The sequence below is a fragment of the Flavobacteriales bacterium genome, assembly GCA_021296215.1.
Classification (GTDB): Bacteria; Bacteroidota; Bacteroidia; order Flavobacteriales; family ECT2AJA-044; genus ECT2AJA-044.
In genome coordinates, this window is sequence record JAGWBA010000008.1 from 1422 (window position 1) to 59092 (window position 57671).

A 57671-nucleotide genomic window follows, 5' to 3' on the forward strand; every position below is an offset into this window, starting at 1 on the left:
GCTTGAGCAGCCTCTGAGAAAATAAAAAGCATCGGAGATGACGCGTTGATGATTCTTTGAATGCCACCCCGTCGGATCAAGCCGCGCATGCGGCGCAGTCTCAAGCACTATCTCTTAGCTTTAGCTAGTTTAAAGTCTAGAGCGTAAACCTTAAAGCTTCTTCTCGCCGCAGGCGAATATCCTCAAGCTTGGCTTGAATGTCCATGCGTTTAGCATATATCCTTCGAAGAAATAGTATGTCCTTGGGCGCAGCCCGAACACCCTTTCCTGAGCAAAATACCCTTGCGCGCAGCGCAAACACACTTCGAAGAAAGAACACGCCCTTCGGGCTGCGCCCGAAGGATCTCAAGCTCTGCTTGAATTTACTCGCGTTTCGAAAATGTCCTTCGAAGAAAGAACACGTCCTCGGGCGCAGCCTGAATACCCTCAAGCTTTGCTTGAATAACTATGCGTTAAGCATATGTCCTTCGAAGAAATAGTACGTCTTTCGAAGAAACCCTTTATTCTTCTCCCGATTTCTCGGGCAATTCAGGAGTCGTGTCGTTGTCGGCCTTCGTCTTTTTCTTGACATCTTCGGCCATGGCCTCGATTTCTTCAGGAGTCTTTCCTTTCAAGAACTCGGGGAGGTCCATGCCGGCCATATTGAACATTTCCTGAAGGGGCGGAACCGATTTATAGAGTCCGGAAATAAAGTTCGCTGTGGACGTTTTATCGCCATCGCCGGAACCGGAGTCCCAAACGGTGATCTTGTCGATCTCGATGTTCTTGATCGCTTCGGCCTGCAAACGCACCAGTTCGGGCAGCTTGTCGGCAACCATCAACAATACGGCACCGCGGGTATCGTCACCAGCGGCCTGAACGATCTGTCTCAATCCTCGGGCCTGCTTGGTGAGGATCTCGTAAATACCTTTTGCTTCGGCTTCTTTGCGATACCAGATGGCATCGGCTTCACGTCGTGCGATCCTGCGGAGTTGCTCGGCATCGGCTTCCGCATTGATCTCAACGCGCTCCTTGTCGATGCTCGCCGGGACGAGAATATCGGCCTGTTAAGCTGCTTTGTCGCGCAGTGCACGAGCTTCTTCCGCCGCTTTCTCGGCGGCGTAAGACTCTTCAAGTGCCTTAGCTTGTTTTACCTTTTCAGCGGCAATGGCTTTACGCAAAGCTTCTGCTTCTTGCGCACGGCGCGTTGCCTCTGAATTCGCGATATCGATCTTGGCCAAGTTCTCACCTTCTACGGCACGGGCATTGGCTTCAGATACTTTGATACGCTGTTCTCGTTGGGCTTCGGCTTCTCCGGTCTTGGCCTTGGCATCGGCATCGGCCTCACCGATCTGCGCCTGAGCATTGGCCTCGGAGATCTGAATACGTTCGATACGAGCGGCGTTAGCTTCCCCGATCTTTGCTTTGGCAATGGCATCGGCCACCTGAACGCGCTGATCTTGAACGGCGTTGGCCTCACCGATATATCCGTCGCGGTCTTTTTCCGCTACCGATTTCTTGGCGTCGTTGATCGCCGTAGCAACAGCTTCCTTACCCAAAGCTTCGATATAGCCCGACTCATCCTTGATGTCGGTCACGTTTACGTTGATCAGCTTCAGGCCGATCTTTTTCAATTCGGCTTCTACGTTTGATGCAACGTTCGCCAAAAACTTATCGCGATTGCTGTTGATCTCTTCGATATCCATGGTCGCTACCACCAAGCGCAACTGTCCAAAGATGATGTCCTTAGCCAAGTCCTGGATGTTTTGCTGCGACTGTCCGAGCAAACGCTCAGCAGCGTTGTTCATGATGCCCGGTTCGGTGGATGCCCCAACGGTGAATCGCGATGGCACATCAACGCGAATGTTCTGACGCGAAAGTGCGTTGGTCAATCCTGCTTCGATCGAGATCGGCGTAAGGTCCAAGAACCCATAGTCTTGAAACACCGGCCAAACAAAGGCCGCCCCACCGTGGATACAGTTTGCCGATCCGCCTCCTACTCGTCCATATACCACGAGGATTCGATCCGACGGACAACGTTTGTACCTTCTGAAGAAGGTGACTAGGATCAGGAATACGAATAATGCAGCTACACCTAAAATAGGAAGCGTAAATACACTCATTATTTCTTGCTTTTAGTAACGATTAATATGTTGTTGTTGCTAGTAGTTCCGGTAACTTCGACCACGTTTCCCGGATGAAGATGCTCGTCGTCATCGGTGAGCGCTTCCAGAGTGCGCATGGATCCCTGAATGGTCACCTGCACCTTTCCGATGTTTCCGCGCTGCGGCAAGATCTCCATATACACTTCTCCGACGGCACCCGGGGCATTCTTCATGTTCAAGGTGCCACTCTCCACGGCCCTGCTCAGGAAATAGAAAATGGAGGCCATGATCAGGATCATCGCTAACCCAGCCGCAGTGGAAATCCCCAACGAAAGTCCTCTCGACAAGCCCGAGTCCAAACACGCAATACCCGTCCAGGAGAAAATAGTGAAGAAAGCGATCAGGTTCTTTAATGTTAAGAACTGAAAATCGATTCCGCCATCCGACTCAATATCGGTATCCACATCTGCATCCGAAGGCATATCGCCAAAAACGAAGGTCATGAGGATCTGGATCAAGAAGAAGACCTACGCCGGGATCGCAATGATCCAGTACATACGCTCTAATGTCTCCAGCGCCTCCCACCAGGCCGTAAAATCAAAGGCTAAAAAGTCATGGTAAATCAGCTATTGGTCGAAAGGGAAGATAGGAAGAAAATAGTTTCGCATTTTTTGCAAAAAAAGATTTTCCGAACTTTTTTCTCCGTCGATATCAAGTAGAATTTAATGGGAGTTCTTCGCAGGTTCAAAGTCTAGAGTCCAAAGCTCAAAGCATAAAGCAAGTCATACTCGGGCGCAGTCCGAATATCCTCAAGCTTTGCTTGAATGTACTTGCGATTCGCAAATACCCTTCGAAGAAATACAGCGTCATTTACGCGGCCGCTACCGAACTACGCTAGACACCTGATTTTAATCTACTTCCGGATGCGGATCTCCAACGTAGCTCCTAAGCCTTCGTTAATAATGCGTTGAAGTGTGGAAAATCGAATGTCTTTCAGATTTCTCTCCAATCGCGAAATATAAGCCTTGTTAGTCCCCGCTAAATCCGCGAGTTGTTGCTGCGTTAGCCCTTTTTGTTCTCGTATGTTCTGAATCAACACCCGAGTTTATAGGTGTCGAATTCCTTCTCAAAGGATTCTCTATCAACGGATCCCTTTGGTCCGATGTGTTCGTCGACGAACTCGTCCAGGGAAGTCAGATTATTTTTTTCTTCATAGTATTCTCTTTGATTCGAAGCGCCCTTTGAAGCTCTGTTTTAGCCGTACGGCGCGATTTCTTCTGAAATCCCGATCCAATGACCACGAGGTGACCTTCATCAAACCAGCAAAACATCCGATAGATCTTACGGCCCTGCTGAAACCTCAGTTCGTAAAGACCGAATGTTCCCGTAATATGTTTGAGGTACTGTTCTGGGATTTGATCCAGCTCCTCCAACAACCTCAAGGTCCATAAGGCCTTCTTTTGACTTTTTCTATCTAATGCTCGATAGAAGGATTCAAAGTACTTCTTGAAGAAAACGACTCTTCGCTCCTTCATATCTCAAAAATACGACTTGTTGTCCGATAAGACAACATATTTGAACGAAACCCCTGCTTATTCATGACGGTAAGCTAAGAGGAACGGGGGACAGCTTGAGGTGCTATGGCCAATGCCGAATACATTATTCGTTTCATTACTATTGGTGTCGAAAAGAGCAGTGGGCAGTGAGCTTTGGGCAGTGAGCAAGGGGTTGGATCTTAGCAGGTTCAAAGTCCGGAGTCCATAGTTCAGAGCGCAAAGCATAAAGTAACTCATGCTCGGGCGTAGCCCGAACTTCCTCTGCGCGGCAGAACACTCTTGCGTTCAACGCAAACAGCCTTCGAAGATAGTACACGTACTCGGGCGCGGCCCGAATATCTTCAAGCCTTGCTTGAATATACCTTCGCTTCGTAAATGTCCTTCGAAGAAAGAACACGTCCTCTGTGAAGCAGAACACCCTTGGGAGAACCCGAATCACCCTTTACGAAATAAAACAACCTCGCCGAAGGCGAATTATTTATCTTTGCCGCTATGCAGCGCACAATCCTATTTTTCGCCAAAACGGTCATCGTACTCTTTTTGCTTTCAGCCTTCGGCTGGATGGTCAAGCACGCCGTCCAAGGCAATCTGGGTTGGGGGCCAAAGATCAATAAAGGCCTGTTGACCTTCGTGAGTTTCTTCGACCTGTTCGAGCAATCGGTCGAAGAGGTGCGCGAACTGCCCAAGACCTTTGTGCCGACTCCGTCCGATTTTACCCCCGTGAACGAACTTAAAAACGACGTTTGGGGGCTCGTAACCTACAGCACCCGAGACTTCGAGCGAAAGGTCGACCTACTCAATTTCCGGAACGATTCCATCGGACATTCCTGGACCATCGACAACATCGAGCGTGCACAAAATCGGATCATTCACCCGATCATGACCGCCGATCGCGACCTTGTTTACTCGCTCAATGGGGTTACCGGTCTCTTCGCTATCGATGCCCATGGCAAGCAGCTCTGGAAACAAGATACCATTGCCCACCACCACGGGCTCAACTTCGATGCGGACAGCAACATCTGGGCCTGCACGTACGACCGAGAACCCAAGGGATTCATCATCTACCGAGGGCTCATCGAGGTCGATGGACGCCCACTCAACTACATCGACAACACCGTCACCCAACTCGATCCGGCTACCGGACATATTCTCTACCACAAATCGCTCACCGACATCCTAGTCGAAAACGACCTCACCCACCTGTTCCTGAAAACCGGCCAGGCCCGGGATCCACTCCACCTCAACGATGTGGAGCCGGTGCTGGCGGACGGACCCTACTGGAAAAAGGGAGATATCTTCTTGAGTATGTGCAGTATCAGCACCGTATTGCAGTTCAGACCCGGCACGGGTGAAGTGATCCGCGTGATCGACGGCCCCTTCTACGCGCAGCACGATGTCGACATTCTGAACGACTCCACCCTCAGCATCTTCAACAACAACGCCCACGTGGTGTGGCAGAAGGCCAAAACCGATCTGCCCATCGGTAACGAGCGCAAGGAAGCCGGCGATCATTACTCCAACATCGTATTCTACCACATGGAGAACGATTCGGTCGAATTCGTCGCAAAGCAAACCTTTGTCGATAACCGCATTTACTCGACCTCCGAAAGCTTGGCCGATTGGCTGCCCGACGGATCCGTTTTCGTTGAAGAACAAAATACCGGCGTCCTCTGGGTGTTGAAAGACGGCGAGGTATTGTATAAAAACGTACTTTCTTCGCAGCACGAAGGCTATCACCATTTGTCGAACTGGACGCGAATCATTCAGCAACCATGAGCACACCATATCTGTACATCGGGCCGGGACTCGGCGTAGGCACTGTAGTGCTGATACTCATCATCGGTGGAATCGTACTGTTCTCCTTCGGATACATCATCTGGATCCGCATCAAGCGCCGCTTCCGCAAGAAAGACGACTAAGGTGGATTACCTCGTCATCGCATTTGTCGGAGCCGTTTTCATGACGATCTTGATCGTTTGCTCGAAATGGTTCTTTTCCCTCGCACAGTCCAGCGTTAACCTGCTCGATACCTTCCTGGCCCCCGGCTCCGAAGACGACAAACTACCCCTCATCGAAAAACGCACCAAAAGGCTCACGCGCGACCTATTGCTCGTAGTGGCCCTACTGATCGTAGCCTTTGCGATCGCGGCCTTTATCCCCAAACTCTACACCCGCTTCGTTGTGACGGGCCGCCCCTTCGCCCTGAACGAGGTGTGGAACATCGTAGCCTTATCGGTCGGAGCCACCTTGCCGCTGTTCGTGCCGCGAGGCACCAAGAATAAATCGGCTTACACGCCCCTCGCGCAGCTGCTTCACCACCTCGCGCTCGATAATCCGAATGTGGGTTTGCGCCTCCAACGGCGCGATGTGAAAGCCGCGGAAAAATTGGGCATCGAGCAAAAGAACGAATTCGTGATCATTACCGGCCTGGCCCGCTCGGGCACTACGAGTCTGCTCAATACCCTAGCACCGCTGGGTCCGTTCGCCTCACTCAATTACGCCAACATGCCTTTTGTGCTGGCGCCGCGCACTTGGGCGCGGGTGTATCGCCCAAAAGATGCTGCCGTAAAGGAACGCAGTCATGGCGATGGGGTCATGGTGGGGCTCAACACCAACGAGGCTCTCGAAGAGGTTTTCTTTAAGGCGATCACCGAGGATTCCTATATCGGTGCAGACTGTGTGCAAGAACATGAACTCACCGTCGAGCAGTACGAACGGTATCTCGATTACCAGCGGGTGGTGCGCCGGAGCAACGACGACATTTACATTGCCAAGAACAACAATTTCTTACTTAGGTATCGATCGGTCCGCGAGCACAACCCCGATTTCACGGCGATCATTTTGTTCCGCGAGCCCCTGCACCACGCCTTTTCGCTGCTCGAAAAACACCTTCAGTACGTCGAGATGCAGGAGCACGATCCCTTCGTATTGGAGTATATGAACTGGCTGGCCCATCACGAATTCGGATGGGGACGCAAGGGCTTTTGTTTTGACGAAACACACGAATGGGCCCAGAAGGCCGAACTGTGGCCGAAAGAACATATAAACCACTGGCTGGCTTTGTGGATCGCGGTTTATGCCTATGGCGTGGAGATCGACGATACTAACACACACTTTGTATCGTACGGGGAATTTTGTTCCGAGCCGACCGAGGTAGTGAATCGAATCTTGCGAAGTACCGCATCGGGCCGAGAGGCCCAGAACATACCAAGTCACCGCAATGAGCGAACGGTGGAACACGATGCCGACGCCGATTTGCTGGCCGAAGCCGAGCGCGTATACGCCCGATTGCTGCGTAAAGCGAACAATGAACGGGAGTAAGGCCTTGTTTATTTAATGCAATAAACTTCGTCGGTTTCGCAATACGTGCTTACGCTGTTGGAGCATCAGATACGCAGCCGATTATTCGCGACCTTGCTGCTTTTTGCGGTGGTGATCGTGGCGCTGGTATGGGCCAACAGCCCGTGGTCGCACTTCTATTTTGAGCTGTGGCATACGCATCTCTCGATCGAGATTGGCAGCTTCGAACTCAGCAAAACCCTGCACCACCGGATCAACGACGGACTCATGTCGGTCTTCTTTTTCCTGATCGGACTCGAGATCCGCAAGGAACTCATCCACGGCGACCTGAACGATCCCAAAAGCGCCTTGGTTCCGATACTTGCCGCCTGCGGCGGGATGATCATCCCCGCGCTTTTGTACGTCGCCATAAATTGGGATTCGCACAGCGTCAATACCTGGGGAATTCCTATGGCTACCGACATTGCCTTTGCACTGGGGACCATCACCTTCATCAGAAAACGGATCGTTCCGTCGCTCATCATCTTCCTTTCGGCCTTTGCCATCGTCGACGATATTGGCACCGTGGCCGTGACCGCCATCGTGTATACGCCGGACATCGTGCTGTTGGCCCTGTTGATCGCGGGGGGGCTTTTTGCTCGTGATGTACGAAGCCGGCCGCTTTGGGGGTGCGGTCGACGTGGTTTTACTTTATCATCGGACTGTTTGGCGTTTGGACGGCCATCAACTTAAGCGGAATCCACGCCACCTTGGCCGGAGTGCTCGCCGCTTTTACCATTCCGTCGAAGCCGCGTATGACGAGTGGGAATTTCCTGACCAAGATGGGCTTGTTGCGCAAGGAGTTCGACAAGGCAGACAAGCTGCCCGAAAGTCAGCTGTTGTCCGATGACCGGGTCGAGGTGATCGAAGAAATGAAGATGGTGACCAAGCGGGCCGAAGCGCCTTTACAGCGCATGGAAGAGTACTTGGATCCGGTGGTATCGATCTTTGTGTTGCCCTTGTTTGCTCTGGCCAATGCGGGAGTCCCCCTGGGCAAATTGAGTCTGGAATCGCTAACACATCCCGTGTTTCTCGGGGTATTCGTGGGCTTGTTCGCAGGGAAGTTGCTTGGAATTTTCGGTATCACGCGATTGGCCACGGGCATCGGCTGGGGTAAGAAGCCCGAAGGAGCCTCTTGGTCACAGGTGGCCGGCATTGCCTGGCTGGGCGGAATAGGCTTTACGATGTCGCTGTTCATCGCCGAACTCGCCCTGACCGATGAGGCGGAGGTCAATGCCGCAAAACCGGGAATTCTCGTTGCCTCGTTCTTGTCGGCCTTGGCGGGTATTGCCCTCGCTAATTCTAAGAAAAAGCGCGAAAAGTCCAAACGGGTTACTTCACCTTGAGCGCAGGTTCGAACGATTGCGCGATGTGGTCCCAACGGATCATTTTGAAGTTCTGCGCTTGAACGGATCCATTTTCTCGGTTTTCGCCGTCTTGAACGACGAATACGCCTTTTGGATAGAGGTCACCCAGCGCCTGACTACTGACGTCGATTCCATCCGTTTCCTGCGTACCATCAATTGCACCGTCGACCACCTCGAAACTTCCGAGGTAGTTGAAATTTCCGCTGCGTTCGAATACCGCATAGGTGTTATTGCCTTGACTGCTGGCGATGAGGTATCCTTTGGAGTCGTTGAGGTAGTAAATGGTGAGTCCTTCCACATCGTATTGGATCGCGGAATTGTCTTCTCCGGAAAGCTCCGGGTATGATCCTTGAATGGGGTCATTCGGTTCAGCACCGAAATGGTAGATACCTTCGTTTTCGACACCGACGAAAAGGTTGCCCGGATGGTCATCGGTGACCATGCCTTCAACTTGGCCGGGGAGTTGAAGTGCGCGTACCTTGGTGGCGGTGAGGGAATCTCCTTCACTACCGAGCAGCCATTGTTCTACTTTGCCGGTTTTACTGTTGACAAAGGCGTAGACGGAGTTGTCGGCCGGACTCTTATAAAGGCAAAACCTGTAGACATCGGGCAGGTCCGATGCTATGGATCCGGGAGTCAGGTATTCCAAAGAGAGGGAGTCGGGGTGTATGCGCCAAAAGTCCATTCCAACGTTGTCGCGGTTACTTCCGCCCGCGAGGGCGATATCCACACCATTAAAGGAATAGTTGTTGCGTACGTCGACGTTGTTGATACGCCCCACAGAGTCGGTGGTAATGCGCGTGCCGTCGAGGTTGAAAACATCGAACCCCAGGGTTTTATCGGACCCTAGAATGAGGCTGTTGGCGGGGTCGGATTCGTTGAACCAGATGGCGGGGTCGGCGGCGGCATCGGCATTCGGGTTTGCCGAAACGGATTCCGTTTGTGCGGTAGCCGTTACCTGGTTGAGGGTGGTGTCGGGGTATGCGTTGCTTTCGGCCGGGTTATCCGCTGGCTCTGACTTACACGAGGCGAGCAGGGCGGTGGCGGCGAGTATGGGGAGGAGATTTTTCATGACTAAAAGATCAATCGGACACCGAGTCGGGCCCAGTAAGAGTCATATTCGGTTTGAATGATGCGGCGATTTTCGGGCGGACCTAAGTAAAAGCGCAGCGGCGCATTGGTCACGTTTCGGACGTCGTAGAAGATTTGAACAACATCGTTGACTTGGTAGTAGCCATTGAAATCGACTCGCCACTGGGCACCGTAGTATTCGTCGAGATCGGGATCCACTCCAAGGGTGTGCAAGTAGGTGTCGGAGTAGTGCGCGCTGACTTTGAGGTAGAACTTTGGGGAATCGAAGAACAAGGCGAGATTAAGGGCATGAGGTGCTTGTCCGGGTAATGGAAGGGTTTCTGTTTCTTCCGGGTCGAAGAATTCGCTGTAATCACCGCCGATCTCCACCACATTGATGTTGTCGTTGGCCGGATAGCGTTTGGCGATGACTCCTTCTGAAAAGGTGAAGGTGTAGTTCGATTTGTACTTTACTGTAATTCGACTGCGTGGGGTCTCCTTCGTAACCGAAGACTTGGTAATTGAAGATGAAGTCGTCGATCTCCTTGTAGAAGATTCCCCCGCTGATCATATTGCGACCCTTCCAGTATCGCTCGACGAGGAAATCGAGGTTCATGGCGTAGGGATATCGAATGTTGGGGTTACCGAAAGTGACCTCAGTGCGTTCATTTTGAACGCCGTAGGGAATGACATCGCGGAAGTTGGGGCGGGCGTACGAATAGGTGATCGCGGCGCGCACATTGAAGTCGGGGGTTATGCTGTATTTAAACTGCAAGTTGGGCAACAAGAACTGTTGTACGCGATCATCCGTAACCGTATCCATTTCCGAAAAATACCCGGATGATGTTTTAAATATTTGGTAGCCCTCTTAAGTGATGTTGGTCCGCTCAAAGCGAACTCCACCCGGCACCATGAGGTTTCTCCGGTTATGTGACGCCATTCCGTAGTAGGCTTGAACATCCTCGGTCGCTGTATAATCTTGAGCATAGGTTCGTTCTAGGGACTCTGTGATTCCTTGGTCGCCATAAACGAACAGAGTCGGATAGCGTTCGTAGAAGGCCCGCATCTCGTCTGGGTCGGGCAAATATTCCATTACATAACCTCGGTTGAGTAAGTTGTCCGTATAAAATTCACCATGGACGGTGGCAACGCTCAACTCCGGTCCCGGTAAAGGGTAGAGGTTCGATTGTGGGAAGTAAGCACCGAAGCTGTGTGCTTTGATGTCTCGGGATTTATCCTTTGCGCGGAGTAGGGTTCCGAACTTCACGTAGCCGTGATTGTCGCTGGTACCGTAGGGTATCTCCCAATCGAGCCGGCCGATGATGTTGCGGTCCTGGGCCTTGTGGTTTTCGAAAAGGAGCTGATCCATTTCGTAGTTTTCGTAGTCGTAGGCATTGGCGGCGTTATCGGGATCGGGAAAGCGCACCACCGGAAAATTTGGATCCGACCGGTCCCATTTCATCGTGATGGCTTGTCCGGGGTTGTCGAAAACCACTTCCATGCGGTCGGGCTGATTTTCGCGGGCTTCGGACCATGCCACTTCGTATTTCAAGGTAGACCAGTTCCAATGGTGTTCTGCTCCGAGGCTCATCGTCGAAATGTTCTGGATCTTTTCGCGATCTTTGAGATCGTGGTCTATACCTCCGTATAAATAGGTCGATTCCGATATGGCATCATCGAGGGTATAGACCTTTCGTCGGCGCGTCTCTTGGTCCGAGAAGCGGTTGTACATTCCGTTGACATAGATGATTTTGTTTTCGTCGAGGTAATAATCGAGCGTTGCCGAGAGCCCGGTTCGGCGTCGGGTAATATCGTAGTGTCGAAGTTGAACTTTGGTGTATTGAATATGGTAGTTGTCGCTACCCGATTGACCGAAAAATACGCCTTTTTCGTACTTGAACTCCATGTTGTCGGCCCCTTGGCGCGGCTCATTGTAGTTGGCATTGAGGAGGAACCCGATCCGTCCTTTGCGTTGTGAAAAGGTGAATTGCAATTCACCGTTGGGCGTGTTGCGCAAAGCGTTGATTCCGCCCGCAAGCGTCACATTGAAAATAGGCTCCGTGCTCTCTGCTCTTTTGGTAATCAGGTTCACGGTACCACCGATAGCGTCTCCGTTCATGTCGGGCCGCAGGACTTTGGCCACTTCAATGGTTTGGATCTGGCTGGCATTGATCACATCCATTCCGACCGTTCGGATCGAACTTTCAGGCGAGGGAAGTTGAATTCCATTAACGTTGAAGTTGGTGAATTCGGGAGGAGTTCCACGGAGCTGAACGTACTTGCCTTCGCCTTGATCCTTTTGTAAGGTGATGCCCGAAACCCGTTGAATGGCGTCGGCCGCACTGAGGTCCGGAAAAGAAATGATCTGTTCTTACGAAACCAAGGTCACGATTTTCTCGACCTCCTTTTGCTCGCGAAGCGTGCGTACTTGTCCGGCGGCTCGCTCATTCACCACTACTTCATTCAAGGCCAGGCTGCTGATAGCCAACAATACGTCTTTGGTATACGCGACTTTTCCGGACATTTCGATGGTAAACTGTTGTTGTTGAAAGCCTATAAAGCTCACCTGAAAGGTGTGTCGGCCCGCGGGAAGGTCTTCTATTGTATAGAACCCATTCATATCGGTAGTCGTTCCGATACCGTTGTCCTTCCAAACAACGGTGGCACCCGGAAGGGTCTCACCCGTTCTGGGTCAAGTGAACCAAGTACATTCCGGGAGCCAAATTGCTCACGTCAACGGAGTTGTACTGGTTTTCTATAGTGTACGTGTGTACGGCCTGACCGGCGACGTTTACTGTGTTCACCGTGGCCGGACTCGTCTCGTTCAACTCGATCTTCAGCGCTCCGTTAGATACCGGGTTTGGGAAGATGTTGAACAAGTTTGCGCGGTTCTCTTCAATGCTTGCAGGTGCTTGGTGATAGATCTGCAAGTAAGGACGACGCTCTGGGTGGTTGGTTCCGTCTCCGGGATTTCCCTGTGGGTCTACATCGTCCGGATCGGCGATGTCTTGAAAGAGGTGAACTCACGAGCGTTCTCAACCGTACTAGGCCCCTGGTCTTCCGGCAAAAAGATCAATGCGATAGCGTTGTTCCACTGCCAATTCGGTCGGTCAACAAGTAATTTTCGTTGAATCCGCTCGCTTCGTCGAAAGTGGTCGCGTTGTCGGTGGCTTCACCTACGATGGTGAGCATAGCAACGTCGGCCGCGGTCTTTCCTTCATGAGCGTGGAACACAACAAAAGCTGAATCGATGGTCGTTCCTTGAGGAACTTCGATTCCGGTAAAGCGAAGACCCAAGGTCAATAGGTTTTGGTCAGAGGGATCACTTTCCCGGCCTGCGTCGAGGTCATCGTCGTAGTAGCTGTCCGGTTCATCGTTTTCCTGCTCAACATCATCAGTTGAGAGGTCCAAAGTAACTACAGTACCATTGTCCAAGGTGTCGTTGATGGTTCCGCCGGTACCTTGAATATAGCGCTCGAAATAAGTGGATTGTGCACTGGCGCCGAAAGCAAGGACAAAGACCAGAATAAAAGAGAATAGAGCTGTCATCATAAGATGGATTTTAGCTTTTCGACTAAATTCCAAAACCCGCGTAGCTTAGAGATTACCCTAAGATTACTGCCTAAAGAAGAAGTTGTGACCTCAATGTAAAGTCACGGCGAGCACCTTTTTTTCGATTTGGGAAATCCAAAACATCCATTGTGTCGTAGGTATGCCAAAACCAATCACAATGAAGAAGTTTATTATACAATCGGCCTGGGTGCTCTTTGGTATCGTCCTGTTGGGCGGAGGAGCCTTGGCAATCCATCTCTTGACCCTCGAACCCGAGGACTATTCACAACACGGCGATTGGCAACTCGCTCGGATCGACATCGAAGCCGACCCCAATTCATCGGACCTCCGGTTGGCTAAACGAACGGTAATGCAACAATCGGGTGTGAAGCACGCCTTCGTAAATGCCGAGGCCAAGACCTTGGTCTACGGATTCGAAAACGGTGCCGTTGACACCGAAGAAGTTGTGAAGCTAGTACAGCGGGCCGGAGTTAAAGCCACCGCCTATGTAGTATCAGTAGAAGCCATTCGCTCCGGCGGATGCGTCCATAATCCTTTTAATAATTCAAAAACCAAATGATGAAGTACACAGCGCGACTACTCGCTGTACTTTTCGCCGCGTCCACGATATTGGTGGCGTGCGATAAGGACGACGACATGAACGACATGAATCCCGACGAACCGACGCTTTACGAGCGCGTAGGCGGTGATGCCATGGTACAAGACCCCAATAATCCGGGGCAGCAAATCGAACAAGGATATTTGACCTTGCGCGCGGTGGTAGATTCGGCCATTTTCGTGATCGCTGCGGATCCTCAATTGCAGCCTTATTTCGAGACCTTACTTATGGAAGTAGGAAATGGAAACTTGACGGGCTTTACGATCCTCAGCAAGAACTTGACCGATTTCTTTGCCGTCGCTACCGGTTCTGAAAGCTACAACTACACAGGTTTGAGCATGAAAGATGCGCACGACCCGGCGCAGAATCCGCGTATGGCCATGAAATCCAACGATGCCGACTTCGATCAATTCATTGCCGATGTCGCGGTATCACTCGATCAAAATGGGGTAACCGATCAAGAGCTAATTGGCGACCTGATCGCATTGATCGAAACCATACACGCCGACGTAGTACAGCGATAAACGATCGCCGGACCAGAATTTACGGGTAAAACCTGACAAAAATCTGGTTTTCAAAGTTGTGACACCCCTTGAACGGAAGTATCTTTGCAGCGTTATAAAGAACGATTCCAAATAAAGGGGTGTTTTTATTGCACGCTACTCGATTGGCACGTACATTTGCTCCGCTATTAAGAACCATTCTAAATAAAAAACATGAATCGATCAGTACTTTTTCTCCTCCTCTTTGTAGGTACGGTCAGCATGGCACAGCAGATTCGCCAGGTATCGGTGGGTCCGGGTTATGCGAATCAAACCTATTTCTCCCTCTCGGGAGGAAGTACATCTTCCTCGCTCATTGAAGATTGGGACATCGCTTTCAACATGAACCCCATGGATGCGAGTATCTTCGTTAACGAAGGAGTCGCCTCAGGAGCTTCAGCACAAGGAGCACTCAGCCTTTGGGTCACTCCATCGACCGATTTCAGCACCGTAACGCTGAACGACACCACCGGGTTCTTGCGCAATCCCGATGTGTCTTGGTCCGAAGGAGCCTTCAATACACCTGCAGTTGCCGGAAACCCACTCGATTTCGGGTGGGGAACCTACGACTTCACTACTCATGAAGTCACCGGAAGCCGCGTCTTCATCATTGAATTGCGCAACGGCCTATTCAAAAAACTCATGATCGAGTCACTCATCAATGGTACTTATACCTTTAAGTGGGCCGATATGGATGGCGGAAACCTCACGACACAAACGCTGGATCAGACCGCTTATAACAAAGACCTCGTGTTTTTCTCGCTCGAGGATAACATGGTCATCGATGTTGAGCCCAATAGCTGGGACATGCTTTTTACGCGCTACTCTGAACTGCTCGACGCCGGTGACGGAACGTTCTTGGAGTACAACGTAGGTGGTGCCCTCATCGCTCCAGGAGTATTGGTGGCGCAAGCCAACGGCGTGAATCCGACCACGGTGAACTTTGCCAATCACGAAGCAAACTTGACAGATAGCGTGAACGTCATCGGTCAAGATTGGCGCTATTTCGATTTGGGGTCTTTCAGCTGGATCACCCTGGATGATCGCGTTTACTTCGTAAAAACGGCCAACGACAGCTTATTCCAGATGACCTTCCTCGATTTCGAAGGCTCGTCGACCGGAATCGTAACCTTCGAAACCGAGTACCTCGGACAGTACGTGAGCACGAACGAATACGAGGAGTTGGCCGGATTCGCCATGTATCCAAATCCGGCCGTAGGCCGCATTAATCTTACCCTCGATTGGCAAGATGGTGCTACCGAAGCCGCTTATCGCATTATGGACCTTCAGGGTCGTGTAGTTGCCGAGCGCACTTTCGAAGTGGCTCCGGGATTCAACCGCGAAACCGTGGAACTCAATGCAGTGCCGGGAATGTACGTTGTAGATATCGTTGCGGGCAATGCGCGCACAACGGAACGTTTGATCATTCAGTAAGCCCTGAAGAATTTAGCCCTCATAGGACTGTTTTTGTGCCTTGCGGCACGATTTGCAACCGCTCAGGTAGTAGAAGAGCCGGATACAAATGATCCTGTTCGGCAATACGAGCTGCCCGATGTAGTGGTTACCGGTGAGTTTGAGCCTACGACGCCCGAAAAGGCCGTTCACGAGATCAAGGTCATTGACGCGGAGCAAATTCAAACCATGGGATTTCAGCAGCTCGATGAGGTGCTTGAACAACAATTGAACTTGCGCGTGAGTCGGGATCCTTCGCTGGGGGCCGGACTTACCATGCAAGGAATTGATGGCAACAACATACAGATCATGATCGACGGGGTTCCCGTGATCGGTCGGCTCGATGGTAACATCGACCTGTCGCAGTTACCGCTGTACAATGTCGAACGCGTTGAGATCGTGCAGGGAGCCATGAGCAACCGCTACGTAACCAACGCCGCCGGTGGGGTAGTGAACCTCATTACTAAAAAGAAAGACGGGGCCTCTTGGTCGGTGACTTCTCAGAATCAATGGGAGAATGTCGGCCTTATGAGCAACACGCTTGGAGTATCGGGCCGCTTAGGCCGAGTGATGCTTTCGGGTAGCGTTTTCCGATACCAGTCGCAGCTCTACTCCGACGACAGTCTGCGTGCATCGCAAAGCAGCTGGAACCCGAAGGAACAACTGGGAGGCGATGCCCAGATCAAGTACTACGGTAAAAAGAGCTTGGAACTCGGGCTTTCGCTCCGCTATTTCGACGAATTGGTTCGCGATCTGGGAGAGGTGAAGCGCCCTCAATTTAAGCCGTATTCCTTCGACCAGTACTTCTATACTCGACGGATCGACCCTCGGTTCAATGTGAAGTTCGATATGGGGCGAAACCACAAGTTCAACAGCGTTTCGGCCTTAAACATCTACGACCGTGTGAGTGAAGATCGAAGGCTCGACTTCGAGAACGATTCGAATTACGTGATCGAAAACGGACAAGACACCTCGCGATTCAACACCTTCCTCAATAGAACCGTCGTTACGGCTAAGTACGGTGCTCGCTGGAAAGCCGAGTATGGACTGGAAGCCCGGTACGAAACCGGATCGGGTGAGCGCATCGTGGACAGCTCGAGCACGCCGATCAACCAAACGCAAATGACCACCGTGGCCGGATGGGCAGGAGCGCAGTACCTTCCCACCGAGCGACTCACCATTCAACCCGGAGTTCGTATCGGATGGAACAGCAATTTCGATCATCCAATTCTGCCCTCCGTTAAGGCCGTTTATCGGGGCGATAAGAACTTGATTCTGCGCGCTGGATACGCCCGTGGGTTCAGAGCCCCGGACCTGAAAGAACAGTATCTCGAATTCGTCGCTGGGAACCACAATATACACGGTAACCCCAACCTCGAAGCCGAGAATTCGCACAACGCCTACATCGCCGCCGAGCGCGAACTCCTTACCAACGAAGCCCACCGAGCGCTAATTCGTGGTCGGGTGTTCTACAACTACATCGAAAACCAAATCACCCGGGCCCAAACCAGCCCGCTGTACTATGAGTACATCAACGTCGGCCGCCTATGGACAGATGGGGTCAATGCGGAACTCGATTATAAACTTTATGACGACCTCACCTTCGTATTTGGCGCAGGGTACACGCGCGCAAAATCTTATTCGGAGGAGCTTGCAGAGCTTACCGATTACATCGGAACGTTCGACATGAACCTCCAAGTGACCTATATCGTACCGAAGATCGATACGCGCGTGAACTTGAATTTCAGATACTACGGCAAGCAGGGATGGTACTCTCTCAGCGGCGAGGTGCTTACGTTGAACGAGCAGGGGCCCCATAACATGACTCACTTGAGCTTGGCCCGAGGGTTCTGGAACGATCGTATTTTCCTCTCGGCCGGTGTCAAGAACCTATTCGATATCGAAACCGTTGAAGGGAGTCGTGTGAGTAATTCACCTCATTCCCCTTCCGGAGCTCAGCCCATCAGTTGGGGCCGTAGTTACTTCGCGAAGCTCAATGTGAGCCTAGGTCCCGAGTATCGCAAGTAATGAACGTTCCCTTTCAAAAGGACGATGTTCGTCAAGCCTGTTTACTTTTTGTGAAAGAACGCCTCAGTGCTCTTCAGTCGGAACTCGATGAGTTGAAAAACGATCTGACCAGTGAATCTAAAAGTAGCGCCGGCGACAATCACGAAACGGGTCGCGCCATGATACAGCTCGAGCAAGAGTGCCTTGGAGGGCAATACTCCGCGGTTCGAAAGCAATTTGAGCTTCTCCAACGATTGGGAAACCAAGAGTGCAAGAACATCGTGCTGGGTTCACTAGCCAAGATCAACGAGCAATGGTATTACTTCGCCACCGGTATCGGGACTGTGGAAGTAAAGGGCGTTTCTGTCATAGCGGTCGGACTCACCAGCCCGCCGGCTCAAGCCGTAAAGGGAATGGCCCTGGGTAGCTCTACGCAGTTCCGCGATCAGCTCTACCGAATCGAAGAGATATACTGAAAGTTCTTAGTGTTGAGGTTTTAGTGGGCAATGGGCAATGGGCAATGGGCAGTTGGCCAAGAGCCGTGAACTATGAACCGTGAACCAGACCAATTAAGAATTCAGAACTCCTTCGTTTTTCCTTGATCAACTCATTCACTACCAGCGTATCGCCATTCATTGCACGAGTCGCTTCAAAAAGAAGCACCTTCGGCGCCATGAATTTTTGGCCTTTGGGGTAGTGGTAGAATTTTTGTCCGACCGCGACCTCAACACCGCTATGGCTGAAAGGAGAAAGGTTGGGATTCATGACGCCCGGAATGTGCAACGGAATACTTGTAGCGGTCTTGTTACGCAGGGTCAGAGTTACCGTTTCGGACTTTCCATCCGACTGAGTTGCGGTGGTAAGGGAGGCGGCCATAAAGGCAAGGGACAACAATAAGGCTTTCATTTTCAGAAGTATTGGTTCGCATTGATAACTCGATTTCGGCTCTCGGTATTCATAAGGAGATGTTAACGGCAGTTCCAAGGGGGCAGTGGGCAATGAGCGGTGGGCGGTGGGCCAGTTCATTTGCTTTGCATGTGGGTTTCAGCCTTGCTGAAGTCAATTCGCTCCGCGATCTAGTATAATGGGTTTCACTCCGTAAGGAATGTTCTCGGGCGAAGCCCGAATTTACTCCGGCCATGCCGGAAGATCCTTCGGCTTCGCTGAAATGTACACGTCTACGGCTTACGGCCTATGGCCTACAGCCTTACGAGTGACTTGATTTTTCGGTTCGTTTTTGATCAAGCAATAATGAACGAATAGAAAAGAAGTTTTAGGGAAAATGGTTGACCTCTTAAATAAGATGGCTTACAGCAAATGAAGCATTATTCGCTTTGGGCGATTTGAACAGATTTAACTCCGTAAGGAGTACCCTCGGGCGAAGCCCGAATTCAAACTGATTTTTCAGAGCAAACCCGATCGCGCACAGCGCGACCTGATTCGAAGAACTCGTATTCGGCCTTCGGACGAATACCTTATCTTTGCGTTATGGAAAGCCAGCGATTGAAGAAAGTAAACAGCGTATTGCAACAGGACCTCGGCGAACTGCTCGATGCCTTCGCGCGAGATCATTTTCGCGGTACACTCGTAAGTGTAAGTGAAGTGCGTGTGGCTCCCGATTTGAGCTATGCCAAAGTGTTCGTAAGTGTATTCCCCACCGATCGCCAAGGTGCCGTTATGAAGCAGGTAGGTGACGCCACCGGTCATCTGCGCCATCAACTCGGACAGCGTATCCGCAACCAAATGCGCGTAGTGCCCGATCTCGATTTTCGCCTCGACACTACACTCGACGAACGCGATAAAGTGGACCAGGCCCTGAAAGGAAAAGGCGAGAACCCGATCAAGTGAACCTCTCGTGGTACATCGCACGGCGCTACCTCGTTTCTAAAAAGCGCACCAACGCCGTAAACTGGATCACCCGCATCTCCATGCTCGGCGTGGCCGTTTGTACCGCAGCCCTCTTCATCATCCTCAGTGTTTTCAACGGCTTCGAAGGCCTTCTGCTCGATCTTTACGGCGCCTTCGACCCCGATATTCGCATACGCCCTGCCATCGGAAAGATCTTCTCCACCGACAGTCTTGATTTGGGTGCCTTGCGGCACGATGATCGCGTAGCGCACTATTCCGAAGTCCTCGAGGAAAAAGCAATACTGAGGTATCGCCAACGAGAGTATGTGGCCACCATTCGCGGAGTCGATACGAGCTTTAGATCATTAACCGGTCTCGACAGCCTGATGTGGCAAGGTCGTTTCTTCACCGCGGACGATGATCAAGACCTAGCTGTGCTCGGTAAAGGGGTCTCGTACTACCTCGGAATGGGACTGCAGGATATGTACAATCCGCTTTATCTCTACATCCCAAAACCGGGTGCCACCATGAGTACCCGCCCCGAAGACGCCTTCCGCATCAGTGGACTCTTTCCCATAGGTATCTTTTCCGTACAAGCCGATTTCGACGGCGAATACGTGCTGGTGCCCATTTCATTCATGCGGGGGGTACTCCAAGCCGATCCGCCCGAAGTATCCGCGCTCGAGTTCCGATGCACATCGGACCGTGCTATGGAAGAGCTCAGCGATGAATGGGCCCAACTCCTCGGCGATGATTACATCGTTGAGAATCGCTTTGAACTGCACTCGGTATTCTACAAGGTCATGCAGACCGAAAAATGGGCCGTATTTGGCATCTTCACCTTTATCGTGCTCATCGCCACCTTCAACCTCATAGGCTCCATCACGATGCTCATGCTCGAGAAAAAGCAGGATATCGCCACCTTCCGCAGCATGGGCGTCCAAGGTTCAACCATTCGGCGGATATTTTTCGCGGAGGGACTCCTCATCAATGGTCTCGGTGCCGCGATCGGTTTAACTCTCGGAATACTCTTGTGCTGGGGTCAAATAACCTTCGGATGGGTGCGTCTTGGGGCTTCGGGCGCGTTCATCATTGACGCATATCCGGTTCATATGAGTGGAATGGACGCCTTGGTTACCGTGGCCATGGTGTTGGTCATCGGTTCTATTGCCTCGTACCTTCCCGTTAGGCAGCTCGCGAAGAATTCTTGATCAACCACAGATTGAATCCGACCAAGAGGGCACTGATCACGGCCATAAAAAAGCCCGACTCCGGCGTTCCGACCTGATTCACCGCCTCTTCGCCAATGCCATTACGCTGAAGAATAAAGGTAAAGATGAGCAGTAGACTGTTGTTGGTGTAGTGCGCCAGTATGGGCAACCAAAGTGAACCACTCCAATAGCGAAGATAGCCCAGTATTCCGCCCAACAAGGTCAGTGGAATCAAGTTCACTAGGTTCTGGTGCATTAGCCCAAAGAGTAACGCCGAGATCCAAATAGCGAGGTGGATGTTCATTCGACGAGCTAGGGAGGGTTGAATGACCCCTCGGAACAGCATTTCTTCGCCCAGCGCGGGAAGTATGGCCATCACGAACAGGTTTACGGCCAAATCGCCAAAGCCATTCATGTCGAGAAAGAGCTCCAACAAACCGGTGTTCCTTTCGCCCGCATCGATCCACCACTGCAACCAACTCGGGTAATGGAGCGAATTGCAAAAGTAGATCAGCGCATTGAGCATCGGAATGGCCACGATCATGAGCAGGATTCCCTGCGATACTAATCGGCCCGAGAGGGCCTTATCCAAAGCTAGTTCCGGGCGTACTCCACTCCGCCGCCACGACCACATGATCGCCGGGAAAGCAAATATGCCAATGCTCGTGAGCGATTGTGAAAGTATGAGGGCCCTGCGGGCCGATGGGGTGCCCGAAAACAGGGCTTGAGGGTCTTGCAAAAGAGGCACATCGTAGAGGAATTGAGCCGTGACGACCCCGAGTAAACTAAAGAATAGCAGGCCTATCAGCACCCAGAACAAGAGTTCGACGAGATCCGTTCTTACTCTACTTATGGGGGTATTCATCTGATTCGCAGCTTAATTCGTAATTTTGCACCCCAAAGATACGCTTCGGACAGAGATGGTAAAGATCGCTGACATAAAATTAGGGGATTTCCCGCTGTTGCTCGCTCCCATGGAGGACGTGAGTGACCCGCCCTTTCGCGAGTTGTGTAAGGAGCAGGGAGCCGATCTCATGTACACGGAATTCATTTCGTCCGAAGGGCTTATTCGCGATGCGGCGAAGAGTCGCATGAAGCTCGATATTTTCGAGTATGAGCGTCCGGTCGGGATTCAGATCTTCGGAAACGAGATCGAATCGATGAAGGAATCAGCGGCCATTTGCGCTGAAGCGGGGCCCGATATCATCGACATCAACTACGGCTGCCCTGTCAAGAAGGTGGCGTGCAAAGGTGCCGGTGCGGGGATCTTACAAGATATCCCGAAGATGGTGCGCATGACCGAAGAGATCGTGAAGTCGACCGACTTGCCGGTAACCGTGAAGACCCGCCTCGGGTGGGATGAGAATTCAAAGCACATCGTCGAGGTGGCAGAGCGTTTGCAAGACGTGGGAATCAAGGCTATTTCGATCCATGGGCGCACGCGAAAGCAGATGTATAAAGGAGAGGCCGATTGGACCTTGATCGGCGCGGTAAAGGAAAACCCTCGCATGCATATTCCCGTATTCGGCAATGGAGATATCGATACACCGGAGAAGGCAGTAGAATGGAAGAATAAGTACGGCGTCGATGGCGTCATGATCGGTCGGGCGAGTATTGGTAACCCGTGGATCTTCCGCGACATCAAGCACTATATCGCCACTGGTGAGCTCCTGGATCCTCCCACCATTGAGGAGTGCTCCGAAATGGCGCGTAGACTACTTCAGAAGGCCGTTCAGTGGAAGGGAGAGCGTTTGGGTATCGTTGAGACTCGACGACACTACACGAACTATTTCAAGGGTATTCCCAACTTCAAAGACACTCGCTTGGCACTTTGCACTAGTGAGAGCTACGATGAGCTTATGGGCTTATTCGATCAGATTCCAGCCGAATTCGGCCAACACAGCTTCGCCTAAGACTACATTTTAGGACAAAAAAATCCCCGCACGTTCGTGCGAGGACTTTCGAATATTATAAAAGACGCAGATCTATTCTAGCGTACGGCGAGTAGCGTAGTTGATCTTGTAAGACTGAGCCTTACGCAATTCTTGCTTGATGTCCGTAATGATACCCATCTTTACATCGATATCCGCTTTAATGGAATTCACCAATCGCTTGGCTTCTTGCTCGGAGCGCGCTTCGCGTTCCTGAGCAACGAATTCCTGGATGTCGTCTACAGAAGCAAAAGCATCGTTGAGCTGAATGCGTGGCTCTTTACCGTACGTGGCGCGGATGCCCTGTAAGGGTTTACCCACGTAGATATAGCTAACGAGGCTCTTTTTCTGGATCTTTTGCACTTCTCCAGCTTCGGGCAGACTCACTTCGACAACGAGTTTTACCTCGCGCATAACCGTGGTTACCATGAAAAAGAAGAGCAGCATGAAAACGATATCCGGAAGGGATGCTGTTGAGATCCCGGGACTCTCTTTCGATTTTTGATCTTTAAACTTTGACATCTTCTAATGATTAGGATTCACCAACGTCTTTGGGTTCTGCTTCGGAGATCAATTTCGGATACATATCGTTGATCTCGTCTTGCTGTACATCGTTAAGGTCACCATATACCGCTCCGAACTTTTCCATACTCGCACGATCTCTCAACTCAGTATACGCTTGGGCCAATTGGTCCTGAACGGTAATATACATTTCGTATGAGGTTCCGCGGTCGTTTTGAAGCGAAACGATGGCCTTGCTGGGGTTATCCGATTTTTTCGGATTCCGAGCTCCTTGACAGTAGGTACAAGATCCATCGCCGTTATTGTCGATGAATTGCTTGGCCTTCTCTTTCAAGTTGTCGATATCAGTGGGCTCTTCATTGACCAATAATTGATCGTAAGCGTTCACCAACACGATGAAAAGGTTACGTTTATTCGCTTGGTCGAAGGGCGGAGGGGTGTTTTCGTCCGGCATTGGAGGCAGCTCACGGATGATACCCGTATCCACGTCCATTCTCGTCGTTACCAGGAAGAAGATCAACAGCAGAAAGGCGATGTCGGCCATCGATCCTGCGTTGATTTCAGGTACTCCTCTTTTCTTACGAGCCATAGTGCTTTAATTAACGGCGTACTATTGTTTTAAACGAAGAAATGACTACCGCAAGTACTGCGATACCCACAAGCAAGTAGAAAGTGATCAATCCCATACCTACTCGTTTAGAAGTAGTTTCGGTTACGCCCCCCACTTTGGTCATGGCCTCTGTCACGTTTCCGGAAGCCAATACATAGCCAATACCGAAGACAACGACCAAGGCGCCGATTCCGATGAGGGAATTCTTGGCCTTTTCAGGATGCGTAATCAAAAAGTAAACGGCAAAAATTACGGTGAGCAACGAGGCCAAACCTGCCGCGAAATATGCAATGTACATGAACGGATCGATCACGGCTGCCTGAATAGAGGCATCGTTATCGATGGCGTCATTTCCGTTGACCAAAGCCATGACAAAGAAGATGGCCGCCCCGACCATGAACACGTAACTTAAAATCTTTCCAACCTTTTCCATGGTGGATCTTATTTGGAGTTCTTCACTAGGATGTCGACCAAGCTGATAGAAGCATCTTCCATGCTGTTCACCAAGCTATCGACTTTGGCAACGATAATGTTGTAGAAAATCTGCAAGATGATCGCCGTGATCAAACCGAATACCGTGGTCAAAAGGGCCACTTTAATACCACGTGCAACGAGTGATGGTGAAATATCTCCGGCAGCTTCGATCGAGTCAAAGGCTTCGATCATACCGATTACCGTTCCCATGAACCCGAGCATCGGAGCCAGGGCGATAAAGAGAGAGATCCAAGAAATACCGCGCTCCAATAGACCCATCTGAACAGACCCGTAAGAGATCACAGACTTCTCGACCATGTCGATTCCTTCGTCGGAACGCTCCAAACCTTGGTAGAAGATACTTGCTACAGGGCCGCGAGTATTACGGCAAACTTCTTTCGCAGCTTCAACACCACCGCTTTTCAAAGCTTCCTCAACATCGGTAAGCAATTTGTTGGTGTTGGTAGTCGCAAGGTTCAAGTAGATGATACGCTCAATGGCGATCGCCAAACCGAGGATCAAACAAACCAAAACAATACCCATGAAAGTGGCACGACCCTCGATGAACTTTTGTTTAACAACTTGGTGGAATCCACGATCTTCTGCTGCGGCTTCCATCATTTCCTCATCTTGAGAGGCCTCTCCAGTTGCAGGAGCTTCTTCTTCTGCTTCTTCTTCCATCGCAGCAACTGAATCGGTGGCAGCAGAATCTGCCATCATTTCAGTGTTTTCGGTAGCAGTGCTGTCTTCTTGCGCATAAACGCCCACGGCGCCAAAGCTCAACAAACCTGCAATTGCCAGAAGTGATAACGCTTTTTTCATTTTGGCTTTTTGTTGGTTAGAAATATTAGGTTTCTAGTTTAAAAAATTACTTACTCATCTCAGCGGAGAGAGGGGGATTCGAACCCCCGATACTCGGTTAGAGTATACACACTTTCCAGGCGTGCGCCTTCAGCCACTCGGCCACCTCTCCTTGCACTGGCGTATTGCCCTTCTCCGTAGAGGTCGCCAAAATACAAAAAAATGGTTACTGCGAAAATTATCAAAAGGTTAACAGGGTGCTGAAAACCCGTATGACTATTGACACTGCGAATTCAGCTCCTCCTTTCGATCAGTCCGTCAGTTCGCCTCGAAGGCTTTTTTCAAATCGCTTCTTGAACGATCGTCCGTCCCAACCCTGTCCTAAAAGGTACATCGCCTTGGTGACAGCCGCTTCAAAAGTGAGATCCTTACCCGTTACCATTCCCAGGTCCAGCAAGGCCTCGCTCGATTCGTACCGCCCCATTTGCACGCGTCCACGAAGGCACTGTGTCACATTAACGAGATGCACGCCGTTTTCTTGTGCTTCGCGCAATGATTCAATAAATGGCTCCGCCGTTGGCGCATTTCCCGAACCAAAAGTTTCGATCACCGCGCACTTAAGTCCCGGGGTGTCCAGCATGTGCTTCAAATGCTTGGCCTGCATGCCCGGAAATAATTTTATTCCGATCACATTCGTGTCGAGATCGGTATGTAAATGCACCGGCAGTTTCGGTGCTTTCATCAAGTAGTTCTCCTCGAACTTGAGGTCGACCCCCGCTTCAGCCAAGGCCGGATAATTGGGCGAGTCGAAGGCCTCGAATCGCGATGCACTCTGTTTGGTAGTGCGGTTACCGCGGTATAAATGATACTCGAAGTAAATACATACCTCTTGAACCAATGGCTTTCCGCGAAACCCTTTCGCCGCTGCGATCTCAATACTCGTGATCAGGTTTTCCTTGGCATCGGTTCTGGTGATCCCTATAGGAAGCTGACTTCCGGTAAATACCGCGGGCTTGTTCAGGTGCTCGAACATAAAGCTCAATGCACTGGCGGTATACGCCATGGTATCCGATCCGTGCAACACCACGAACCCGTCGTAGTCATCGAGCCTATTGTAGATATCGATGGCCAATCGCGCCCAAACGGCAGGTTGCATGTTCGAAGAGTCGATGATCGGATCAAGCACCTCAAAATCGATGCTGCAACCAATGTGCTCCAGCTCCGGCAAGATCGCTTCCAAATCGCCAAAGTCGAAAGGCATCAACGCGGGCGAATTCGGACTCTTCACCATGCCAATGGTGCCGCCCGTGTAAAACAAGAGTATGCGCGGAGTCCTGCTCATACGCCGAATAATCGTTTACTGTTTTCCGTGGTGACCTCGGTCACTTCGCTCAAAGTTAGACCTTTTACTTCAGCCAATTTCTCCGCTACCAAAGCTACATAGGCCGATTCGTTCCGCTTGCCTCGATGCGGCGTCGGTGCTAAATACGGACTGTCGGTCTCCAAAACGATGTGCCCCATGGGTATTGCGCCTACGGCTTTGTCTACCCCGCTGTTCTTAAAGGTCAGCACCCCGCCCAAACCGAGCATCATGCCAAGTTCAACCGTCCGTTCGGCTTGTTCTTCGTTTCCCGTAAAGCAGTGCAAAACGCCGCGCAGCGTGCCGTCCTGAGTCTCTGCGAGCACCTCGAAGATCTCGTCGAACGAATCGCGACAGTGGATCACGATCGGCAAATCCAACTCCTTGGCCCAGCCGATTTGCCGTTTAAAGGCCTCTACCTGCCACGGCAAGGCGCTCTTGTTCCAGTACAAGTCAATGCCAATTTCACCGACCGCCACATACTTCGTATCGCCCCGCAATTCCTCTTCAATGGCATCGAGCGTTTCGCTCCAATTTTCCTGAACACTGCACGGGTGGAGTCCCATCATCGGCCATACCCGGGTTGGCCATCGGGCCGCGAGGCCCTTAACCGCATCTATAGAGGAGAGGTCGATATTCGGTAGAAAAAGGCGCTCAACCCCGGCGTCGATGGCGCGCTGCATCATGGCGTCGCGGTCGTCGTCGAAGACATCCAAATAAATATGCGTGTGCGTGTCGGTCAATGTCATGCCCCAAAATTAAGGTAAATTGGTCCCCGTGAAAATCCTCGTGGTCCGTTTTAGCAGTATCGGCGACATTGTCCTCACAACGCCGGTGATCCGCGCGCTCAAAAAGCAGCTCGGCGCCGAGGTGCATTACCTCACCAAAAAGGCCTTTACCCCCGTTTTGGTTGACAACCCGTACATCGATAAGCTCTGGACCATCGAAAAGGGTATCGATGAGGTGACTCAGGCCCTGCGGGCCGAAGCGTTCGATCGCGTCGTTGATCTTCACCACAATCTGCGTACGGCTCGGTTCAAAAAAGCGCTGGGCGTGCCGTCCACGGCCTTTAAGAAACACAACATCGAAAAGTGGCTTTACGTCAATTTTAAGTGGAACCTCATGCCCTGCGTGCACATCGTGGATCGGTATCTAGATGCCGCGAAACCGCTCGGAGTAAAAGATGACGGCCAGGGGCTCGATTATTTTCTCGGTCCCGATGACGCCCCCGATCGATCGCGCATTCCCGAAAGTCACCACTACGGATACATCGCCTTTGTGATCGGTGGTCAACACCCCGGCAAAATGCTGCCCGAACACAAGATCGCAGAGATTTGCCGAGGCGTAGAGCAGCCGGTGATGCTCTTGGGCGGACCCGAAGATGCCGACAAAGGCGAACGCATAGCCACCGAAGTGGGTGAGCAGGTTTTCAACGCGGCCGGAAAATTCAAGCTTAACGAGAGTGCTGCTTTGGTGCGCGATGCCGATGCCGTGATAACGCACGATACCGGGCTCATGCACATCGCTGCCGCCTTTCAAAAAAAGATCATCAGTATTTGGGGCGCTACGGTTCCCGAATTCGGGATGTATCCGTTTCGACCAGGAGCCGGAAGCGCACAAATCGAGCCGAAAGGCTCCCGGGATCGGCCGCATTCCAAGCTAGGCGACAATAAGTGGTATAAGCCCAATTTTAGGGGGATGGAGAAAGTATCGGTGGATGAAGTCTTAGCGGCTGTTCATGAACAGTCTAATGCTTATTGAGCGAACCTCAATAGGCATAGCTTTTCTCGTTATTTCCAAACCGGTTTTCGTTCATTTTTGCTTGACCAAAAACGAACCAAAAAGTCAAGTTGTCCCGCTATGCCGATTTCGCATTCGCGAAACCGCTCGTCATTTCGCTTCATGCTTTTATTCGCTTCGCGAATCGCAATTCCGCTACAAAAAGCTACTTTGATACATTGATCTTGAAACCACGGGGCGTGGCTGATCAAATCGAGGTTAATGGCAATTAAAGTCCCCCGCTGGCCTTAATCATAGTTATCGGGGGTTGGGGGTGCTATCCGAATCGCGCTACGCGCGAGTCAAGAACCATCAACTCCTTCAGGAAGTCACTCGCGACTGTGCCGCGAATTCACGTTGCTCAGGCAAAATCAACTCCTCTGATACCACCTTTAGCGGGTATCACTGCATTAGACATAAAACGATACCTCTTCTGCTGCACCGAAGTCCATTCGCTCTGCGAGCGAATAAAAGGCCATTGACTCTGACCGGAATTCACTCGCGGCATTGCCGCGAATTCACTCTGCGAAGTTTAGTTCACTTCCTTAGCTAAAGCAGGCCATTAAGAATTCCCCTCTGGTAAAAAGAGTGCTTTGAGCTCAGTTGCCTCCTCCGGATTCATTTTACCGCTCAAGATCAAACTCAACTGACGGCGGCGCAGGGCCCCATCGAAGCGCTGCTTTTCGATCTCGTTTTCGGGCTCCAACGGCGGAACTTGAATGGGGTTACCCAATTGATCCACGGCCACAAAGGTGTAAATGGCCTCATTGGCCTTGGTCTTTTTATCGGGGTTGTTGTTGTCCTCGACCCACACGTCGCAAAAGACCTCCATGGAGGAGCTGAATGCACGGCTCACCTTGGCCTCGAGGGTCACGATCGACCCCTGTGGAATGGCCATATTGAACGATACGTTGTTCACCGAAGCCGTCACCACGATGCGCTTGCAGTGGCGATGGGCCGAAATAGCACAGGCGATGTCCATCCAATGCAACAAGCGACCTCCCATCAAATTGTTGAGATTGTTGGTGTCGTTCGGAAGAACGATCTCGGTCAAAATAGCTAGGGAATCTTGCGGCGATCTGGCCTTCATAGCGTACGTGTTTCGGGCGCTCCGTTGCGCACCGCAAAAGTACGGCTATTTTTTCAGGAGCCAAGCCTCCGCACTGTGTTCGCGCTTGATGCGGGCTAGGGCTTCCAGCGCCTCGCGGCGCGATGCAAAACTCTCGTACGTCACAATGTGCAAGCCCGTGGCGGTGGTCCCAATGCGTTCCGCAGGAACTCCTTCAGCTCTCAATCGATGTAGTAGCTTTTCGGCATTCGATTCGTTCGAGAAACAGCCGGCAATAACGTGGAATGAAGAAGTGTTAGCAGTGTTATGAGTGCTAGCAGTGTTATTAGTGTTGGCTGTGGTATTGGTGGTTGAACGCTCTACCGGGTTAGGCACTTCGGGTTTTGGCTGGGCGTTTTCGTGCGCAATGGCCCACCAGTCGTCGGCCTTTGACTCTTCTAATGGAAGCAACACCTCTTCTTCGGTGCGCGGTTCGTAGAGTTCGGGTCCGGTCGCGGTAAAATTCAAGATTCCTGCATGTACACCTTCGGTTACAGCATCGCGCTGCCACCAACTCAGGGCTGCAATTCCGACCAAGGGAACCAAAACCGCCGCCGCTCGCCACCATCCGCGACGCGATGTCGACTGTGCAGAAGCCGGCAATACAGAATCTTCTTTATCCAAGGTCACCACCTTACGCTCCTGCCGCTGAATGGCCGGAGATCGCAAGACACTTAAACCGAACGAGTCGACCAAGTAGTTGATTTCGTTATGCGCTTTAAAGAGGATCTTGCCCTCCTCGCCCAATTGAAAAATACCAATGTGCTCCCAGTCCACGGCATGATGCAATTCGAGCTCACCACGCATTTCGCGGACGTTTTGCTCGATCAAGGTCAAGGCTTCATCGTAGCTGCAGCTTTCGCCAGCCGCTACCTCGTTGGCCAACAAGCCGTCGTTTTTGGTCAGCAGTTGATTGAAGGAGAGTGCCTTTGCGGGCGGATTCATAATATGCGTTACGGGGTGAATCCTGGCCGGGCGGTACGAACTCACCAACCCTCCCCATCCGGGAACGATGACACAGTCGAACCGATACAACAATTTACCTACGTAATCTTCTACCTTCATCAAGTACTAAATTAAGCTTTTTCGCCAAAATGGGCTTCGACCCTCGCCAAGTCTTCCGGCGTATCGATCGCCCAAGTCTCTTGATCGGTCTCCGCGCAGTAGATCCGATAGCCATTCTCGAGCCAGCGAAGCTGCTCCAGACTCTCGGCCCGCTCTAACGGCGAGGGCGGCAAAGCTACCAGTTTTTCTAAAACGCGCAAACGATAGGCGTACAAGCCCACGTGTTGCCAGTGGTCCACCGACTCATTCGCATTCCGAATGAACGGGATACACGAACGGCTGAAATAGAGGGCTTCACCACTCAGCGCCCGCGCTACTTTAGGCGTATTCGGATTATCTAGAACTGAAGGATTCGTAACCCGACGCACCAGCGTTCCGATCTCCACTGACTCGTCTTCAAAAAGGTTGAGCACGGCTTCGATCTGCTCCGGCGCAATGAACGGCTCGTCGACCTGCACATTGATGACCACGTCTGGCGGAGCCAAGTTCAAACCCCGAACGGCCTCGCCAATGCGATCCGTGCCGCTCGTATGTTCTTCGGAAGTCATTTGGGCCTCGCGGCCCGATGCGCGAACAGCCTCGTAAATTCGGCTGTCGTCCGTGGCGACCAACACGTGGGGAACGGCCAACAGAGCCTGTTCCACGACCCTCAGGATCATGGCCTTTCCGAGCACATTGGCCAGGGGCTTTCCCGGAAATCTGGAGCTCTCATATCGGGCAGGGATAACGACTACGGCACGCATGGTGCTAAGTTACATTTTACAGTCGATAGGAAACACCAGCCGCGAGTCCGACCGAGTAAGGCTTGAAATAAGTGTTGTCGATGGCCGATTGAAGCCCGTACCGCACTTGGGGTCCGGCGGTTAGACTCACATTCGAACTCAATTGATAAGCGAGCTCGACACCTCCGACGGCACTCCATATAAAGTCGCGCGCACCTTCCGTAGTTCCGATCACCACGTCGTTATTGGAGGCGGAATATACCTGATTGTTCGTCAAAAAGTTTCCGGCGACACCGCCTTCGATACCGACCTTGAACTTTCCGTTACCGATGAGGTAGGTAGCCGTGAGCGGTACTTCGAGGTAGTTGAATTGCTGGTCTACCGGCGATTTGATCACTTCACCGTCAACGGTTTCGAATGATGTGCTTTCCGACAACGACCCGGCATCGATCAATGTCGTGGCAATTTCTCCGGCGGTGGACGAAACTATAAGCGTGGGCGTTGAGTTCGTAGCTACCGGACTCGAATAGCGGAAACTAGCATCGGCCTGCTGACCCATTTGGTGGTAGTTGATCCCCGAGGCAAATTGCCACCTGGGGTTGTTTTGATACGCGATCTCTATTCCACCCGACCATCCCCACAAAGGAGCGTCGGTGGTCGATTCGGCATTGGATGCCGTGGCCGGTGTATTGCCTGGTATCGGCGAAGGACTAGCATCACGAGCTTCCCTGAAGGCGATCACAGGGGCGCCTTCAACCGCGATGCTCCACGGCGAGCAGCCTTTGCATTTAATGGGACCGAGTTGATCCGGAATTGCCGGCTCCAATCGGGCCACTTGAACCCGCTCGAGAAGGATAGGGGATTCCTCTCCAATTTCATCTAGATCGGTCGGCAAAACGACCGAATTCGCAGCCAATACCTTGGATGCGTCGTTGTTCCATTCGGGCTGCAAGCGCACCTCGTTCGATTTTGTACCACTTACGACACTTTCTTCATACTGACTCGCCGCAGGCGAATTCACTTGGCCTTTGGCCAACAATATATTGCTCGCCGTAGGCGAATTGTCTCGGACTCCGTCCGAATTGTCTTGGCCTTTGGCCAAACCGACTCCGGCCTCGCCGGAACTTCCTCGGCCCTCGGTCGAATTGACTCCGTCTTCGCTGGAACTGCCTCGGCCCTCGGCCGAATTGCCGTAGTTTTCAGCCAACGCTCCCGGGGCCTCAGAATGGTTCCCGAAGTAATAGCCCGTTCCGAAGGCCGAGACCACGATCGCCACACTGGCTGCAATGCGCATCCGGAAGGCGGTTTTACGGCGGCTCGATCGGTCGAGACCGGCATCCAAAGCATCCCACATTCCTTCGGGGGCCTTAGAAGTATACTGGCGGGCCGATTCGCCAAACAATTCGTCTATGTTGTAATCGTAGTTAGCCATTACTCCAGATTTTGGTGCCGTACCGAGCCAATACCTTTTCCTGTAGAATGGCCCGCGCGCGGGAGAGGTTCGATTTGCTCGTTCCGGTGCTGATGCCGAGCAAGTCCGCGATCTCTTTGTGTTTGTAGCCTTCTATCGCGTAGAGATTAAAAATCATCCGATACTGGGGGGGCAACTCGTGCACCAAGGCCAGTAGTTCATCTGCATCGATCTGTGGCGATATATTATCGTGTGACAACCTTTCATTATATAAATGGCCGTCGTTCACATCGAAGGTCCAGCGGCGACGGCGGTGGCGTTCAAGGGCCAGATTGATGAAGATCCGGCGCATCCATCCTTCGCATTTTTCGTGATCCGACAGCAGATCGATCTTTTTGAATACGATCATGAACCCCTCTTGAAGAATATCCTCCGCCTCGTGCACATCCGATGCGTAGTACCGGCAAGTACCCATCATGCTGTCCGCAAAGCGCATATACAGAGCTTTTTGAGCTCCGCGCTTTTTCTTCTTACAGGCGCGCACTATGGATACGAGTTCGGTCACTATTACTAATACTAAGACGGTTGTTTTTATGAAATGGTTGCTTCGGTATTAACGCAACCTTTCACTTTGTTCTTTCATCCTTAAGATATCATGAAAAGAATTCTCTACTCATTTATTCTCTTGTTCTCCGTCTCGGCCGTCTTTGCCCAGGCAAACTTGTACGAGCAGCTGCTTGAAGTCAATGCCGAATGGCAGCATCGTCCCGTTGCTCAAGAGCTCTACGAAGCACAAGCACCGGAGCAGCTCAATGATCGTGAGGCGATCGCCCGACACCTCGAGGCCATTCAAGGGTTTCTACTTACACATCGGCCCGTAGGGCTAAATCCACAACAATTGGAACGTAGAGAGGCCTTACTCGAGACCTTGACGCCATATTACACCGAGGATTGGTTCCCGGTGAATGACGTGCTGCCCATGCGACGACCCATATTTATTGATCAATACGATCACTTTTGTGCGGTGGGTTACCTCATGAAAGAAAGTGGTTACGAGTCATTGGCGCGTCGCATTTCCGAAGAAATGAATTACGCTTACGTGCGTGAGATGGAATGGCCGGAGATCGGGGAATGGGCCGAGTGGGCCGGATTCACGCCCGAAGAGCTCGCCTGGATACAGCCCCCGTATCCGCCTACGGGATACTTCATTAGCTCCTTGGGTCAAGGCACCAACGGGAATGTGCTTGCTATTGAAGAAACTGATGCGGGCGGAGTTATGGTCGGCGGTAGCTTCACTCAAGTCGACGGTTCCATTTCGGCCAACTACATAGCCGAATGGCGTCCCGGATTCGCCGGCTTCCACTGGGTTGATTTGCAGTGCCCGCTGAACAGTCCGGTGAAGGATATTCTTCGGGTGGGAACTACTTACTACGTGGCCGGGGACTTCTCGATGCACGGAAATTCGAGCTCGGTATATATGTACAGTGAAAATAATGGCTGGGAACCCTTTGGTCAACTCAATGGCCAGGTGGAGCAGCTGATCGAGTACCAGGATACCTTGTACGCGGTCGGACTCTTCGGTTGGTCGCCCCTAGGTATTTCGTATGGCGTGGCCGTTTGGATCGGCAACGGCTGGATGATGATAGGCGGTGTACACGGAAAGGTGAATGCCGCCGTTGAGTTCAACGATGAGCTATACATTGGAGTAGATTTCAACGATGCCGGGAGCCATGTAAAGAAGTACGACGGAATACAATTTTCGATTCCGGGAAATACCCCCATTGCCGCTCCGGTGAACGATTTTGCCGTGTACGGCGGTCAACTGTATGCCGCGGGTGATTTCTTTGACCCGTATACGGCCGATACCTTTGGGATTGCCCGATGGAGCAATGGTGATTGGGAAAACCTCTTTTGGGCGACCAACTTCGTCGCCGAGGGCAACGACTCTTCGTTTTACGAGTTAGAGGTCTTTCACGACCATTTGGTTTTGGGCGGGTCGTTCAACTACAACCCTATCGTGGGCATCTTAGGGCGAAATCTGGCCGTGTTCAATGACGATTTCGACAGCTTCAGCGGCTTGTCACTGGTGAATGAACCGGTTTACGCACTGAAGGAAACATTTAACACCTCGCTTTATTTCGGCGGTGAATTTACCATGGCCAATAGCTCGAACATCAACCACATTGGAGTGAGTGATTTCGGGTTGGTCGGGATCGACGAGAACGAACGGGTTCAACTGACCTTGTATCCGAATCCGACCGCGGAGTCGCTCCGCATCGATTGGCCCGAAGCGATCAGGTCAGCCGAGGTGCTTATACGCGATATTCAGGGAAAAGTGGTGATGCGGACCAAGCTGGATCGCGATCAGACCTTGTCGGTGGCGAATTTGGCCAGCGGGAGCTACACACTCGAATTCAGGTCCGATAATGGCGGCTGGAACGGAACCTTTGTTAAACGGTAAACAGATCAATGCGAAGATGAAAAAACTAATGATCGCGGCAGTCGCGCTTCTTGCCGCAGGCAATAGCTACGCTCAAACTGAATGGACGGTCGGACTTCAGAACCGATTTAATTTTGCGAAGTCGCAGGGTTACTGGGAAGAACAGAAGCTCAGGCTCGAGTCGGTCGATACTTGGGTCTTCGGCGAGTTAAAGACCAACGGACTGCGTTTTCGACTAGGTCCGAGTTATATGCGGACCGACATGGGTGAGCAGTTGTTCGGGTTTTGTGCAACGCGGCCGCTCACCACGTACACCATGATCGATCACCGGCTCGGGTACCGGTTGGCCGCCGGTCGGGAATTCTCGCTCGGGAAGGCCGGGTCGCTCACTTTGTGGGCCGAGATGCAGCAGTACTGGTTGGTCGATGTGCCGAGTCCGTACGGAAATGACGTGATCATGATCATGATCTTGCCTGAAGACCCCACGCAGCAGACTTATTTTGGCACTTCGATCGGCGTCGAATACAACAAGGTCTTCTTTGAGCACTTGCTCATTGGGGCGGGAGTTAACGGGACCTATGTACATAGCCCAACCGATGGGCGAATGAGTCCGTTCAAAATTGGGGGGTCACTCGCAATAAGTTACAGATTTTAGCGTTTAATGGTGTAATTTCGAATCAAATTTTAAACCATGAAGAAAGGTTTTTTCACGCTAGTGCTCTTTGTTTCGGCCACGGCGTTTTCGGTTGCTCAAGATGTGCTCGTTCTCGAGGATGGCAATCGATTGGAAGTTATTCTGGAGATCATTACGGACGATGAGATCCGCTACCGCCGGTTCGAGAATCCGGCCGGGCCGCTTTTTACCAAGAGCCGCAAATCCGTGACCCGGATCGAGTATGAAAATGGCACGGTTGAGCAGTACGGTACTTCAAAGGCCGTGCTCGAGATCACGCAGCGCAACTTGGTTGGATACAACTATTTTGACTTGGTGACCTTGAATTTTTCGATGGCTTATGAGCGCTTGCTCGGTGAAGACCAGAACGTTTCGCTCTACGTTCCTGTTCGCGTCGGTTTCGCCCAAGGAGCCAGCTATGTGGAAGATCCGAACGTATTCGGCATTGGTGCCGGATTCATGGTTTATCCATTTGGTCAGCGTAAGATCTCGTATTACACCGGGCCGCTCGTGACCTACAGCATCCGCGATACCTACGTATACATGTACTACGACGACGAGGCAACGGAGTCGTGGATCAATAAGTCGTACAACGAGAACCACAACTTTTTCGGTACCTATGTCGTCAACGGCATGAAACTGAATTTCAACGACCGTCTCGGCTTGAACTTCAACTTAGGCCTCGGATTCTTGATGGACATGGACTACGAACAGCCCGAGAACTATTACGATTACTGGAGCTACGAAACGCGCTTCCACGGCAACGGCGAAATCAGCCTGTTCTATCGATTCTAAGCTATTTCACGATCCATTTTATGGCCCTACGGGCCGATGCACTACGCACGTCGACCAAGTAGATCCCGGCTGGCAATTCGCCAGGAAGGGTCATTTGGTCGATTTGTTGTATTTGGGTGCTATACATGATGCATCCTTGTAGGTCGACCACGCGTACCACGGCCTTTTCAACCGTGCTGCCGAAGTTCAACACGGCACCGTGTTGAGATGGATTCGGCGATACCGACCATCGGGCCGCGAGGCCCTCATCCAGACCAAAACCCGTAACCGTAACACACGCCGTAGTATCCTGGCAACCATCGTCCGTAATGATGCAGGCGTAGTCGCCGGATTGTGCCGGCGTGTAGCTTTGCCCCGTACCGAGCTGCTGGCCCGTGGTACAGTTGATCCATTGGTACAACAATGCACCGCTGTGCGCGCAGGTGAGCTGGGTGCCCGATTGATTCACCGTTAGGTCAAAATCGATGATGGTGAGTTCGAGTGACACGATACTGTCGCATCCCGCATTGGAATTTAGCGAATCGGTATAGGTTCCGGACGCCGTGTATGTTTGTCCGCCCGCGGTTGTATAGGTAAAGCAGGCCTCAACGGTATCGGCTGCGTACGTGGCTCCGTTTCCGGTTACGAAATTCGACGCCGTTCCGGTCATTGAAAATCCGCTGTACGTTCCGTTTTGATTTCCTTTGCTGTCGATCGCCGTAGTGATGGAGGTGTTCGACTGGCCGGGGGTGCCCTCCTCGAATTCGTATAGGAGCTCCAAGTTGGGGGAGTTGATATCGACTTGACAGTTACCGTAAAGAGCGGCTACTTCGGCGGCCGTAAGTGCGCGACTCCAAAGTGCGGCATCATCGAATTTCCCGACGGTCCAAAAGGGCGGTCCGAATTGCGTTTTTCCGATCTCAAAGGCCACGTTTGCGTTGGAAATGGTTCCGGAAGCGGGGGTGGTACCCACGCTAACGCCGTTATGGAATACTTCCGTTTGGCTCCCATTGAAGGTAAAAACGAAATGGTTCCAGGCGTTCATCACCAGGCCGTTATACACGATGTCGTAATTGATACCGCTGTTGTTTCGAAAACGGCACTCGACATTGGTTGCGGTGAGTTGAAGCAAGTAGAAATCGAAGGTCGACTCGGATCGAAATCCCGCGAATCCGTCGAAATCGGGAAATCCGGGATTCGGATTGGTCGGGTATACCCAGAACGACATCGAAATATTTTGCCCGACGAAGTGGGCCGAGGCGTTGGGTACGGTCATCACGTCATCGGTACCGTCACAGGCGATACCGGTTTGTGCGTACGTCGAAAGAGAAACGACTACGACAAGGGAGAGTAAAATTTTCTTCATGGTTAATGCTTAGGTTCGGTCAAGGTAAGAATTAATTATTTTCGTCGTATGTCCGACCCCTCTTTTCAGGACCTATGGCCGCGCATCCAGCAGGGTGACGAATCGGCATTTGAAACGGTTTTCCGCACTCACTATGCGGACTTGTGCCGTTTTGCTCATCGCTACACGCGGGATACGGACCAGAGTGAGGATTTGGTTCAGGATGTGTTCTTCAAGGTTTGGAAATCGGCTTCGAGCATAGAGCTTCGCACGGCCATTAAACCGTATTTGTATCAATCGGTCCGCAACGCATGTCTGAATCACATCAAGCACATGAACGTTCGCGCGGCTTATGCCGATACGCATCCGGCCATTGAAGGAGAGGAAGATCATTCAGCTGAAGTGAATGAACTGGAGTGCCGAATTGACGGAGCCATCTCCAAGCTTCCGGAAAAATGTAGAGAAGTTTTTGAGTTGAGTCGATTTGGAGGGTTAAAGTACCAGCAGATCGCCGAGGAGCTCGGAATTTCGGTCAAAACCGTTGAAAATCAGATGGGAAGGCCTTCGTGTTTTGCGCGAAGAGCTGTCCGATTGTATGCCGCTGTTGCTCGTTGGAGCGACCGGGGTCATCTATTTGATCGTTCAGATAGGGGTAGAAGTTCACCGGGTTGTCATATAAGTGAAGATGTCGCACGAAGGAGCTGAAAATATCATGTACGATCTCGTGGCCAAGCAATTGGCGGGCGAGACCACCGGTGCCGAAGATCGGGAGATCGCGTTGTGGGTGGAGGTCTCGGAGGAAAATGTCCGAGCCTACGAGCATTTTCGGCAGATGTGGGATGCTTCGAAAACAAGTGATTGGCAACCCAATGTTGATAGGGCCTGGGCTCGAATGAGAACTCGGATGCACAGCGATGAGCCTCCGGTGATCAAGATCGAGCGCCGAAGTAACAAGGTGAGGACCTTGCCGATGTGGCGTATTGCCGCGGCGGTAGTGGTACTTTTTGCTACGGTTTGGTTCGTACGCGACGCATTGCGGAGCCGGCCTGCCGATTATCACGACTGGTCCAAGCAGGTGTCCGCAGTGGACTCGGTACGATTTGAGTCGTTGAAAGACGGTTCGGAGATGGCGATGAAACCATCGGCAAAATTGTATGTGGCCAATGATTTTGGCCGCCGAGAACGCGCAGTGGTCCTCGAAGGAGAGGCTCGTTTTACGGTAGCGAAGAATCCGGAAAAGCCATTCCGCGTTCAGGCTGCTGAGCTGACCATTGAAGTGTTGGGGACGGAGTTCATCGTGAATTCTTATCCCGACTCGAGCTTTGTGTCGGTGGCGGTCTCCGAGGGATTGGTTGCTGTGATGAGTTCGCGTGACACGCTCCGGTTGACCCCTGGAGATGCCGTGCGATTCGATCGTGGTACCGGGGTTATTGTGCCTCAGCGGCAGAAGCCCGATGCCTTCTTCCGGAGTAACCGCTCACTTGATTTTCGACGTACACCACTCGATGAGGTCGTTGCGACCCTTAATCGCAATTATCAATCGAACCTCGTTTTGGCGAATCCGCTGCTGGCCAATTGCCGACTCACTGCGAATTTCAACGATCAACAGATCGCAGATATCGTAGAAGTATTAGCAGCTACGCTAAATCTCGAGGTGCGCAAAGAAACGACAACATGGATCATCGAAGGAGCGGGTTGCTCGCCGGAATTGTAATTGGACTACTATTTGTAGTTTTTTTACTAGATCAGCTTTTGGGCAGGATTTGCTCAACAAAAGGGTGAGCGTTCGGTACGAGAATGTGGTACTGGAAAACGCCCTCGACAATTTGAGTCAGGAAGTTGATTTCAGACTCTCCTATAGTCCTTCCCGGGTCGATGTCGACCGAGTGATCACCTATTCGGCTTATGAAGAGCGGCTGAAAGTGGTTATCCGGGATATGGTCGGACGCGAATACGAAGTTCTGCGTCGCGGAAGGTTCGTAGTGATCGTACCGGCGAGTGAGGCGCCCATAGCTTCCGCTGTAGCAATCGATGGTCAAATCGTGGATGCCTCGACGGGGCAAGCACTTACCGGAGCCACGATCTACCGGGTCGATGATCTGCGCAATGTGGCTGCCTCGAGTGGCGACGGAACCTATGCATTGAACGTAGACTCACCCGACAGCACCGTTTTTGTGGCGGTGAGCAAGCGGAACTATCGCGATACCGTGATCGCGGTAAATGTACGTGAACTGCAGACCTTGAACGTATCACTGACTCCGGACAGTGCTCAGCCCGTAACCTACTCACGGGTCGATAGCATGGAGTTGGTGAAGTGGTTTAGACCTGCGATCGACTGGAGTTTTCTGGAGAACGTGAACTTCGATCAGATCCAAACGGCACAACGCTCCTTTGTACCGGGGCTCAGTACCAACGGTCGTTTGAGTGGCGAGATCGTAAATAACCTCAGTTTTAACGTGTTGGCAGGATACACGGGCGGTACTCGAGGGTTTGAGTTGGGAGGATTGCTCAATATTAATCGGCACGATATGTACGGGGCGCAAATTAGCGGTATCGGCAACGTGGTCGGCAACAGAACTACGGGTGTTCAGATCGGTGGCATCTACAACCGGACGGATAGCCTAAGTGGTGTTCAGGTAGGAGGGATCTTCAACAAGGTGGATCATGCCTTGGCTTTTCAGGTTGGAGGTATTGCCAACGTTACCGAAGACTTTATGGGGCTTCAAATCGGAGGAATCTCGAAAGTATCTAAAGAGGTCAGGGGAGCGCAGATCTCCGGGATCTCCAACATGAGCTACAACAAAATGCACGGAGTTCAGATCGCGGGAATCGTGAACCAAACCTATGGCGAGTTCAAAGGAGCTCAGATCGGCCTGGTGAATGTGTCGGAGAATTTGACCGGTTTTCAGCTTGGCTTGGTGAACGTTGTCAACAGTCTCCACAGCGGTGCGGCCTTTGGCCTGTTCACCTTCATCAAGAACGGCATTCACACCCTCGATGTCCAGTACAACGAATGGAATCAGCTCGGGGTGCGATTCGTTACGGGAACCAAACCCCTTTACAACATCTTCAGATTGGGCTACCGGCTCAATGGTCAGCAACCGCAGTGGACTGTTGGATATGGTTTGGGGAGCCAGTGGCATTTCAACGATTGGGTATTCATCAATTTCGAAGCCGTGGGTAACGCCATGACTACGAATAACCGTTGGAGCGGAAACATCAACGCCATGGGCGATTTCAGTATAAACCTGGGCGTGGAATTCGCAGACCACCTGAGCATTTACGGCGGTCCGGTGCTCCATACCTACGTGACCGATTATCTGAATCACGAAACGGGTGAATACGGGAACCCGGAAGTCCCCAGCAACGCGATATTTGAATACAACGGTCAGGGAATCGTGACCACCGGCTGGATCGGTTGGAACGTGGGCGTGCGGTTTTGACCATCGGCCCGTAGGGCCATAAAAAACCAACCGGGCATAGGGGTAGAACGCCGCGAGGTTGTCCTAGCTATAGAAAACCAAAAACTATAGCGCAATGACAACAAAGAAACACTTAACGCTTGCCTTTTTCATTTTATTGATTTTTTCGGCCTACGGCCAGATGGTCACCCAACAGATCGTAGGGACCGTCACGGACCCCGGCGCACAACAGCCCCTTGTAGGCGCCAATGTGGTGCTGACGTCGGTGGATCCACCGCGCGGTGCGGTGACCGATGCATCGGGCCGTTTTACCTTGGCTGATGTACCCGTGGGTCGCCATACCGTCGAGATCTCCTTTATCGGATATGGAACCAAGGTGGTTCCGAATGTGATCGTGACTTCCGGAAACGCGGTTCGTTTAGATGTTGCGCTGGTCGAGTCGGCCGAGGTATTGGGAGAGGTTGAACTGACCACCCGGACCTCGGCTGAACGGCCTACCGATGAAATGGTCATGGTGAGTGGCCGGGTCATTACTGTTGAGGAAACGAAACGAATTGCGGGAGCCATCGACGATTCGGCTCGGATGGTCACATCTTTCGCGGGGGTCACTTCGGGTGCCGAGGGTAACAACGACATCATAGTGAGAGGGAATTCACCAAAGGGAGTCTTGTGGCGTCTTGAAGGTGTGGAGATCTTTAATCCGAATCACTTCGCCGACGAGGGGTATACTGGCGGGCCCATCAACGCTTTGAATAGTCAGGTGCTCGGAACGTCCAATTTTTACACAGGGGCATTTGCGCCGCGGTACGGAAATGCCCTGAGTGGGGTCATGGACATGACACTGAGGAATCCGACCGTGGAAGACCGCCAGTATTCGGCCACCTTGAGTGTGTTGGGTACGGATTTGACCGCTGAGGGTCCTTTTAACATGGGTGGACAGGCGAGTTACTTGGTCAATTATCGTTATTCGACCTTGGCTTTGATCAGCAATTTAGGATTCCTGGATTTTGGAGGAATTCCCGAGTATCAGGATGCTGCCTTCAAAGTGAACTTGCCTTTGAATGAGCATCATGCCGTGAGTTTGTTTGGTATGGGTGGTTACAGTCACATTGAGCAACTTGGATATTCCGATGAAGCTGAGACTGAGGAGTCTTGGAGTTCGTACATGACCTCCAAGATGAGGGTAATAGGTGTTAACCATACGTGGGTTACCGGAGATCGCGGATATTTTAAGAACACTTTGGCGGTAACCGGTCGTGAACAGTCCGACGACTATCAGGAGCAATGGGACGATATTTACGGATTGGACCTGCTTTACCAGAGCGAAATACACAAGTACAACATCATTGGCCAAAGTATTTACCATCACAAGTTCGATGCCGGCAGCAAATTACAGGACGGGGCTAGGTATACTAAGATGCACTACGGTTTGCCGTCCGACTATTTTGATGAGGACACCGATCTGCTCGAGCCGACATTGAGGTCGAATGGTGAATCGGCTTCTATGCAGGCCTTTGTGGGTTGGAAAAAGCAATGGGGAGCACGTTGGGAGACTGTAGTTGGCATGCATGCTTTGTACTTCGATTTGAACCAGTCTATTTCTCCTGAACCTCGTGCAAGTGTATCGTACCTCGAGAATGACAATCGCCAATGGAGTTTTGGCGCCGGGGTACACTCGCGTTTGGAGACCGTGAGCATGTATTTAGCGGAGGAAGTGCAGCCAGATGGCAGTACGGTAAGGCCAATGAAAACTTGAAGCCGACCAAAAGTGCACATTTCGTTTTGGGTTTGGAGCAACGTTTGGGCGACCATTCGCATCTTACTGCTGAAGTGTATTACCAGAATCTATTTGAAGTGCCCGGTGGAGGGGCCGATGATCCGGAGTATTCCTTGTTGAACAGTTGGGGGTGGTTTTCGATCGTTGACATGGAGAACAACGGTACGGGGCGCAACTACGGTCTCGACGTTAGTTTGCGACGTGATTTCGTTGGCGATTACTACTACATGGCTACTGCTTCGCTTTATCGATCCTTTTTTACGCCGTTTGATGGTGTTGAACGGAATACGGTCTTCGATGGACAGTTCACTTTTAATGTGTTGGGTGGAAAGGAATTGCGATTGGACAAAGAAGAGAAGCACCGCACGCTATTCGTGAATACGAAGATCGCCTTGACGGGAGGTCAGTGGTATAAACCGGTCGATTTGGAGGCGAGCATCGCAGAGGATGGAACGGTTTGGTCGGATGATGACTACAGTGCTAAAGGAGATGCCGTATTCAAATGGGATTTGGCCGTGGGTGTTCGCCGGTCGTATGCGAAGTGGAGTTCAGAGTTCAAGATCGATGTGCAGAACGTGACTGCAAATGAAGCGGTCGTCTACGAATACTACAACAGCGATACGCAAAGTATAGAGTATGGGTACCAATTTCCGTTGTTGCCCGTTGTTTCATATAAAGTCAGTTGGTAATGGAAAACTACATGAAAACCGCGCGCTTTCAATGGTGCGCACCTGAATTCGAATCGGAGTTAGAAGAATACGCGGCATCGGACGATGTTGAGATAGAAGAATAACACAAAGGCCCGGCTGATAGCCGGGCCTTTGTTCAGAAACTCTACACTAAGTCTGGGTCTATGACTTTTACTCCTGAATGATAAGTTGCTCAACTTGGTAGTCTGAAGCAGATTCGATCGCTACAGTGTACCATCCGGCCGTGAGGCCGTAAACATCCAAAGTTACCTCGGTGTCGTTCGCTGAGGTAGTCCACACCTGAACGATACGGCCTTGGGCATCAATGATTCGGATCGTGCGTTCTGCTGCCGAATTCCAAGTCAAGGTCACTTGATCCTTGGTTGGGTTCGGGAACATATTGAATGCACCCTCCTCTTCTTCGAGTCCGATAAAACATGCGCCACATTCATTCCAGCAAACTACTGGCATGGTCATGTCCGCTGAAGGTAATTCGAGCATACGGTTGATGAAGGTGTTTCCACCGTCTATCGTCGTCAAGGTACAAGGAGCACCATCGGTCAAACTTTCCTGATCTGTCCAACCGTCAACGGTGTATTTCCACTCGATAGTATCGCCAGGAATGATGCTCGTGAACGAAACGGTGATCTCGTAAACGTTATCATTATTAGCATCGGTCATGGTTGCACAACCTCCGCACCATCCGTTGAAGGTACCGTTGATATTTACATCAGTATATGCACCTCCTGTATAACCGTCCATATCGACCCGGAAGGTGATATCAACGTTAATCGGGTTAGCTGGGCAGGCAGAACAGCTTGCATAGCAAACAACCGGAATGATTTGGTCACCCTGTACATCGAGATAGCGGTTAGTGAAACCACCGTTGGTTACCACACATGACATACCTGGGGTAAGAGTCTCATCCGTAGCCCAGTTGTCGATGCTGTATTTGAATTCGATAGGTCCGTTAGGAATATCAGTTATGGTCAACTCCCAAACGCCATCTCCATTCGAGTCAGACATTTGCGCGCAATCACCACACCAGTTATTGAAGGTACCGCTTACGTTCACGTACCCGAACGCAGAGCCGTAGGCGTTCATATCGACTTGGAAGGTAATATCGCTTGTCAATGCGCCTACGTCAACAGTTACATCGTCGATGGCAACACCGTCCGCCCAGTTTCCCGGACCACTGTCGTCGTGCTTGAAGACGAATACCACAGAATCTGATCCGGCCGTGGCACTTACGTCCAGGGACATGCTTTCCCATGCACCTGATGTAAGGGTCTCTGACATGGAGTCGAGGAACATGAGCGGGCCTCCGTTCATCGAATACCAGACAGTACCGTACGAGCCGTACTCTTGGTTGTTGAAGTATTCAAAGCTCAATTCGAGTGATTGTCCTGCGTAATTCGTTAAATCGAATTGTGGAGTGCGCAAGAGGTCGTTGCTCATGTCGCAGTTACACGCATTGTCATTGCTAGCCATGAAGTTCGTGTGGGCCGGGAAGGTCAAGAACGCAGAGCTCAAGGAGGTGGCATCACCGTGGAGGAATCCGACCGATCCGGCATTTTGTGTGGTATCCCAACACGCCGGGAAACCATTTTCAAAGTCTTCTGTAAATGGAAGCATGCTGATCACACAAGGATTCGCGAGGCAGCTGCTCGTGTGCATTCCATAGTCGGTATATGTGTCTTGTGGATAAACATCCCACTGAGTCGCGCCTACGGCCCAGTCAGTTTCGCCCATATCGACACTTGTCATACGCACGAGCGTGTGGTTGGCGGTACTTCCCGACCCAACAGGCCAATCGCTTCCGGGGTCTACCATGGGTACACCGATGATATCAAGTGTATCGGATCCTTTGACGAGCAAAACAGCATCATCACCATTGAAGTGAACTACGCTTGGAAAAGCGAGTAAAGTGTCGGCTACGCCGGTAAGTGCAGCCACTGCTTGGTCGTTCACCATATTGTACGTCCCGTTAGCTGGGATCATTCCGGTTGGCTGGAAAGGGTTGATAAATGATCCACCATTCGTGATTTGGTAGACCATGTAGTTCGAGAGGTCTATAGGACTTCCCGTAGGATTATAAATCTCCAGAGCTTTGTTGTTACTCGAACCCTCTATGTATTCAGAGAAGAACAAGTCGCCACAAGGTGAAGGCGTATAAGGTGGAGCCGCCATCATGACATTATCACAGTAGTACGTCTTATCGCCTGCGGTAGCGCCGTCTACTCCAAAGTTGAAGAAGATCGAAAGCTTGTCGTAGGTATTGTTGTAATCAATGGCTGCCGTACCCGATGATTGGTTGGTAAAATCGAAAGTCAGGGTTTCCCATGCGTTGGAAGTAGTCGTCATTGCATCTGTTTCAACGCTGATTCCAGCATTAGAAGCATCCTCAGCTTTTAGTCGAACCACGATACCTGAATCAGGGGAATAGACCATTGCGGTCATTTCACTCGTTGCTGGTGTGAAAGGGACAGGGTTTGCAAAGCCACCCGGGTCACCAAAAGTAACACCGGCCCACAACTGCGATCCGACTGGTTTATTTGCCATCAACACCATGTTAGAACCTCCCGCAGGATCAGCAACAACTGAAGTTAATAGTCCTCCAAACGGTGTGACGATATTGCTCACCATCGGATCGTCAAGTGTAACCGGAAGGTCTATTTGATCTTGGATAGGGCTTGGGCACGCCGAACATGAATTGTAGCAGACAACATCCAAGACAGTATCGACCGCAGAAATCAGGCTTCTGTTCGTAAAACCACTATTTGTAACTGTACACGGTTCGCCCGGAGGAAATTCTTCTTGGAAGGTCCAGCCGTCCAAGGTGAATTTATACTCAATAGTGTCATCTGCAATCGGGAGAACAGCTTCCCAAATTCCATCACCATTTGTATCAGAAAGCGGATTTGCCGTTCCCGCCCAAAAATTAAACGTACCGTTTACATATACGGTGCCATACGCCCCGTAGTACTGATTCATATCTACCTTAAACGTCACGTTGTGTGTCGTTTGAGCTAGAAGTAAACCAGGAACGAAAAGGACAAAAAGTAGTATTCTCTTCATAAGATTTAGGTTTTCAATTACTTACTCAGTGGGTGTTAGGGATAGTGAATTTATAAAAACTTATGGTATTATTCACCAAAAGTTCCTACATTTCCAACTCCATTCGATTTTTTTTACCCCCTTAAGATAGTGTTCTTTAAGATATAAAGTGTGTCTGATACAATTAAAAAAAGCGATGCTATCGCAAACGTAGGCCCCAAAAAAATACTTGAGGAGTATAATATTTACTCCATACCGATTGAGGACTTCTTTCAAACTGCGTTTTCTGTTGATTGTGCGGTATACGGATTTGACAACGAAGACCTTAAAGTGTTGCTCATTCAGCGTGATGCCGAACCCTATAAGGATGCATGGGCGCTTCCGGGGGATCTCGTTTATCCGAATGAGGATCTGGGTGCCGGTGCGAATAGAGTATTGAGTGATCTAACAGGACTCCGTAATATTTATATGGAGCAAGCACGTACCTTCGGTCAGCTGAATCGCCATCCGCTTGGCCGAGTGATCACGATTGCGTATTACGCCCTTGTGAACATAAATTACTACAACCCAAAGAGTTCATCTTGGGCAAAGAACGCGCATTGGCATTCGCTTGAAGATCTACCTCAACTCGCCTTTGACCATGGAGAGATCATTTGTAAAACCCTAGAGACATTAAGAGCCAAGGTGAGGCATCAGCCTGTGGGCTTTGAATTATTGCCACGTACTTTTCCTTTAGGAGCTTTGCAAAGGCTATATGAAGTTTTGCTGAACAAGAAATTCGATAAAGCAAACTTTCGCAAGAAGATTCTTTCGATGAATCTGCTCGTAGATACTGGGAAAACGGAGCAAGATGTTCCTCATCGTCCGGGCCGCTTGTACTCTTTTGACAAGGAACGTTACGACGAGCTCATTGCGAAGGGCTTTTCATTCGAGTTATAAGGAGGCTATATGGGGGCGAACTTTAATGCATACGACTATTCTGTACTTGCCGCCTATTTCTTACTCATATTTGGCATATTCCTATTTCTTTATTTGAAGGATCGTAAACGCGGTTTGGACTCTGATAGTAATGCCTATTTTCTCGGAGGTCGCGATTTATCCTGGTTCATCGTAGGCGCATCGCTTTTTGCTTCGAACATTGGGTCCGAGCATTTGGTAGGATTAGCAGGCGCGGGGGCTTCTGGTGATTTTCCCGTGGCCCAGTTTGAACTGCTCGCTTCTTTTATGCTCCTGATACTTGCTTGGGTGTTTGTTCCTATTTATCTCCGTACAGGGATCTTCACAATGCCCCAATTTTTGGAGAAGCGGTATAACTCTTGGGCTCGGTCTTATCTCACCTGGATTTCGATAATCGGCTACGTTCTGACCAAGATCGCGTTGACCATTATGGCAGGCGGTATAATATTCAAGGCCTTGTTGGATATTGATTTTTGGTTCGGGGCGATCATCGTGGTTATAGCCACGGGGATATACACGCTTTTTGGCGGATTAAAAGCGGTGGTATATACCGACATGGTTCAGATGTTCATTCTTTTGGGTAGCTCTATTGCGATCACATTCATTGGGTTGGACAAGCTAGGGGGTTGGGAAAACCTGGTGTCAACAGCAGAACCGGGGTATCTGAACTTATGGCGATCAATGGATCACCCCGATTTTCCTTGGACTGGAATCATTTTTGGAGCTCCTATTCTGGGTATTTGGTATTGGTGTACGGATCAGTTTATTGTACAGCGCGTCCTCGCGGCCCGTAATCTTGATCACGCCCGAAAGGGAAGCATATTTGCTGCCTATTTAAAAGTTCTACCCTTGTTTTTATTCGTAGTTCCAGGTGTAATCGCGTATCAATTATCTATTGGTCCGAATGCTATCATTCAATTTCCCATAGAGGACGGTAAGCCGGTTTACGATGCTGCACTACCGCTTTTAACCATGCAGCTTTTGCCGACCGGTCTCCGCGGACTTGTGGTTGCAGGATTATTAGCAGCCCTTATGAGTTCGTTGAGTTCGGTTTTCAATTCTTGCTCTACTCTGATCACACTGGATGTATACCAGCGTCGTTTTCCCGAGGCAACAGAGAGGCGTTTGGTTGCCGTAGGTCGATGGTCTACGGCCGGACTAGTAATTTTAGGTATAGCGTGGATCCCGGTTTTACAGCTACTGGAAGGAGGCTTGTTTCAAAAACTTCAAAGCTTGCAGTCCTATATTTCTCCGCCCATTGCATCGGTCTTCTTGCTTGGTGTTTTCTGGAAGAGGTTGAATGCCAGGGGGGCAAAGTATGCCCTGTTGACTGGAGCGGTGCTAGGAGCGTTGCGCTTAATTTTGGAGTTGAGCAAAAAAAATTGGTCAGGATTGGTTCAATGGTTCGTTGAGATCAATTTTTTGCTTTTCGCTCTATTGCTCTTCTTGATCTCGAGCGCAGTACTGGTTCTTGTTAGCTATCGTACTTTTCCTGAAGAAGATAGAATAGGCCCTATTTCTACAACATCCAAACAAAGCAAATCGCTATCCCACATTATTCACACTGTACTAGTAGTCATCCTGGTATTCGCACTATGGTGGTACTTTTCTTAACTCTTGATTATGAAGAATAGAGCAATTATGTCCATCGCCCTTATCGTAGCCCTCGGGGGGCTTTTGATGGGATTTGATGCCTCGGTCATTTCCGGGGTTGTGAAGTTCATTGAACCCGAGTTCGAACTCACAAAGCTCGAGCTTGGGTGGTCGGTAGCTTCATTGACTTTGACCTCAACGTTGGCTATGATGATCGCAGGACCTATTAGCGATAAGCATGGTAGAAGAACTGTATTGAGGTGGGCAGCAATACTATACGCAATCTCGGCGATAGGTTCGGCTTTGGCTCCAACCTTCCTACTTCTTGTCATTGCTCGAATGATCGGTGGTTTTGGAGTAGGCGCTTCCTTAATATTGGCACCAATGTATATAGCCGAGATCTCACCAAAAGAATTGCGAGGTCGATTAGTGTCCTTTAATCAGCTCAACATTGTCATTGGAATTTCTCTGGCCTTCTTTACCAACTATGCCATACTTCAATATGCTCAAACCGATTACTCCTGGGCAAAGAGTTTGGGGATCGATCAACACCAGTGGCGATGGATGCTGGGCTTAGAAACGATTCCTGCAGTTCTTTACTATTTGGGATTATTCTTTGTTCCCAGAAGTCCGCGTTGGTGCTTGATGCATGAGAATATCAGTGAGGCGGAGGCTGTTTTAGCGCGATTCAATGAGCCAGAAAAAGCGCGAAATGAAATTGACCGCATTACCAAGGCAATTTCCGAAGATGTGGATAAATCTGAAGGGAGCTTCAAGGACCTCTTTAAACCGGCTATGCGTCTTGTGATCACCATAGGAATTGTTGTTGCGATCCTTCAGCAGATCACGGGAATAAACTCGGTCTTCTTCTATGCTCCTATGATTTTTGAGCAAAGCGGATTGGGTACAGACACATCTTTCATGCAGGCTATTCTGGTAGGGTTGGTAAACTTACTCTTTACCATTCTAGCCATACTTTTCATAGATAGACTTGGCCGGAAACCCCTGTTGACTTTTGGGGTTGCCGGAATCGTACTTTCGATGTTCGTTCTAGCATACGGTTTCAGCTCCGCAACATATAGCCTGGATTCATCTGACTTAGCCATCTTTGAAGAAGCTCTGCCCGCACTATATGATTTGGAAGGGCAGATCTTCAATTCTGAGGCAAGCTTTCAAAGTGCAGTTGAAGCTCTAGAAAACGGAGCATCGTTTTTTACAGAGCAAAAACCGGCTCTCCTTAAGGCGAGTATTAACTTGAATACAATTCTAATACTTGCAGCGATATTGGCCTTCGTAGCCTCATTCGCGATCTCTATAGGACCGGTAATGTGGGTGTTATTCTCAGAGCTATTCCCAAATAAAATTCGAGGAATAGCCATTTCCTTCGTTGGCCTGATCAATTCGGCTGTAAGTTTCTTGGTTCAGTGGATATTCCCATGGGAGCTTGAAGTTCTAGGAAGCTCTATGACCTTTTTTATTTATGGCCTTTTCGCTTTGGCCGGATTAATATTCATAGTTCGAGTTATCCCGGAGACCAAAGGCGTGTCTTTGGAAGAGCTTGAGAAGAAGCTGGTAAAATCATGAGAAGGGATAGGGTATTATTATGGGTCGGTTTGACGATCCTTACGGCTTGTCAATCACCTACTTCGAAAGAAGTATCAATAGAGGTAGACGATAATGTGAAGGCTTGGAGCTTAGGCGCCTCAGACATACGAAATGAATTGGGAGACTCGGTTATCAGTTTAAACGCAGGGGAAGACCTAGAATTTGAGTTTACCGTTCCCGTATCGGGTCGTTATCGTATTTCATTTGATGTGTCTGGAACGGATAGCTCTCGTTTCTGGTTAGAAGATTATATCTACAATATTGATGGCCGGTCATATAACATTACCGGTAGTATAAAACCCGGGCAATGGGACATCCCTGTGCTTGTTGATGGCTGTCCCTTAGATACCGGCGCACATCAGGTTCGATTGCATATTGAAGGAGGAGATGTTCAATTGAGATCCATAGGATTCGAACTTATTCAAGAACGAATGGATAGCCCTTCAATTCTTACTCAGAGTATGGAAGGTGAAAAATGGAAACTCGTGTGGAGCGATGAGTTTGATGGTGATGGCCTCCCGGATACAAGTAAATGGTCCTACAATATTGGAAACTGGGGTTGGGGGAATAATGAACCTCAGTACTATACGGCTGACCGCATACAAAACGCACGCCAGGAGGATGGCGTTCTTGTCATCGAAGCCCATCAAAACGACATGGGGCAGCCTTGGACTTCGGCGAGATTAACGACACAAGGGAAGGTTGCTTTTCAATACGGGAAGGTCGAGTTCAGAGCAAAAGCGCCACCTGGAGAAGGAACCTGGGCGGCTGGCTGGTTACTTGGCGAAGCATATCGAGATGAAATCTCTTGGCCTTATTGTGGGGAAATTGATGTCCTTGAATGTGTCGGGTATGAGATTAATGACACAACGGGGAAAGGGTTGAATCATGCGACCTGTCATACACGCGCTTATTACTTCAAACAAGGGAATCAGATCGGCTCTGAAATTGAAGTGGACAGCATGTTTCAGGCGTTCCATACTTACACCATTGAATGGCATCCGGATCGAATCGACGCCTATCTTGACGGCGAGTACTATTTTACTTACGATAAAAATGCCAACGAATTGGAATGGCCGTTTGATAAGCCGCAGAATATTATAATAAACCTAGCTGTTGGCGGGGGCTGGGGAGGTGCAAAAGGAATAGATACCTCATGGGACTCTCATCAGTTCATATTGGACTATGTACGGGTCTATCAAAGAGTTGAATAAAATGAAGAATATTGGGATCTGGGGCATATTGGCTTTTGTACTGGCCTCTTGCGAGTCCGAAGACGTGTCATTTGAGTTGTATCGGAGTAGCGCTGCCGGAGAAAGGATGATCGAAGTGCCCATTCAAGAATCCTCGGGAGGCTCTAACATCTGGGAAATATATCCGGATTCAAGTTTTCAGATAATCAGAGGCTTTGGAGGAGCTTTCACTGAATCCTCGGCTCATTTATGGACGCGATTGAACCCAAATCTACAGAGGGAGTTGATCAACGCCTACTTCTCAGATTCAGGAGCGGCCTATAATATGGCACGAACGCACATAAATTCATGCGATTTCTCTTTAGGGTCCTACGACTATTTAGACGGTGCAGATTCTAGCTTGGCTAGTTTTGATCTTGGGCCGGACAAAGACGACATTATCCCTATGATAAAGGCGGCTCTCGAATTTGAAAGCGAACTTCAAATCATTGCCTCTCCTTGGTCCGCTCCACCTTTTATGAAGGATAACAATACTTGGTTCGGCGGGAAGCTCAAACCCGAGTTTTACGACGCTTGGGCTCAGTACTTCGTTAAATACCATAGAGCGATGGCGCATGAAGGCATCGAGCTCTGGGGATACACGGTCGAAAATGAACCACTTGGTAATGACGGGAATTGGGAAAGTATGCACTACAGCCCATTTGAGATGGCTGAATTCATTAAAGGTCATTTAGGCCCTAGATTCGAGCAAAACGAAATTGATGCTTCGATTTTAATATACGATCAGAATAGAGGCGAGGAATTGGAAGAATGGTCGGAAGTCCTACTGAGGGATACTGCTTTATCGCCATTCATATACGGTACGGCAGTGCATTGGTACACTTCGACATACGATTGGTTTCCCGCAAGCTTAAATCACGCTCATGAATTGGCTCCTAATAAAGGAATCATTCAAACGGAAGCGTGTGTGGATGCCGAAGTGCCCCATTGGAATGATGATGTTTGGTACTGGAAAAAGGAAGCTACTGATTGGGGGTATGATTGGGCCAGGCCGGAACACAAGTATTTGCATCCGAAGTATGTTCCGGTTTTCAGGTACGCTCGCGATATAATTGGATCCATGAATTCTTGGGTGGAGGCATGGGTCGACTGGAATATGCTTCTCAACCCTCAAGGAGGACCGAATCACGTTGAGAATTGGTGTATCGCACCGGTGCTTGCCGATACTGTCAAGCAAGAGATTTATTACACGCCCTTATACGATGTCATGCGACATTTTAGCTCTTTCATTCCGAGGGGATCAGTGCGAATTGCTCATTCCGATCTACCGGATGGAATAATGGCCTTAACAGTTAAGAGGCCGGACGAGAAGATCGTTGCCGTTTTGCTTAATACCTTACCTGAAAATTATAACCTGAATGTAAGCTTTGCGAATAACGACCTGAGTTTTACCTTGCCTTCCTCCTCGCTTCAAACATTAGTCGTGAATAAATAAACTTAGAATATGAGCAAGGCTATTTACCTCGGTAAACAGGCTTTCCAATTTAGTTCCAATGCCGTAGAAGGGTCGTTTATATCTCTTGATAACGAGAGATTTTACAAGATCGCTAACTATCGGGAAATGGATTCTTTCTTCATGTCCTTGGTCAGCCCATCGGATCATTGGTTATTCGTTTCGAGTAATGGAGGAATAACCGCAGGTAGGGTGAACGCCGAATCTTCACTCTTTCCTTATTACACTGACGATAAAATTATCGAAGGCGCGGAGCATACTGGTTCAAAAACATTAGTTCAAGTTAATGAAGGGGACAAGACCTTTCTATGGGAGCCATTCTCAGATTTTTGCAAAGGCCTCTACAAGATAGAGTCGAACTTGTACAAGAATACTCATGGTAACCGATTGCGCTTTGAGGAGGTCAATCACGATTTGAAGATGCGATTTGCTTACGAGTGGTCTTTTTCGGATCGCTTCGGGATACTTCGTCAAGCATGGATTGAAAACCTCAGTGACGATAGGCGGTCGATCGTTTTACTTGATGGTGTTCAGAACATTCTTCCTGCAGGACTAAGCAGCGGTCTTCAAAACAGTAGAAGCACTTTGGTTGACGCCTACAAGAAAAGTGAATTGTTGCCAAAGGGTTTGGCCGTTTTTGCTCTGAGTGCTCGAATAATCGATCGCGCAGAGCCAAGTGAGGCCTTGATAGCAAACACGGTTTGGTCGGTTGGTTTAGAGGCCCGGAAGTATCTGCTTTCGAGCCGACAATTAAACGACTTCAGAAAAGGGCGAGACCTTAAGAATGAGGAAGAGAATAAGGGTTTTAAGGGAGCCTATTTCATTCAAGCTGAAATTTCCTTGTCTCAAGGTGAATCTATCGACTGGTTCGTGGTTGCGGAGTTAAATCAGTCTACAGCTGAGGTAATGGATTTACAATCCTTTGTAAGCCAACATTCAAAGGAGCGGCTTAAACAAGAGATCATTGTAGAACGGGATAATGACCAATCTCAGCTGAGGGCAATAGTTGCAAAAGGTGATGGGCTACAATGCTCAAAGCTCGAAACGGTTACTACTCGGCATTATGGAAATTTGCTTTTCAATTTGGTGCGCGGAGGATTGTTCGAATCCGCTTACATGGTTGATCGAGACGATTTTCAGCAATACCTTAACCAGGTAAGTATGCGTACGGCAATGAAGTGGGATGACTTTGTCCGAACATGGCCGGAGGAACTGCATTATGACGACCTACTTTCTACCGTGAAGAGGCAGAATGATCCTGACCTTGAACGTATTGCCTTGGAGTATTTGCCGTTGTCATTTAGTCGAAGACATGGAGACCCTAGTCGTCCGTGGAACATTTTCAATATTCACACCAAGGGGAGAAATGGGAAACGGAACCTATCATACGAAGGAAACTGGAGGGACATATTTCAGAACTGGGAAGCCCTCGCATATACGTACCCCCGATTCATTCAAGGGATGATCTCCAAGTTCTTGAATGCTTCGACGGTCGATGCCTATAATCCATACCGCATTTCAAAGTCAGGAATAGATTGGGAGGTCATAGAGGAGGAGGATCCTTGGGCCTACATTGGTTATTGGGGAGATCACCAAATCATTTATCTACAAAAGCTTTTGGAGCATTGGCAAAAACACGAGCCACAGTCGATGACGACCGAGTGGAATCGTCGATTATACACTTATGCAAATGTTCCATATAGGATACGCTCTTTCCAGTCAATCCTCGAAAACCCAAAAGACACCATCGATTTCGATCATAAGTTGGACGCCTCAATTCGGTCCGAGGTTGGGCACTTGGGCAGCGATGCACGTATGATTTGGAAGGATAATCAACTATTGAAAGCAACTTTAGGTGAAAAACTGTTGCTTACGGCCCTCACCAAGCTATACAACTTGGTTCCGGATGGAGGTATATGGATGAATACTCAACGACCAGAGTGGAATGACGCAAACAATGCACTGGTCGGAAACGGTGTGAGTATGGTAACGCTCTATTACCTACGCAGAAACCTGGCATTCTTGAATGAACAATGGCGTGATGTCGATCTCGAAGTTAATGAGGCGGTTAACGAACTTCTGGTGGCCATAAATAGCGGATTAGAGAAGTTCAAACCAATATTAAGGAAGGGCTTCGATGCGGAATCGAGATTTAAATTTGTCTGTGATTTAGGTCAGGCCGGTGAGCACTATCGAATAAAGGCTTACGGCCATGATTTGGGTTCGAATGTTCGAATTTCCTCTAGCATGCTTTCATCATTCCTCGACCTGAGTTTAGAATATCTCGACGAGACCATTGAAAACAATCTACGTGAGGACGGTCTTTATCACGCGTATAATCTGCTGCAAGTTGGAAAAGGTAAGGTTGCAATTCGCTACCTCTATGAAATGCTGGAAGGTCAAGTGGCCGTATTGAGTTCTGGATATCTAAATCCCGAAAAGAGCTTGAGCTTGCTAAACGCTTTAGAAAGGAGCCCGTTGTTCCGAGAAGATCAATACAGCTACCTTCTTTATCCGAATCGACAACTGACCACCTTTTCGGGGAAGAACAATATCGCCTTACAATTCGCGGAGAATTCGCGGCTGATACAAGAGCTTGTAGAAAACGAGGATAATGGTATAATAGACCGCGACAAAAGCGGGAACTATCACTTTGCGAAGGAAATATCCAATGCAGGTGATTTGACGAGGGCTTTAAAGGGTCTAGAGCAAAGTTCTCTAGAAGGTGAAGTAGAGGATGAGGCAGCTTCTATTTTGGTCGAATTTGAACGGATATTTGACCATCAATCATTCACCGGTAGATCGGGAACCTTCTACGCTTATGAAGGATTGGGGTCAATTTATTGGCATATGGTTTCTAAGCTTTTGTTAGCCACTAACGAGACTCTAGTTGCAGCTCATAACGATGGGGCAGATCGCGTGATCATAGGTAAGCTAATTGATCACTACTACACCATTAGAGCGGGAATTGGTTTGAATAAAGGACCTGAGCTGTACGGTGCCTTTCCATTCGATCCTTATTCACATACTCCATGGGGACAAGGAGTTCAACAGCCGGGTATGACGGGGCAGGTGAAGGAAGATATATTAAATCGTTGGGCTGAGTTGGGCGTTCACATTACGAACGGAAAAATCCAGTTCGACCCTTTCTTTTTTGACCGCAAGGAGCTCCTGGATGCCGGGGTATCCTTCGAGTACTATGACCACGAGGGTGTTGGGCGAAAGGTCGATCTAGCCTCGGGCGAAATGGCCTTTACATATAACGGAGTCCTCGTTCGTTACCGGAAAGCCGAGGAGGCCAGATTAGAACTTATATCATGGCAGAATGAAAGTGTTGTGCTGACAGATCTTTCGCTCGATGAAGAGCAGTGCGCAGCACTTTGGTGCAGGAGGCACAATTTTAGAGAGCTTATTTTGAGTTATCCGTTTTAAGTGATAGCGCAGGCTAGCTTTTGGAATTGATTTCAACCAAATTGGATTTTTACATGAGAAGACTCGTTGGTTTAGGTCTTGTAGCATTGCTATTTATTATTGGTTGTTCAACCGAAAAAAGCAAGTCGGCTAAGTATATCTTGGGTAAGCAGGAATACACGGCCATCGCTTACGGGGGCTATCGAAACCATGATCGTTCCGTGGCACCTAATGTCGACGAGATCAAGGAAGACCTACGTATCTTGGATGCAATGGGGGTCCGCATAGTAAGGACATATCATGCTCGGTTGTACGGCCATACTCCAAGACTTTTAGCAGCCATTCGTGAAATGAAGATGGCTGACCCCGATTTCGAAATGTATGTTATGCTAGGTGCATGGATGCAATGCGAAAATGCATGGACTGCTCATCCGGTTCACGATAAGCCCGATAAATATGAAAATGAGGCTGAAATTATACAGGTCATAAAGTTGGCCAATCAATATCCGGACATTGTAAAAGTCATTGCTGTTGGTAACGAATCCATGGTGCATTGGGCTGAAAGCTACTATGTTCATCCAAGAATAATCCTGAAAGAAGTTATAAGGCTTCAAAATCTAAAGTCGAGCGGGGAGATCCCCACTGACTTGTGGATCACGACTTCAGACAATTTCGCTTCCTGGGGTGGCGGAGATGATTCTTATCACTTGCCGGCATTGGACTCCTTGATTAGAGCAGTTGACTATTTGAGCGTCCACTCCTACCCCTTTCACGATACGCACTACAATCCG

51 protein-coding genes, 1 tRNA gene and 4 pseudogenes (1 of these 56 only partly in view) are annotated in these 57671 nt (G+C 50.2%); 29 read left to right on the forward strand and 27 right to left on the reverse strand.

Features of this window, described 5'->3' with window-relative positions; genetic code table 11:
• Positions 1-500 precede the first annotated feature (500 nt).
• The 4 genes and pseudogenes from J4F31_02255 to J4F31_02270 all read right to left on the reverse strand — a co-directional run bounded on the left by J4F31_02255 (position 501) and on the right by J4F31_02270 (position 3619).
• Positions 501-2102, reverse strand: a pseudogene (locus J4F31_02255) (flotillin family protein).
• Positions 2102-2641: pseudogene (locus tag J4F31_02260) on the reverse strand (hypothetical protein). The pseudogenes J4F31_02255 and J4F31_02260 overlap by 1 nt, the downstream one beginning before the upstream one ends.
• Before the next feature lie 356 nt (positions 2642-2997).
• Positions 2998-3281 (reverse strand): annotated as a pseudogene (locus J4F31_02265) (helix-turn-helix transcriptional regulator).
• Positions 3278-3619 (reverse strand): type II toxin-antitoxin system RelE/ParE family toxin, encoded by a 342-nt coding sequence (locus tag J4F31_02270; protein ID MCE2495396.1) that lies wholly within the window; start codon positions 3617-3619, stop codon positions 3278-3280. Before J4F31_02270 ends, J4F31_02265 begins: the two are co-directional and overlap by 4 nt.
• Before the next feature lie 513 nt (positions 3620-4132).
• On the opposite strand from J4F31_02270, the gene J4F31_02275 reads away from it, so the two are divergent.
• From J4F31_02275 to J4F31_02295, 5 genes are read left to right on the forward strand one after another with little or no spacing between them, the layout of a single operon-like run.
• The gene (locus tag J4F31_02275) at positions 4133-5416 is read left to right on the forward strand and encodes a hypothetical protein (GenBank protein ID MCE2495397.1); all 1284 of its coding nucleotides are present in this window, start codon (positions 4133-4135) and stop codon (positions 5414-5416) included.
• The gene (locus J4F31_02280) at positions 5413-5559 is read left to right on the forward strand and encodes a hypothetical protein (protein MCE2495398.1); all 147 of its coding nucleotides are present in this window, start codon (positions 5413-5415) and stop codon (positions 5557-5559) included. The genes J4F31_02275 and J4F31_02280 overlap by 4 nt, the downstream gene beginning before the upstream one ends.
• Position 5560: 1 nt before the next feature.
• On the forward strand, positions 5561-6961 hold the full coding sequence (locus tag J4F31_02285) for a sulfotransferase (protein MCE2495399.1): 1401 nt from the start codon (positions 5561-5563) through the stop codon (positions 6959-6961).
• A gap of 57 nt (positions 6962-7018) precedes the next feature.
• Positions 7019-7672, forward strand: a complete 654-nt coding sequence (locus J4F31_02290; GenBank protein MCE2495400.1) for a Na+/H+ antiporter NhaA — start codon at positions 7019-7021, stop codon at positions 7670-7672.
• Positions 7603-8325 (forward strand): Na+/H+ antiporter NhaA, encoded by a 723-nt coding sequence (locus J4F31_02295; protein MCE2495401.1) that lies wholly within the window; start codon positions 7603-7605, stop codon positions 8323-8325. Before J4F31_02290 ends, J4F31_02295 begins: the two co-directional genes overlap by 70 nt.
• On the opposite strand, the gene J4F31_02300 is transcribed toward J4F31_02295, so the two are convergent.
• The 7 genes and pseudogenes from J4F31_02300 to J4F31_02330 form a co-directional block, all read right to left on the reverse strand.
• A complete protein-coding gene (locus J4F31_02300; protein MCE2495402.1) occupies positions 8312-9418 on the reverse strand; it encodes a phytase in 1107 nt (368 codons plus the stop codon). The two genes, J4F31_02295 and J4F31_02300, sit on opposite strands and share 14 nt — an antisense overlap.
• Before the next feature lie 2 nt (positions 9419-9420).
• Positions 9421-9807: a TonB-dependent receptor gene (locus J4F31_02305; GenBank protein ID MCE2495403.1), complete on the reverse strand. Its 387-nt coding sequence runs from the start codon at positions 9805-9807 to the stop codon at positions 9421-9423.
• Entirely contained in the window at positions 9791-10240 is a 450-nt protein-coding gene (locus tag J4F31_02310; protein ID MCE2495404.1) for a TonB-dependent receptor, read from the reverse strand. Before J4F31_02310 ends, J4F31_02305 begins: the two co-directional genes overlap by 17 nt.
• 45 nt (positions 10241-10285) lie before the next feature.
• Complete coding sequence (locus J4F31_02315; GenBank protein ID MCE2495405.1) at positions 10286-11782, reverse strand: TonB-dependent receptor plug domain-containing protein; 1497 nt, start codon at positions 11780-11782, stop codon at positions 10286-10288.
• Between the two features lie 6 nt (positions 11783-11788).
• Positions 11789-12103, reverse strand: a pseudogene (locus J4F31_02320) (carboxypeptidase-like regulatory domain-containing protein).
• Positions 12096-12347 (reverse strand): T9SS type A sorting domain-containing protein, encoded by a 252-nt coding sequence (locus tag J4F31_02325; protein MCE2495406.1) that lies wholly within the window; start codon positions 12345-12347, stop codon positions 12096-12098. Before J4F31_02325 ends, J4F31_02320 begins: the two are co-directional and overlap by 8 nt.
• A gap of 142 nt (positions 12348-12489) precedes the next feature.
• Positions 12490-12969, reverse strand: coding sequence for a hypothetical protein (locus J4F31_02330; GenBank protein MCE2495407.1), 480 nt, complete (start codon positions 12967-12969; stop codon positions 12490-12492).
• Positions 12970-13147: 178 nt separating this feature from the next.
• Between J4F31_02330 and J4F31_02335 the strand changes: the two genes are divergently transcribed.
• From J4F31_02335 to J4F31_02355, 5 genes are all read left to right on the forward strand, one after another.
• On the forward strand, positions 13148-13549 hold the full coding sequence (locus tag J4F31_02335) for a hypothetical protein (protein MCE2495408.1): 402 nt from the start codon (positions 13148-13150) through the stop codon (positions 13547-13549).
• The gene (locus tag J4F31_02340) at positions 13546-14112 is read left to right on the forward strand and encodes a group 1 truncated hemoglobin (GenBank protein ID MCE2495409.1); all 567 of its coding nucleotides are present in this window, start codon (positions 13546-13548) and stop codon (positions 14110-14112) included. The genes J4F31_02335 and J4F31_02340 overlap by 4 nt, the downstream gene beginning before the upstream one ends.
• 192 nt (positions 14113-14304) lie before the next feature.
• A complete protein-coding gene (locus J4F31_02345; GenBank protein ID MCE2495410.1) occupies positions 14305-15564 on the forward strand; it encodes a T9SS type A sorting domain-containing protein in 1260 nt (419 codons plus the stop codon).
• Between the two features lie 33 nt (positions 15565-15597).
• Positions 15598-17610, forward strand: coding sequence for a TonB-dependent receptor (locus J4F31_02350; protein ID MCE2495411.1), 2013 nt, complete (start codon positions 15598-15600; stop codon positions 17608-17610).
• Positions 17610-18065, forward strand: coding sequence for a hypothetical protein (locus tag J4F31_02355; protein ID MCE2495412.1), 456 nt, complete (start codon positions 17610-17612; stop codon positions 18063-18065). The genes J4F31_02350 and J4F31_02355 overlap by 1 nt, the downstream gene beginning before the upstream one ends.
• Positions 18066-18135: 70 nt before the next feature.
• Here the strand turns inward: J4F31_02355 and J4F31_02360 are convergent, their stop codons facing one another.
• Positions 18136-18495, reverse strand: a complete 360-nt coding sequence (locus J4F31_02360; GenBank protein MCE2495413.1) for a hypothetical protein — start codon at positions 18493-18495, stop codon at positions 18136-18138.
• 582 nt (positions 18496-19077) lie between these two features.
• Here J4F31_02360 and rbfA point away from each other — a divergent pair.
• Both rbfA and J4F31_02370 read left to right on the forward strand, forming a co-directional pair.
• Complete coding sequence (gene rbfA / locus J4F31_02365) at positions 19078-19437, forward strand: 30S ribosome-binding factor RbfA (GenBank protein MCE2495414.1); 360 nt, start codon at positions 19078-19080, stop codon at positions 19435-19437.
• Positions 19434-20648: an ABC transporter permease gene (locus J4F31_02370; protein ID MCE2495415.1), complete on the forward strand. Its 1215-nt coding sequence runs from the start codon at positions 19434-19436 to the stop codon at positions 20646-20648. Before rbfA ends, J4F31_02370 begins: the two co-directional genes overlap by 4 nt.
• Here J4F31_02370 and J4F31_02375 read toward each other — a convergent pair.
• Positions 20623-21513, reverse strand: a complete 891-nt coding sequence (locus J4F31_02375; protein ID MCE2495416.1) for a CPBP family intramembrane metalloprotease — start codon at positions 21511-21513, stop codon at positions 20623-20625. The genes J4F31_02370 and J4F31_02375 overlap by 26 nt on opposite strands.
• A gap of 55 nt (positions 21514-21568) precedes the next feature.
• On the opposite strand from J4F31_02375, the gene dusB reads away from it, so the two are divergent.
• Positions 21569-22561: a tRNA dihydrouridine synthase DusB gene (gene dusB, locus J4F31_02380; GenBank protein MCE2495417.1), complete on the forward strand. Its 993-nt coding sequence runs from the start codon at positions 21569-21571 to the stop codon at positions 22559-22561.
• Between the two features lie 72 nt (positions 22562-22633).
• Here the strand turns inward: dusB and J4F31_02385 are convergent, their stop codons facing one another.
• The 7 genes from J4F31_02385 to J4F31_02415 all read right to left on the reverse strand — a co-directional run bounded on the left by J4F31_02385 (position 22634) and on the right by J4F31_02415 (position 27095).
• Positions 22634-23101 (reverse strand): biopolymer transporter ExbD, encoded by a 468-nt coding sequence (locus J4F31_02385; GenBank protein MCE2495418.1) that lies wholly within the window; start codon positions 23099-23101, stop codon positions 22634-22636.
• Between the two features lie 10 nt (positions 23102-23111).
• A complete protein-coding gene (locus J4F31_02390; GenBank protein ID MCE2495419.1) occupies positions 23112-23690 on the reverse strand; it encodes a biopolymer transporter ExbD in 579 nt (192 codons plus the stop codon).
• 10 nt (positions 23691-23700) lie between these two features.
• Positions 23701-24144, reverse strand: coding sequence for a hypothetical protein (locus tag J4F31_02395; GenBank protein MCE2495420.1), 444 nt, complete (start codon positions 24142-24144; stop codon positions 23701-23703).
• 8 nt (positions 24145-24152) lie between these two features.
• Positions 24153-25007: a MotA/TolQ/ExbB proton channel family protein gene (locus J4F31_02400; GenBank protein MCE2495421.1), complete on the reverse strand. Its 855-nt coding sequence runs from the start codon at positions 25005-25007 to the stop codon at positions 24153-24155.
• 63 nt (positions 25008-25070) lie between these two features.
• Positions 25071-25158 (reverse strand) — tRNA-Ser (locus tag J4F31_02405).
• A 138-nt stretch (positions 25159-25296) separates the two neighbouring features.
• Positions 25297-26328: an asparaginase gene (locus tag J4F31_02410; protein MCE2495422.1), complete on the reverse strand. Its 1032-nt coding sequence runs from the start codon at positions 26326-26328 to the stop codon at positions 25297-25299.
• Positions 26325-27095, reverse strand: a complete 771-nt coding sequence (locus tag J4F31_02415; GenBank protein ID MCE2495423.1) for a TatD family hydrolase — start codon at positions 27093-27095, stop codon at positions 26325-26327. The genes J4F31_02410 and J4F31_02415 overlap by 4 nt, the downstream gene beginning before the upstream one ends.
• A gap of 28 nt (positions 27096-27123) precedes the next feature.
• Here J4F31_02415 and J4F31_02420 point away from each other — a divergent pair, with 28 nt between their 5' ends.
• Positions 27124-28107 carry a glycosyltransferase family 9 protein gene (locus tag J4F31_02420; protein MCE2495424.1) on the forward strand — a complete coding sequence of 328 codons (984 nt, stop codon included), beginning with the start codon at positions 27124-27126 and terminating at the stop codon, positions 28105-28107.
• A gap of 580 nt (positions 28108-28687) precedes the next feature.
• On the opposite strand, the gene J4F31_02425 is transcribed toward J4F31_02420, so the two are convergent.
• Genes J4F31_02425 through J4F31_02445 form a run of 5 tightly spaced genes read right to left on the reverse strand, consistent with a single transcriptional unit; the run spans position 28688 to position 32996 of the window.
• Positions 28688-29215, reverse strand: coding sequence for an acyl-CoA thioesterase (locus J4F31_02425; protein MCE2495425.1), 528 nt, complete (start codon positions 29213-29215; stop codon positions 28688-28690).
• Between the two features lie 45 nt (positions 29216-29260).
• Positions 29261-30298: an SPOR domain-containing protein gene (locus tag J4F31_02430; GenBank protein ID MCE2495426.1), complete on the reverse strand. Its 1038-nt coding sequence runs from the start codon at positions 30296-30298 to the stop codon at positions 29261-29263.
• A gap of 11 nt (positions 30299-30309) precedes the next feature.
• A complete protein-coding gene (gene kdsB / locus J4F31_02435) occupies positions 30310-31041 on the reverse strand; it encodes a 3-deoxy-manno-octulosonate cytidylyltransferase (GenBank protein MCE2495427.1) in 732 nt (243 codons plus the stop codon).
• 16 nt (positions 31042-31057) lie between these two features.
• Entirely contained in the window at positions 31058-32452 is a 1395-nt protein-coding gene (locus tag J4F31_02440) for a hypothetical protein (protein MCE2495428.1), read from the reverse strand.
• Positions 32445-32996, reverse strand: coding sequence for a sigma-70 family RNA polymerase sigma factor (locus J4F31_02445; GenBank protein ID MCE2495429.1), 552 nt, complete (start codon positions 32994-32996; stop codon positions 32445-32447). Before J4F31_02445 ends, J4F31_02440 begins: the two co-directional genes overlap by 8 nt.
• Before the next feature lie 90 nt (positions 32997-33086).
• Here J4F31_02445 and J4F31_02450 point away from each other — a divergent pair, with 90 nt between their 5' ends.
• The 3 genes from J4F31_02450 to J4F31_02460 are packed head-to-tail and all read left to right on the forward strand — an operon-like array spanning position 33087 to position 36339.
• Positions 33087-34892, forward strand: coding sequence for a T9SS type A sorting domain-containing protein (locus J4F31_02450; protein ID MCE2495430.1), 1806 nt, complete (start codon positions 33087-33089; stop codon positions 34890-34892).
• A 16-nt stretch (positions 34893-34908) separates the two neighbouring features.
• Positions 34909-35526: a hypothetical protein gene (locus J4F31_02455; protein MCE2495431.1), complete on the forward strand. Its 618-nt coding sequence runs from the start codon at positions 34909-34911 to the stop codon at positions 35524-35526.
• A 36-nt stretch (positions 35527-35562) separates the two neighbouring features.
• Complete coding sequence (locus J4F31_02460) at positions 35563-36339, forward strand: hypothetical protein (protein MCE2495432.1); 777 nt, start codon at positions 35563-35565, stop codon at positions 36337-36339.
• A gap of 1 nt (position 36340) precedes the next feature.
• On the opposite strand, the gene J4F31_02465 is transcribed toward J4F31_02460, so the two are convergent.
• On the reverse strand, positions 36341-37684 hold the full coding sequence (locus J4F31_02465; GenBank protein ID MCE2495433.1) for a T9SS type A sorting domain-containing protein: 1344 nt from the start codon (positions 37682-37684) through the stop codon (positions 36341-36343).
• A gap of 48 nt (positions 37685-37732) precedes the next feature.
• Here J4F31_02465 and J4F31_02470 point away from each other — a divergent pair, with 48 nt between their 5' ends.
• The 5 genes from J4F31_02470 (at position 37733) to J4F31_02490 (ending at position 43551) form a co-directional block, all read left to right on the forward strand.
• A complete protein-coding gene (locus J4F31_02470; protein ID MCE2495434.1) occupies positions 37733-38368 on the forward strand; it encodes an RNA polymerase sigma-70 factor in 636 nt (211 codons plus the stop codon).
• Positions 38349-39377, forward strand: a complete 1029-nt coding sequence (locus tag J4F31_02475) for a FecR domain-containing protein (GenBank protein MCE2495435.1) — start codon at positions 38349-38351, stop codon at positions 39375-39377. Before J4F31_02470 ends, J4F31_02475 begins: the two co-directional genes overlap by 20 nt.
• Before the next feature lie 64 nt (positions 39378-39441).
• Complete coding sequence (locus J4F31_02480; GenBank protein ID MCE2495436.1) at positions 39442-41106, forward strand: hypothetical protein; 1665 nt, start codon at positions 39442-39444, stop codon at positions 41104-41106.
• Between the two features lie 94 nt (positions 41107-41200).
• The gene (locus J4F31_02485) at positions 41201-42841 is read left to right on the forward strand and encodes a TonB-dependent receptor (protein ID MCE2495437.1); all 1641 of its coding nucleotides are present in this window, start codon (positions 41201-41203) and stop codon (positions 42839-42841) included.
• The gene (locus J4F31_02490) at positions 42838-43551 is read left to right on the forward strand and encodes a hypothetical protein (GenBank protein ID MCE2495438.1); all 714 of its coding nucleotides are present in this window, start codon (positions 42838-42840) and stop codon (positions 43549-43551) included. The genes J4F31_02485 and J4F31_02490 overlap by 4 nt, the downstream gene beginning before the upstream one ends.
• Positions 43552-43722: 171 nt before the next feature.
• Here J4F31_02490 and J4F31_02495 read toward each other — a convergent pair whose 3' ends face one another.
• A complete protein-coding gene (locus tag J4F31_02495; GenBank protein ID MCE2495439.1) occupies positions 43723-46629 on the reverse strand; it encodes a lamin tail domain-containing protein in 2907 nt (968 codons plus the stop codon).
• A 150-nt stretch (positions 46630-46779) separates the two neighbouring features.
• Here J4F31_02495 and J4F31_02500 point away from each other — a divergent pair, with 150 nt between their 5' ends.
• From J4F31_02500 to J4F31_02530, 7 genes are all read left to right on the forward strand, one after another.
• Positions 46780-47547: an NUDIX hydrolase gene (locus J4F31_02500; GenBank protein ID MCE2495440.1), complete on the forward strand. Its 768-nt coding sequence runs from the start codon at positions 46780-46782 to the stop codon at positions 47545-47547.
• A gap of 9 nt (positions 47548-47556) precedes the next feature.
• The gene (locus tag J4F31_02505) at positions 47557-49179 is read left to right on the forward strand and encodes a sodium:solute symporter (protein MCE2495441.1); all 1623 of its coding nucleotides are present in this window, start codon (positions 47557-47559) and stop codon (positions 49177-49179) included.
• 9 nt (positions 49180-49188) lie between these two features.
• Positions 49189-50742: a sugar porter family MFS transporter gene (locus J4F31_02510; protein ID MCE2495442.1), complete on the forward strand. Its 1554-nt coding sequence runs from the start codon at positions 49189-49191 to the stop codon at positions 50740-50742.
• Positions 50739-51977: a family 16 glycosylhydrolase gene (locus J4F31_02515; GenBank protein MCE2495443.1), complete on the forward strand. Its 1239-nt coding sequence runs from the start codon at positions 50739-50741 to the stop codon at positions 51975-51977. The genes J4F31_02510 and J4F31_02515 overlap by 4 nt, the downstream gene beginning before the upstream one ends.
• Positions 51978-52041: 64 nt before the next feature.
• Entirely contained in the window at positions 52042-53451 is a 1410-nt protein-coding gene (locus tag J4F31_02520; GenBank protein MCE2495444.1) for a glycoside hydrolase family 30 protein, read from the forward strand.
• Between the two features lie 9 nt (positions 53452-53460).
• A complete protein-coding gene (locus J4F31_02525) occupies positions 53461-56901 on the forward strand; it encodes a hypothetical protein (protein ID MCE2495445.1) in 3441 nt (1146 codons plus the stop codon).
• A gap of 53 nt (positions 56902-56954) precedes the next feature.
• Positions 56955-57671: the 5' portion of a glycosyl hydrolase family 17 gene (locus J4F31_02530; protein ID MCE2495446.1), read on the forward strand. The gene runs 522 nt beyond the window's last position; only the first 717 of its 1239 coding nucleotides appear in the window; it begins with the start codon at positions 56955-56957; its stop codon lies off the right edge, out of view.

Bases quoted from the DNA above. Each gene is read 5' to 3' on its own strand.
- J4F31_02460 (MCE2495432.1), top strand. From the start codon at position 35,563: ATGAAGAAAGGTTTTTTCACGCTAGTGCTCTTTGTTTCGGCCACGGCG.
- J4F31_02440 (MCE2495428.1), bottom strand. From the start codon at position 32,452: ATGGCTAACTACGATTACAACATAGACGAATTGTTTGGCGAATCGGCC.
- J4F31_02330 (MCE2495407.1), bottom strand. From the start codon at position 12,969: ATGATGACAGCTCTATTCTCTTTTATTCTGGTCTTTGTCCTTGCTTTC.
- J4F31_02450 (MCE2495430.1), top strand. From the start codon at position 33,087: ATGAAAAGAATTCTCTACTCATTTATTCTCTTGTTCTCCGTCTCGGCC.
- dusB (MCE2495417.1), top strand. From the start codon at position 21,569: ATGGTAAAGATCGCTGACATAAAATTAGGGGATTTCCCGCTGTTGCTC.
- J4F31_02400 (MCE2495421.1), bottom strand. From the start codon at position 25,007: ATGAAAAAAGCGTTATCACTTCTGGCAATTGCAGGTTTGTTGAGCTTT.
- J4F31_02300 (MCE2495402.1), bottom strand. From the start codon at position 9,418: ATGAAAAATCTCCTCCCCATACTCGCCGCCACCGCCCTGCTCGCCTCG.
- J4F31_02390 (MCE2495419.1), bottom strand. From the start codon at position 23,690: ATGGCTCGTAAGAAAAGAGGAGTACCTGAAATCAACGCAGGATCGATG.
- J4F31_02395 (MCE2495420.1), bottom strand. From the start codon at position 24,144: ATGGAAAAGGTTGGAAAGATTTTAAGTTACGTGTTCATGGTCGGGGCG.
- J4F31_02515 (MCE2495443.1), top strand. From the start codon at position 50,739: ATGAGAAGGGATAGGGTATTATTATGGGTCGGTTTGACGATCCTTACG.
- J4F31_02310 (MCE2495404.1), bottom strand. From the start codon at position 10,240: ATGGATACGGTTACGGATGATCGCGTACAACAGTTCTTGTTGCCCAAC.
- J4F31_02425 (MCE2495425.1), bottom strand. From the start codon at position 29,215: ATGAAGGCCAGATCGCCGCAAGATTCCCTAGCTATTTTGACCGAGATC.
- J4F31_02355 (MCE2495412.1), top strand. From the start codon at position 17,610: ATGAACGTTCCCTTTCAAAAGGACGATGTTCGTCAAGCCTGTTTACTT.
- J4F31_02470 (MCE2495434.1), top strand. From the start codon at position 37,733: ATGTCCGACCCCTCTTTTCAGGACCTATGGCCGCGCATCCAGCAGGGT.
- J4F31_02495 (MCE2495439.1), bottom strand. From the start codon at position 46,629: ATGAAGAGAATACTACTTTTTGTCCTTTTCGTTCCTGGTTTACTTCTA.
- J4F31_02485 (MCE2495437.1), top strand. From the start codon at position 41,201: ATGACAACAAAGAAACACTTAACGCTTGCCTTTTTCATTTTATTGATT.
- J4F31_02270 (MCE2495396.1), bottom strand. From the start codon at position 3,619: ATGAAGGAGCGAAGAGTCGTTTTCTTCAAGAAGTACTTTGAATCCTTC.
- J4F31_02340 (MCE2495409.1), top strand. From the start codon at position 13,546: ATGATGAAGTACACAGCGCGACTACTCGCTGTACTTTTCGCCGCGTCC.
- J4F31_02410 (MCE2495422.1), bottom strand. From the start codon at position 26,328: ATGAGCAGGACTCCGCGCATACTCTTGTTTTACACGGGCGGCACCATT.
- J4F31_02430 (MCE2495426.1), bottom strand. From the start codon at position 30,298: ATGAAGGTAGAAGATTACGTAGGTAAATTGTTGTATCGGTTCGACTGT.
- J4F31_02505 (MCE2495441.1), top strand. From the start codon at position 47,557: ATGGGGGCGAACTTTAATGCATACGACTATTCTGTACTTGCCGCCTAT.
- J4F31_02385 (MCE2495418.1), bottom strand. From the start codon at position 23,101: ATGTCAAAGTTTAAAGATCAAAAATCGAAAGAGAGTCCCGGGATCTCA.
- J4F31_02475 (MCE2495435.1), top strand. From the start codon at position 38,349: ATGTCGCACGAAGGAGCTGAAAATATCATGTACGATCTCGTGGCCAAG.
- rbfA (MCE2495414.1), top strand. From the start codon at position 19,078: ATGGAAAGCCAGCGATTGAAGAAAGTAAACAGCGTATTGCAACAGGAC.
- J4F31_02345 (MCE2495410.1), top strand. From the start codon at position 14,305: ATGAATCGATCAGTACTTTTTCTCCTCCTCTTTGTAGGTACGGTCAGC.
- J4F31_02465 (MCE2495433.1), bottom strand. From the start codon at position 37,684: ATGAAGAAAATTTTACTCTCCCTTGTCGTAGTCGTTTCTCTTTCGACG.
- J4F31_02455 (MCE2495431.1), top strand. From the start codon at position 34,909: ATGAAAAAACTAATGATCGCGGCAGTCGCGCTTCTTGCCGCAGGCAAT.
- J4F31_02510 (MCE2495442.1), top strand. From the start codon at position 49,189: ATGAAGAATAGAGCAATTATGTCCATCGCCCTTATCGTAGCCCTCGGG.
- J4F31_02415 (MCE2495423.1), bottom strand. From the start codon at position 27,095: ATGACATTGACCGACACGCACACGCATATTTATTTGGATGTCTTCGAC.
- J4F31_02375 (MCE2495416.1), bottom strand. From the start codon at position 21,513: ATGAATACCCCCATAAGTAGAGTAAGAACGGATCTCGTCGAACTCTTG.
- J4F31_02525 (MCE2495445.1), top strand. From the start codon at position 53,461: ATGAGCAAGGCTATTTACCTCGGTAAACAGGCTTTCCAATTTAGTTCC.
- J4F31_02360 (MCE2495413.1), bottom strand. From the start codon at position 18,495: ATGAAAGCCTTATTGTTGTCCCTTGCCTTTATGGCCGCCTCCCTTACC.
- J4F31_02335 (MCE2495408.1), top strand. From the start codon at position 13,148: ATGAAGAAGTTTATTATACAATCGGCCTGGGTGCTCTTTGGTATCGTC.
- J4F31_02280 (MCE2495398.1), top strand. From the start codon at position 5,413: ATGAGCACACCATATCTGTACATCGGGCCGGGACTCGGCGTAGGCACT.
- kdsB (MCE2495427.1), bottom strand. From the start codon at position 31,041: ATGCGTGCCGTAGTCGTTATCCCTGCCCGATATGAGAGCTCCAGATTT.
- J4F31_02275 (MCE2495397.1), top strand. From the start codon at position 4,133: ATGCAGCGCACAATCCTATTTTTCGCCAAAACGGTCATCGTACTCTTT.